Annotated in this window: 51 protein-coding genes, 3 tRNA genes and 3 rRNA genes (2 of these 57 cut by a window edge); 25 read left to right on the top strand and 32 right to left on the bottom strand. The window is 61.8% G+C overall.

The features are described 5' to 3' along the window. The 3 genes from FG13_RS18680 to FG13_RS18670 all read right to left on the bottom strand — a co-directional run. On the bottom strand, positions 1–97 hold the start of the coding sequence (locus tag FG13_RS18680; protein WP_035823279.1) for an EAL domain-containing protein. 2,012 nt of this gene lie to the left of the window's left edge; only the first 97 of its 2,109 coding nucleotides appear in the window; it begins with the start codon at positions 95–97; its stop codon lies beyond the left edge, outside the window. A gap of 45 nt (positions 98–142) precedes the next feature. Beyond that, positions 143–574 (bottom strand): inner membrane protein YiaA, encoded by a 432-nt coding sequence (gene yiaA, locus FG13_RS18675; protein ID WP_035823277.1) that lies wholly within the window; start codon positions 572–574, stop codon positions 143–145. Positions 575–659: 85 nt separating this feature from the next. Then, positions 660–1,607 carry a DUF808 domain-containing protein gene (locus tag FG13_RS18670; RefSeq protein ID WP_035823275.1) on the bottom strand — a complete coding sequence of 316 codons (948 nt, stop codon included), beginning with the start codon at positions 1,605–1,607 and terminating at the stop codon, positions 660–662. Positions 1,608–1,784: 177 nt separating this feature from the next. On the opposite strand from FG13_RS18670, the gene FG13_RS18665 reads away from it, so the two are divergent. The 3 genes from FG13_RS18665 (at position 1,785) to FG13_RS18655 (ending at position 4,668) form a co-directional block, all read left to right on the top strand. After that, complete coding sequence (locus tag FG13_RS18665; protein WP_035823273.1) at positions 1,785–2,438, top strand: LysE family transporter; 654 nt, start codon at positions 1,785–1,787, stop codon at positions 2,436–2,438. Between the two features lie 107 nt (positions 2,439–2,545). Next, a complete protein-coding gene (locus FG13_RS18660; protein ID WP_051959225.1) occupies positions 2,546–4,054 on the top strand; it encodes a DUF6600 domain-containing protein in 1,509 nt (502 codons plus the stop codon). A gap of 317 nt (positions 4,055–4,371) precedes the next feature. Continuing rightward, complete coding sequence (locus FG13_RS18655) at positions 4,372–4,668, top strand: DUF493 family protein (protein ID WP_035823271.1); 297 nt, start codon at positions 4,372–4,374, stop codon at positions 4,666–4,668. Here FG13_RS18655 and FG13_RS18650 read toward each other — a convergent pair. Further along, positions 4,661–5,866, bottom strand: coding sequence for a multidrug effflux MFS transporter (locus tag FG13_RS18650; RefSeq protein WP_035823268.1), 1,206 nt, complete (start codon positions 5,864–5,866; stop codon positions 4,661–4,663). The two genes, FG13_RS18655 and FG13_RS18650, sit on opposite strands and share 8 nt — an antisense overlap. Positions 5,867–5,981: 115 nt before the next feature. On the opposite strand from FG13_RS18650, the gene pdxR reads away from it, so the two are divergent. The 4 genes from pdxR (at position 5,982) to ung (ending at position 10,099) form a co-directional block, all read left to right on the top strand. Next, positions 5,982–7,454, top strand: coding sequence for a MocR-like pyridoxine biosynthesis transcription factor PdxR (gene pdxR / locus FG13_RS18645; RefSeq protein ID WP_035823267.1), 1,473 nt, complete (start codon positions 5,982–5,984; stop codon positions 7,452–7,454). A gap of 75 nt (positions 7,455–7,529) precedes the next feature. Beyond that, positions 7,530–8,234, top strand: a complete 705-nt coding sequence (lipB, locus tag FG13_RS18640) for a lipoyl(octanoyl) transferase LipB (protein WP_035823263.1) — start codon at positions 7,530–7,532, stop codon at positions 8,232–8,234. Between the two features lie 37 nt (positions 8,235–8,271). Next, a complete protein-coding gene (gene lipA, locus FG13_RS18635) occupies positions 8,272–9,288 on the top strand; it encodes a lipoyl synthase (RefSeq protein WP_035823261.1) in 1,017 nt (338 codons plus the stop codon). A 142-nt stretch (positions 9,289–9,430) separates the two neighbouring features. Continuing rightward, a complete protein-coding gene (gene ung / locus FG13_RS18630) occupies positions 9,431–10,099 on the top strand; it encodes a uracil-DNA glycosylase (protein ID WP_035823259.1) in 669 nt (222 codons plus the stop codon). Between the two features lie 61 nt (positions 10,100–10,160). Here ung and FG13_RS18625 read toward each other — a convergent pair whose 3' ends face one another. The 4 genes from FG13_RS18625 to FG13_RS18610 form a co-directional block, all read right to left on the bottom strand. Continuing rightward, positions 10,161–12,314, bottom strand: coding sequence for a TonB-dependent receptor (locus FG13_RS18625; protein WP_035823258.1), 2,154 nt, complete (start codon positions 12,312–12,314; stop codon positions 10,161–10,163). 90 nt (positions 12,315–12,404) lie between these two features. Further along, positions 12,405–12,749, bottom strand: coding sequence for a hypothetical protein (locus FG13_RS18620; protein ID WP_035823255.1), 345 nt, complete (start codon positions 12,747–12,749; stop codon positions 12,405–12,407). A 69-nt stretch (positions 12,750–12,818) separates the two neighbouring features. After that, positions 12,819–13,640, bottom strand: a complete 822-nt coding sequence (locus FG13_RS31120) for a helix-turn-helix transcriptional regulator (RefSeq protein ID WP_200880293.1) — start codon at positions 13,638–13,640, stop codon at positions 12,819–12,821. After that, complete coding sequence (locus tag FG13_RS18610) at positions 13,630–14,175, bottom strand: YbhB/YbcL family Raf kinase inhibitor-like protein (RefSeq protein ID WP_035823253.1); 546 nt, start codon at positions 14,173–14,175, stop codon at positions 13,630–13,632. The genes FG13_RS31120 and FG13_RS18610 overlap by 11 nt, the downstream gene beginning before the upstream one ends. A gap of 220 nt (positions 14,176–14,395) precedes the next feature. Between FG13_RS18610 and FG13_RS18605 the strand changes: the two genes are divergently transcribed. Together FG13_RS18605 and FG13_RS18600 are read left to right on the top strand one after the other, a co-directional pair. Then, the gene (locus FG13_RS18605) at positions 14,396–15,553 is read left to right on the top strand and encodes a PepSY-associated TM helix domain-containing protein (protein ID WP_035823252.1); all 1,158 of its coding nucleotides are present in this window, start codon (positions 14,396–14,398) and stop codon (positions 15,551–15,553) included. An 84-nt stretch (positions 15,554–15,637) separates the two neighbouring features. After that, a complete protein-coding gene (locus FG13_RS18600) occupies positions 15,638–16,060 on the top strand; it encodes a PaaI family thioesterase (RefSeq protein ID WP_034752471.1) in 423 nt (140 codons plus the stop codon). Between the two features lie 46 nt (positions 16,061–16,106). Here FG13_RS18600 and FG13_RS18595 read toward each other — a convergent pair whose 3' ends face one another. From FG13_RS18595 to FG13_RS18565, 7 genes are all read right to left on the bottom strand, one after another. Next, positions 16,107–16,802: an anti-sigma factor gene (locus tag FG13_RS18595; RefSeq protein WP_035823249.1), complete on the bottom strand. Its 696-nt coding sequence runs from the start codon at positions 16,800–16,802 to the stop codon at positions 16,107–16,109. Continuing rightward, positions 16,799–17,389, bottom strand: coding sequence for a sigma-70 family RNA polymerase sigma factor (locus FG13_RS18590; protein WP_035823247.1), 591 nt, complete (start codon positions 17,387–17,389; stop codon positions 16,799–16,801). The genes FG13_RS18595 and FG13_RS18590 overlap by 4 nt, the downstream gene beginning before the upstream one ends. An 85-nt stretch (positions 17,390–17,474) precedes the next feature. Then, positions 17,475–17,996 carry a peroxiredoxin family protein gene (locus FG13_RS18585; protein ID WP_035823245.1) on the bottom strand — a complete coding sequence of 174 codons (522 nt, stop codon included), beginning with the start codon at positions 17,994–17,996 and terminating at the stop codon, positions 17,475–17,477. 82 nt (positions 17,997–18,078) lie between these two features. Continuing rightward, positions 18,079–18,765: a BON domain-containing protein gene (locus FG13_RS18580; RefSeq protein WP_051959223.1), complete on the bottom strand. Its 687-nt coding sequence runs from the start codon at positions 18,763–18,765 to the stop codon at positions 18,079–18,081. Further along, positions 18,758–19,354, bottom strand: a complete 597-nt coding sequence (locus FG13_RS18575; protein ID WP_034752465.1) for a phosphoheptose isomerase — start codon at positions 19,352–19,354, stop codon at positions 18,758–18,760. Before FG13_RS18575 ends, FG13_RS18580 begins: the two co-directional genes overlap by 8 nt. A 57-nt stretch (positions 19,355–19,411) precedes the next feature. Beyond that, positions 19,412–19,771, bottom strand: a complete 360-nt coding sequence (locus FG13_RS18570) for a YraN family protein (RefSeq protein WP_035823243.1) — start codon at positions 19,769–19,771, stop codon at positions 19,412–19,414. Positions 19,772–19,780: 9 nt separating this feature from the next. Further along, complete coding sequence (locus FG13_RS18565) at positions 19,781–20,992, bottom strand: penicillin-binding protein activator (protein WP_035828450.1); 1,212 nt, start codon at positions 20,990–20,992, stop codon at positions 19,781–19,783. Between the two features lie 165 nt (positions 20,993–21,157). On the opposite strand from FG13_RS18565, the gene rsmI reads away from it, so the two are divergent. After that, positions 21,158–22,066: a 16S rRNA (cytidine(1402)-2'-O)-methyltransferase gene (gene rsmI, locus FG13_RS18560; RefSeq protein ID WP_035823241.1), complete on the top strand. Its 909-nt coding sequence runs from the start codon at positions 21,158–21,160 to the stop codon at positions 22,064–22,066. Positions 22,067–22,074: 8 nt separating this feature from the next. On the opposite strand, the gene FG13_RS18555 is transcribed toward rsmI, so the two are convergent. The 3 genes from FG13_RS18555 to FG13_RS18545 all read right to left on the bottom strand — a co-directional run bounded on the left by FG13_RS18555 (position 22,075) and on the right by FG13_RS18545 (position 23,725). Next, the gene (locus FG13_RS18555) at positions 22,075–22,512 is read right to left on the bottom strand and encodes a hypothetical protein (protein ID WP_035823239.1); all 438 of its coding nucleotides are present in this window, start codon (positions 22,510–22,512) and stop codon (positions 22,075–22,077) included. Then, positions 22,451–23,062, bottom strand: coding sequence for a nucleotidyltransferase domain-containing protein (locus FG13_RS18550; RefSeq protein WP_235211769.1), 612 nt, complete (start codon positions 23,060–23,062; stop codon positions 22,451–22,453). The genes FG13_RS18555 and FG13_RS18550 overlap by 62 nt, the downstream gene beginning before the upstream one ends. 63 nt (positions 23,063–23,125) lie before the next feature. After that, the gene (locus FG13_RS18545; protein ID WP_035823235.1) at positions 23,126–23,725 is read right to left on the bottom strand and encodes a hypothetical protein; all 600 of its coding nucleotides are present in this window, start codon (positions 23,723–23,725) and stop codon (positions 23,126–23,128) included. Between the two features lie 205 nt (positions 23,726–23,930). On the opposite strand from FG13_RS18545, the gene FG13_RS18540 reads away from it, so the two are divergent. Next, positions 23,931–24,007 (top strand) — tRNA-Pro (locus FG13_RS18540). A 170-nt stretch (positions 24,008–24,177) separates the two neighbouring features. Here FG13_RS18540 and FG13_RS18535 read toward each other — a convergent pair. The 11 genes from FG13_RS18535 to FG13_RS18485 form a co-directional block, all read right to left on the bottom strand. After that, complete coding sequence (locus FG13_RS18535) at positions 24,178–25,101, bottom strand: hydroxymethylglutaryl-CoA lyase (protein ID WP_035823233.1); 924 nt, start codon at positions 25,099–25,101, stop codon at positions 24,178–24,180. Position 25,102: 1 nt separating this feature from the next. Further along, positions 25,103–26,035 carry a 2-hydroxyacid dehydrogenase gene (locus FG13_RS18530; protein WP_035823231.1) on the bottom strand — a complete coding sequence of 311 codons (933 nt, stop codon included), beginning with the start codon at positions 26,033–26,035 and terminating at the stop codon, positions 25,103–25,105. A gap of 10 nt (positions 26,036–26,045) precedes the next feature. Beyond that, complete coding sequence (locus FG13_RS18525) at positions 26,046–28,073, bottom strand: acetyl/propionyl/methylcrotonyl-CoA carboxylase subunit alpha (RefSeq protein ID WP_035823229.1); 2,028 nt, start codon at positions 28,071–28,073, stop codon at positions 26,046–26,048. A gap of 162 nt (positions 28,074–28,235) precedes the next feature. Next, positions 28,236–29,282 (bottom strand): biotin synthase BioB, encoded by a 1,047-nt coding sequence (bioB, locus tag FG13_RS18520; protein ID WP_035823227.1) that lies wholly within the window; start codon positions 29,280–29,282, stop codon positions 28,236–28,238. A gap of 33 nt (positions 29,283–29,315) precedes the next feature. Then, positions 29,316–30,107, bottom strand: coding sequence for a dethiobiotin synthase (gene bioD / locus FG13_RS18515; protein ID WP_035823225.1), 792 nt, complete (start codon positions 30,105–30,107; stop codon positions 29,316–29,318). Then, the gene (gene bioF / locus FG13_RS18510; protein WP_035823223.1) at positions 30,097–31,293 is read right to left on the bottom strand and encodes an 8-amino-7-oxononanoate synthase; all 1,197 of its coding nucleotides are present in this window, start codon (positions 31,291–31,293) and stop codon (positions 30,097–30,099) included. Before bioF ends, bioD begins: the two co-directional genes overlap by 11 nt. A 1-nt stretch (position 31,294) precedes the next feature. Next, positions 31,295–32,623 (bottom strand): adenosylmethionine--8-amino-7-oxononanoate transaminase, encoded by a 1,329-nt coding sequence (gene bioA, locus FG13_RS18505; protein ID WP_035823221.1) that lies wholly within the window; start codon positions 32,621–32,623, stop codon positions 31,295–31,297. 19 nt (positions 32,624–32,642) lie between these two features. Then, positions 32,643–33,431, bottom strand: a complete 789-nt coding sequence (locus tag FG13_RS18500) for an enoyl-CoA hydratase/isomerase family protein (protein ID WP_035823218.1) — start codon at positions 33,429–33,431, stop codon at positions 32,643–32,645. Positions 33,432–33,443: 12 nt separating this feature from the next. After that, the gene (locus FG13_RS18495) at positions 33,444–35,066 is read right to left on the bottom strand and encodes a carboxyl transferase domain-containing protein (RefSeq protein ID WP_035823216.1); all 1,623 of its coding nucleotides are present in this window, start codon (positions 35,064–35,066) and stop codon (positions 33,444–33,446) included. A gap of 40 nt (positions 35,067–35,106) precedes the next feature. Beyond that, on the bottom strand, positions 35,107–35,553 hold the full coding sequence (locus FG13_RS18490; RefSeq protein WP_035823214.1) for a YchJ family protein: 447 nt from the start codon (positions 35,551–35,553) through the stop codon (positions 35,107–35,109). Positions 35,554–35,633: 80 nt separating this feature from the next. Further along, a complete protein-coding gene (locus tag FG13_RS18485; RefSeq protein WP_081922637.1) occupies positions 35,634–36,920 on the bottom strand; it encodes a D-amino acid dehydrogenase in 1,287 nt (428 codons plus the stop codon). Positions 36,921–37,267: 347 nt separating this feature from the next. On the opposite strand from FG13_RS18485, the gene FG13_RS18480 reads away from it, so the two are divergent. Further along, entirely contained in the window at positions 37,268–38,008 is a 741-nt protein-coding gene (locus FG13_RS18480; protein ID WP_035823211.1) for a GntR family transcriptional regulator, read from the top strand. Positions 38,009–38,010: 2 nt separating this feature from the next. Here FG13_RS18480 and FG13_RS18475 read toward each other — a convergent pair whose 3' ends face one another. After that, complete coding sequence (locus FG13_RS18475) at positions 38,011–39,159, bottom strand: nuclear transport factor 2 family protein (protein ID WP_081922636.1); 1,149 nt, start codon at positions 39,157–39,159, stop codon at positions 38,011–38,013. A gap of 127 nt (positions 39,160–39,286) precedes the next feature. Continuing rightward, complete coding sequence (locus FG13_RS18470) at positions 39,287–40,345, bottom strand: helix-turn-helix transcriptional regulator (RefSeq protein ID WP_035823207.1); 1,059 nt, start codon at positions 40,343–40,345, stop codon at positions 39,287–39,289. Between the two features lie 187 nt (positions 40,346–40,532). Between FG13_RS18470 and FG13_RS18465 the strand changes: the two genes are divergently transcribed. The 7 genes from FG13_RS18465 to FG13_RS18435 all read left to right on the top strand — a co-directional run bounded on the left by FG13_RS18465 (position 40,533) and on the right by FG13_RS18435 (position 48,014). Then, positions 40,533–41,414 (top strand): N-acetylmuramic acid 6-phosphate etherase, encoded by an 882-nt coding sequence (locus tag FG13_RS18465; protein WP_035823205.1) that lies wholly within the window; start codon positions 40,533–40,535, stop codon positions 41,412–41,414. A gap of 45 nt (positions 41,415–41,459) precedes the next feature. Further along, positions 41,460–42,770: an MFS transporter gene (locus tag FG13_RS18460; protein ID WP_051959219.1), complete on the top strand. Its 1,311-nt coding sequence runs from the start codon at positions 41,460–41,462 to the stop codon at positions 42,768–42,770. 91 nt (positions 42,771–42,861) lie between these two features. Then, a complete protein-coding gene (locus FG13_RS18455; protein ID WP_035823203.1) occupies positions 42,862–44,535 on the top strand; it encodes a glycoside hydrolase family 10 protein in 1,674 nt (557 codons plus the stop codon). 92 nt (positions 44,536–44,627) lie between these two features. Further along, positions 44,628–45,608 (top strand): N-acetylglucosamine kinase, encoded by a 981-nt coding sequence (locus FG13_RS18450; RefSeq protein WP_051959215.1) that lies wholly within the window; start codon positions 44,628–44,630, stop codon positions 45,606–45,608. After that, positions 45,605–46,414, top strand: a complete 810-nt coding sequence (locus FG13_RS18445) for an N-acetylmuramoyl-L-alanine amidase (RefSeq protein WP_035823201.1) — start codon at positions 45,605–45,607, stop codon at positions 46,412–46,414. Before FG13_RS18450 ends, FG13_RS18445 begins: the two co-directional genes overlap by 4 nt. An 83-nt stretch (positions 46,415–46,497) precedes the next feature. Next, positions 46,498–47,400, top strand: a complete 903-nt coding sequence (locus FG13_RS18440) for a LysR family transcriptional regulator (protein WP_035823199.1) — start codon at positions 46,498–46,500, stop codon at positions 47,398–47,400. Further along, positions 47,400–48,014 (top strand): M15 family metallopeptidase, encoded by a 615-nt coding sequence (locus tag FG13_RS18435; protein ID WP_035823197.1) that lies wholly within the window; start codon positions 47,400–47,402, stop codon positions 48,012–48,014. Before FG13_RS18440 ends, FG13_RS18435 begins: the two co-directional genes overlap by 1 nt. On the opposite strand, the gene FG13_RS18430 is transcribed toward FG13_RS18435, so the two are convergent. Beyond that, a complete protein-coding gene (locus FG13_RS18430; protein WP_035823195.1) occupies positions 48,015–49,394 on the bottom strand; it encodes a sodium-dependent transporter in 1,380 nt (459 codons plus the stop codon). A gap of 484 nt (positions 49,395–49,878) precedes the next feature. Here FG13_RS18430 and FG13_RS18425 point away from each other — a divergent pair. From FG13_RS18425 to FG13_RS18400, 6 genes are all read left to right on the top strand, one after another. Beyond that, a 16S ribosomal RNA gene (locus tag FG13_RS18425) occupies positions 49,879–51,409 on the top strand. Positions 51,410–51,509: 100 nt separating this feature from the next. Then, positions 51,510–51,586, top strand: a tRNA-Ile gene (locus FG13_RS18420). A 12-nt stretch (positions 51,587–51,598) separates the two neighbouring features. Further along, positions 51,599–51,674 (top strand) — tRNA-Ala (locus FG13_RS18415). 249 nt (positions 51,675–51,923) lie between these two features. Continuing rightward, positions 51,924–54,799 (top strand): 23S ribosomal RNA (locus FG13_RS18410). A gap of 137 nt (positions 54,800–54,936) precedes the next feature. Further along, positions 54,937–55,049 (top strand): 5S ribosomal RNA (rrf, locus tag FG13_RS18405). Together the 16S, 23S and 5S rRNA genes with 2 tRNA genes alongside form the textbook arrangement of a ribosomal RNA operon. A 124-nt stretch (positions 55,050–55,173) precedes the next feature. Further along, on the top strand, positions 55,174–56,354 hold the 5' portion of the coding sequence (locus FG13_RS18400) for a DUF3375 domain-containing protein (protein WP_035823189.1). The gene runs 256 nt beyond the window's last position; only the first 1,181 of its 1,437 coding nucleotides appear in the window; its start codon is at positions 55,174–55,176; the stop codon falls past the right edge of the window.

Genomic DNA, 56,354 nt, shown 5'->3' with positions numbered 1-56,354 from the left:
TGCCGTCGATCACCTGGCCGTCGACGATGCGCGAATCCCAGATCGCCATATGCGCCGCCTCCAGTGCCATCTGCAAACGTTTTTGCTGGTCGCTCATCGTCTTCTCCCTGCACGGATACAGGGATAGATGCGCTGCTGCTATTTAAGTTCCCGGTATTTCGGCGGGCGTGGCGGCCGAGGCGCGCGCCACGTCGCGCACATTCTTTTGCACGGCCACGGCGGCAAACAGACTGAGCAGGAATGCCATGGCATAGAAACCCTTCTCGCTGTTTTGCAGGGTGGCGTTCCACAGGCCGACCGTCAGCAGCAGCAAGGCCAGCAGCACGGAAATCCAGCACAGGCCAAAGTAAATCCCTGTCACGGCGATGCCCTCGGCACGGTCGCGCACGGATTTTTGCAGCGAGATGGCGGCGAACAGGCCATACATGAGGATCGTGAAGTAATAACCCTTCTCGTTGAGCGGCATGCTGGCGTTCCACAGGCCTGACAGATAGGTGATGACGCCGATCAGCAGTGCCGCCCAGGAGGCGCCGATAAAGGCGCTGCTGGGGCGTGGGGCGTGGGAAGAATGCATAGGGTCTCCATGGGCAGGCAGGCGCCGCCGGCATGGCCGGGGCGGCAGGCACGGATGCGCCTGCCGCCCCATCAGACCAGAAAGTTTATTTGCTCGATTTGATCTGGCGCAATAAAGCTGACACGGCCGTGACGCCGGCCAGCACCAGGCCACCGGCGATGAGGCCGGCCACCGCGTTGATCAGGCTGGGCGTGATGGCGGCCAGCACGGGGCCGATGCCAGCCACGCCGGCCACCGCTTCTTCCGCATGGTGCAGCATGCCGCTGGCCCACGGCCAGCCATGCGTCAGAATGCCGCCACCGACCATGAACATGGCCAGGGTGCCCACAACGGAGAGAAATTTCATCAGTTTCGGCGCCGCCGACACGAGCATGCGGCCAAAGCCGCGCACGCCATCCATCAGCGCGCCCGCGCCCTTGCGCGCCGCCAGATAAAAGCCCGCGTCGTCGAGCTTGACGATGCCGGCCACCAGGCCGTACACGCCCACCGTCATGATGAGGGCGATGCCGACGACGACGGCCACCTGCTCGGCGAAGGTGGCCGCGGCCACCGTGCCCAGCGCGATGACGATGATTTCCGCCGACAAAATGAAATCGGTGCGGATGGCGCCCTTGATCTTGTCCTTTTCCAGCGCGACGAGGTCGACCTGCGGGTCGCGCAGCGCCTGGGCCAGCTCGGCCTTGTGGCTGTCGTCCGGATGCAGGTATTTATGCGCGATCTTTTCAAAACCTTCGAAGCACAGGTAGGCGCCGCCCACCATCAAGAGCGGCGTGATGGCCCACGGCGCAAATGCGCTGATGGCCAGCGCGGCGGGCACGAGGATGGCCTTGTTCTTCAGCGAACCGACGGCGACCGCCCACACGACGGGCAGTTCGCGCTCGGCGCGCACGCCGGCCACTTGCTGCGCGTTCAGGGCCAGGTCGTCGCCGAGCACGCCGGCCGTTTTCTTGGCGGCCACCTTGGTCATCAGGGAAACGTCATCGAGGATGCTGGCGATGTCGTCGAGCAGGGCCAGCAGGCTGGAGCCGGCCATCTCAGCGCGCTCCCACAGTGGTGGCAGACAATTGTGGAGCGAGGAAAGTGTTGTTTTTCATGATGTTATTCTTGGTTGTACGGCAAGGGATGACTGCGATCTTACCCCAGGGCGGGCCGGCAGGGCCGCACTGAGCGGGTTAAAATTGCTCATCGCCCCCCTTTTTTTGGAAACCGCATGCACTTCGCCACCTGGATCACCTTTGTCATCGCCGCCTCCATCATCGCCGTCTCGCCCGGCTCGGGCGCCGTGCTGTCGATGTCGCACGGCCTGTCGTACGGGGTGAAGAAGGCCAGCGCCACGATTATCGGCCTGCAGCTGGGGTTGCTGGTGGTGCTGGGCATCGCGGGCGCCGGCGTGGGTTCCTTGCTGCTGGCCTCGGAAGTGGCCTTCAATATCGTCAAGACGGTGGGCGCCTTGTACCTGATCTACCTGGGGCTGTCGCAGTGGCGCGCCAAGGTGGCCGTCACGGGCAACCTCACGGGCGACCTGCATGCCGATGCCATGGTGCCGTCCTGGCGCCGGCGCGTGCTGACGGGTTTTCTGACCAATGTGACGAATCCGAAAGGCATCATCTTCATGGTGGCGGTGTTGCCGCAGTTCATCAGCCCTGCTGCGCCGCTGCTGCCGCAATTGTTGATACTGGCCGTCACCATGTGCACGATCGACCAGATCGTCATGCACAGCTACGCCTTCCTGGCCTCGTCGATGCAGCGCTTTTTCCGCGATGCCAGCGCCGTGAAAAAGCAGAACCGCTTCTTTGGCGGCTTGCTGATGGCCGTCGGCGCCGCTCTGTTCTTCGTCAAGCGCGGCGGCCAGGCGGCGGCGTGAGCCAGATCAACATGCAAACATTTGTAAGCCCGCTTGCGGTACTTGCCCGATAGGACTGTAATCGGCATGTTGTCTTCCTTTCATCTGCGTCCTGCCTGGAGCGCGCCATGCGTCCGACCCTGCCCCTGCTGAAAACCATCTGCGCCGTGCTGTTGTCGTCGGCATGTACGCTTGCCCTGGCGCAAGACCCGCCCGCCCGCGTGGGCCGTATTTCCACCGTCGAAGGGCAGGTGCTGGTGCGCTCCGGCGATGGCGAGGCGCAAAACGCCCTGCTGAACTGGCCCGTCACGACGGATAACCGCTTGAGCACCATGCGCGGCGCGCTGGCGGAGTTTCGCGTGGGCGCGGCCGCCGTGCGTCTCGATGGCGATTCGGAGCTGGAAGTGAGCGAGCTGGATGACGACAGTTTCAAATTGCACCTCAGCTATGGCGCGGTCAGCGTGCGCGTGCGCAATCCCGACGCGCTGCGCGGCTTCGAGCTGACCACGGCCCAGGCCCGTGTGATCCTGAGCCAGCCGGGCTGGGTGCGCATCGAGGTGGGACGCCAGAGCGGCGCCAGCGTCGTCAGCGTGCTCGACGGGGCGGCCGACGTGGATGGGGCGACGGGCAGCGTGACCTTGCGCGCCGGCCAGCGCGCCGAACTGACGGACGAGGAATTGCGCACGGGCGCCGTGCAGCGGATCGCCTTCGACAATTGGCCCGAAGCCTTGCCCGCCGCCGCGCCGGCCTTGCGCTATGTCACGGACGATACGACCGGCTATGAAGAGCTGGACCGCTATGGCGCCTGGCAGGAAGATGCGCAATACGGCCCCCTGTGGCTGCCCAGCGCGGTGCCGGCCGGCTGGGCGCCGTACAGCGACGGGCGCTGGACGTGGATCGCGCCGTGGGGCTGGACCTGGGTCGACAATGCGCCGTGGGGCTATGCGCCCTCGCACTACGGCCGCTGGGTACGGCTGGGCCAGCGCTGGGGCTGGGCGCCTGGCCGCGAGCGCGGCCGCGTGCCCTGGGCGCCGGCCTTGGTGGGCTGGGTTGGCGGAAATCACGCGATGAACCGCGGCCAGCGTCCCGACGTGGGCTGGTTTCCCCTGTCGCCGCACGAGCGTTACGTGCCCGGCTACCGCGCCAGCGCAGACTATGAACGCCACATCAACCGCGGGGCCGAGGGGCGCCGTCCCGTGGCGGGCGAACGCGAACGTCGCAACCGCACCATCCTGCCGGCCCCCGTGCTGCAAAGCATGCCCTTGAGCACGCCGCCTGCGCCGGCCGGCAACTGGCAGCGTCCCCCTGAGGCGCCGCGCCAGCAAGATGGTTTTCGCCGCGACAGGGCCAACCGCCCCGGTCGCCTGCAGACGGACGATGGCCAGACGCAGATGGCGCCGTCGCCCATGCAGCCGAACCGCCCGCCCGTGCCGGTACAGCCACCGCGGCCGCAACAGCCGCAACAGCCCCTGATGCCGGTGATGCCGGCTTTGCCACCTGTGCAAGACCCGGTGGCGCACCCCGCCTGGCGTGGCGAGCAGCGGCCGCGCGCCGAGCGCGCCAATCCGCCGCGTGAGCGCCACATTGAACGCGGCGCGCCCGGTCGCGCTGGCCGGATGCAGGAAATGGAACGCTGAACGGGCCGCTGGCGCTGGCCGTCTGTCCGTCCGGTCATGGATTATCGACGTTCAAGCCGCCAAACCGACAGTTCGTCACATTTCAGCGGTCAAGCCGCGGTGTTTTGTCTACAGTGGCGTCATTGCAAGACAGCGCAATGCCTTCACGGCTGACAGCACCGATTTTCCGGCTATTTTGTCCAAACGAAATAGTTTTCGCCAGCTTACAAAGCTGGCTTTTTTTTTCCGCGCCCCTGGCGCCGTGGCAAGGGGCGCAGGCGCTGCCAAAGTTGGCTACAATACGCCTTTGGCACTGACCGGCACTGATTGGAATTCCCATGCAAACCACCCCTCCCAGCGAACACATCATTCCTCCCAGCGAGTCGCTGATCGAATACCCGAGCGACTTCCCCATCAAGATCATGGGCCCGACGCATGTCGACTTCGCGCCGACCATGCTGGAGCTGGTGATCAGCCACGATCCGACCTTCCACGCGGGCCGCATGGAAGAGCGTCCTTCGGGCAAGGGCAATTACACGGGCCTGACCGTCACCGTGCGCGCCGTCAGCCGCGAGCAGCTCGACGCCCTGTACATGGCGCTGTCGGGCCACCCGATGGTCAAGATCGTCATGTAAGGCTGGCTGCCGCCACGCTGGCCCGGCTCTTCGTGAGCAGCCAGACGGCGGCAAAGGCGCTACTCGCCGCCGCCGTCACCCACAGCAGCGGCTTTTCGCTGCCGTCCGTGATGGCGGCGATGACGGCGCCGCAGGCGGCCGTAATTGCCATCTGCACGAAGAAGAACAGGCCCGAGGCGCTGCCCGCCTGGTCGCCATACGGCTGCAGCACGGCCAGCTGGCAGGCGGGAATCGCCATGCCCACCGACACCATCACCAGCAGCATCGGCGCCACCAGCGACGCCACGTGCTGTGGCGCCAACGTCCCCGCCAGCAACAGGCTGGCCGCGCCCGCCACATTGAGCAGCACCGCCACGCCCAGCATATGATCGGCGCCCAGACGCGGTCCCAGCGTGCGAAACAGGCTCGATCCCGCGATATAGCCGCTGACCGTCAGCGCGAACACCAGCGCATACGAGTGCGGCGACAGGTGCATGCCCCTTTGCAACAGCACGGACGATTCCGCGATGAACGGGAAGTACGTGCAATACACGCAGCCGATGGCCAGCGCATAGCGCAGGAAATAGCGGTCGCCCAGCAGGCGGCGGTACAGCGCCAGGGTGTTTCTTTGTGGCACGACGCTGGCCGGTTTGGTTTCCGGCACATACGCGGCGATCAGCCCCAGCGACAGCGCGCCCAGCAGGCACAGCACGCCAAACACGGCGCGCCAGCCGAACGCCGCGTCGAGCACGCTGCCGGCCAGCGGCGCCAGGATCGGCGACAAACCCATCACCATCGATATTTTCCCCAGCATGCGCGCCTGCGTGGCGGGATCGAAGCGGTCGCGCACCATGACCCGGCCGATGATGGTGCCGCTGCAGCCGCCGAATGCCTGCAGCACGCGCGCGGCGATCAGCACGTGCACGTCGGAAGTCACGCTGCAGACGATGCTGGCGAGCACATAAATGGCCGTGCCGGCCAGCAGCACGGGGCGGCGTCCGTAACGGTCGGCCAGCGGCCCGCAAGCGAGCATCGAGGCGGCCGAGCCGGCCATGAACAGGCTCAGGGTCAGTTGTAACTGGGCATCGCTGGCGTGCAGGGCATCGGCCATGGCCGGCAGCGACGGTAAATAGATGTCGATGCTGATGCGCGACAGGCAAACCAGCAGCAGCACGATGGCGCCCCATGCCCACAGGGGAAGTGTTGTTCGTTGATTCATGTTTTTCGGTATGCAAGAGATGACGGACGCACCAGAACGGTGAGAGTAGGATGTTTGTGGTGTAATGCGAAGTGCCAGTCATCAGAAAACTCATTGGACCACTTGGACGATCATCATGCCGCGAGGAAAATCACCGCACGCCCTGGACTTGCCTCGTCCCACCAGTTGGCTCGACAAGGCGGGCGTCAACAAGCAGGATGGCGCGTATGAAGCGCTGCGCTCGGCCATCCTGACGAAGATGCTGCCGGCGGGCAGCCGTTTGCCGTCCAGCCGCACCCTGGCGGAACGGTGGGAGTTGTCGCGTGGCACCATCGAAACCGTGTTCGACCGCCTGCACGCGGAAGCCTACGTGACGCGCGTGCCCGGTTCCGGCACGCGCGTGTGCGCCGTCGTGCCGGAACGATTTTTGATGGCAGGATTGGCAGATGCCACCCCGGCCGGGCCATTTTCCGAGCCCGTTCCCGTGTCCGATACGGGCGTGCGCGACGGCTTGCCGTTTGTTGCACGGCGCGCCGATGCCAGCCTGTTTCCCATGGCCGCCTGGTCCAAGTGCGCCACGCGGGCGCTGGCCGACGCCACGCCGGAGCAGCTGTGCAGCGCCGATCCGGCCGGCTTGCCCCAGCTGCGCCAGCAGATCGCCGATTTCCTCGCCAAGTACCGCGGCATCCGTTGCGACCCGCAAGACATCGTCGTCACGACCGGCATCCGCCACGCGATCGACTTGCTGGCGCGCAGCATCGTGCGCGATGGCGATAAAGTCTGCCTGGAAGAACCGGGCTACCCGGCCGCGCGCGCCCTGTTCGCTCTCGCTGGCGCCGTGCCGGTCGACATAGCCGTCGACGCCGAGGGCATCGATTGCGCCGCCCTGGCCGCGCACGCCGACGCCCGCCTCGCGTACGTGACGCCGGCGCACCAGTCGCCGCTGGGCGTGACCATGTCCGTCACGCGCCGCCTGGCCTTGCTGGAGTGGGCGAACGACAGCGGCGCCTGGGTGGTGGAAGACGATTACGACAGCGAATTCAATTACCAGAGCGCGCCGCTGGCGGCCCTGAAGGCGCTGGACCAGTACCAGCGCGTGATTTATTGCGGCAGTTTCAATAAAACCCTGTTTGCCGGCCTGCGCGTGGGTTTCATGGTGCTGCCGCCGGCCTTGCGCCCGCAGTTGCTGCGCATGCTGCAGTTGACGGGCAGGTCCGTCGGGGTGACGGAGCAGCTGGCGCTGGCCGCCTGGATGGAGGATGGCGCCTTCGTGCGCCATTTGCGCCAGGCGCGGCTGGCCTACAAGGAGCGGCGCGATCTGCTGCTGGCCTGCCTCGAGCAGACCGCGCCCGGCCGCTACACCATTTCCGGCCAGCAGGCGGGCTTTCATTGCGTGCTGTGGCTGCCGCCGGACAGCGACGAGCGGGCGTTTTGCGCGCGCGCGGCGCAAGACGGGCTGGCGCTGCAGCCGCTCGGCGACTTTTGCCACAGCGCAAAGCTGGCGCCGGCCGTGCTGCTTGGCTACACGGCCCTGAATGCGGCCCAGATACGCCATGCTGCACAAAAATTGGGCAGATTGCTGCTGTTGCCAGAGTCCGCCCCGGAATGAAACGGCGGCCTGGCTTATAATCACGGCTTCGCCGCAGCGTCCGCAGGGCGCCGGCAGCTGATTACAGAATCTGTCATGACCACCACCCGCACCGAAACGGCGCTGATCCGCGAGCTGGGCCGCGTCGATTACGAGCCGACCTTTGCCGCCATGCGCGCCTTTACCGACGCGCGCACGACGGACACGCGCGACGAACTGTGGATCGTCGAGCATCCGCCCGTATTTACGTTGGGCCTGGCGGCCGACCGCGGCCATTTGCTGGCCGGCGCGGAAAACGTGCCCGTGGTGCAGACGGACCGGGGCGGCGAAGTGACGTTCCACGGTCCTGGCCAGGTGGTGATTTACCTGCTGATGGACTTGCGCCGCAACAAGCCGGGCGGCAAGCTGTACGCGCGCCAGTTCGTGCATAAAATCGAGCAAGCCATCATCAACGTGCTGGCGGCGTATAATCTCGCTGGCGAGCGCATCGATGGCGCGCCTGGCATCTATATTGCCGGCGGGCCAAGCAAGGGTGCGAAGATCGCCGCGCTGGGCTTGAAAGTGCGCGGCAACGGCTGCACCTACCATGGCGTATCGCTCAATGTGGCGATGGACCTGGCGCCGTTTTCCTGGATTAACCCTTGCGGCTATTCCGGTCTGAAGACGGTGGACATGCGCAGCATGGGCGTTTCGGCGCCGCTGGCCGAGGTGCAGCGGGCCCTGGCCCAGGAATTGACCGTATTACTCGATGTAAGCGAAGTAAACAGCGCCGCAGGCGCGCCTCAGGCAGCGGATGCCTGAGCAAACAAACCAACATGCCCGTCAAGGGCTTGCAGCCATGACTTCTGAGACCATTTCCAGCACCGCCCCCGCCGCTACTGCCGCTCCAGCGTACAACCCGAGCGAAAAGCAAAAAGGCGCCAGCAAGACCTCGCGCATCCCGATCAAGATCATTCCGATCGAGCAAGTCGAGCGCCTGAAAAAGCCGGACTGGATCCGCGTCAAGGCCGCCTCGGCTTCGACCCGTTTCTATGAAATCAAGGACATCCTGCGCGAAAACAAGCTCGTCACCGTCTGCGAGGAAGCCAGCTGCCCGAACATCGGCGAGTGTTTTGGCAAGGGCACGGCCACCTTCATGATCATGGGCGACAAGTGCACGCGCCGCTGCCCGTTCTGCGACGTTGGCCATGGCCGCCCGGATCCGCTGGACAAGGAAGAGCCGGCCAACTTGTCGAAAACCATCGCCAAGCTGCGTTTGAACTACGTCGTCATCACCTCCGTCGACCGCGATGACTTGCGCGACGGCGGCGCCGGCCACTTCGTCGAATGCATCCAGCAAACGCGCGCCCTGTCGCCGAACACCCGCATCGAAGTGCTGGTGCCCGACTTCCGTGGCCGCCTGGAAAAAGCGTTGCTGTTGTTCAAGGATGGCTTGCCCGACGTCATGAACCACAACCTGGAAACGGCGCCGCGCCTGTACAAGGAAGCGCGTCCCGGCTCCGACTACATGCACTCGCTGAAGCTGCTGAAAGATTTCAAGGCCATGTACCCGGACGTGAAAACCAAGTCCGGCATCATGGTGGGCCTGGGCGAGACGGACGAGGAAATCCTGCAAGTGATGCGCGACATGCGCGAGCACGACATCGACATGCTGACCATCGGCCAATACCTGGCGCCCTCGAACAGCCACCTGCCCGTGCGCCGCTACGTGCACCCGGACGTGTTTAAAATGTTCGAAGAAGAAGCGTACAAGATGGGCTTCACCCACGCCGCCGTGGGCGCCATGGTGCGCAGCTCGTACCACGCGGATGAACAGGCGCACAGCGCCGGCGTTGAATCGGCGCTGAATTTCTAAGCACTTGAGTTGTATCAAAAACCGTCCGCTTTAGCCGGGCGGTTTTTTTTTGCCTGTTCGTATCGTGTCACCTTATGCGGCTGAGCGTCCTATACTGGCATGCTGAAAAAGCATGGTTGACGGATAAGCTATGAGGTGACGCATGGACGTACGCATCGACGCATCGTGGAAGGCGCGGCTGGAGGGCGAGTTTGCCCAGCCCTACTGGGAACGCCTGGCCGCCTTCGTGAAACAAGAGTATGCGGCGGGGCCGTGTTTTCCGCCGGGTAAAACCATCTTCCGCGCGTTCGACCTGACGCCGTTCGGGCAAGTCAAGGTCGTGATCCTGGGGCAAGACCCGTATCACACGCCCGGCGCGGCCATGGGCCTGTGCTTTTCCATCCCCGATGGCACACCGCCGCAGCCCAGCCTGCAAAATATTTTCAAGGAATTGCATAGCGACGTGGGCGTGGCGCGCACGCGCACGGATTTGTCCGACTGGGCCGAACAAGGCGTGTTCCTGCTCAACAGCGTGTTGACGGTACGCGCCGGGGCGGCCGGCTCGCACGCGGGCAAGGGGTGGGAGAAATTGACGGACAGCGCCATCCGCCACCTGTCCGCCGAGCGCGAGCACCTGGTGTTCATCCTGTGGGGCGGCTATGCGCAAGCGAAGCGCACCCTGATCGATCCCGGCAAGCACCTGGTGCTGGCGGCACCGCACCCTTCACCGTTGTCGGCCAGCAAAGGTTTCTTTGGCAGCAAGCCGTTCAGCCAGGCGAATGCGTATTTGCAGGCGCATGGCCAGTCACCCATCGCCTGGGGTGACGGCTGATTCCTGACGGCAACCGACAGCGGCAGGCGTTGCTCCCTGCCGCTGTCTTCGCGCGTAACGGTTAAAAGCTGGTTGAGAGGCCTGCATAGAAGCTGCGGCGGGCGCCATACTGCGGTGCCCCCACGCCCACGCCGGAACCGTCGCGCAGCAGATATGATTTGTCGAACAGGTTGATCAGGGCCAATCGTCCTTCCACCTTGCCCACCGGCGTGTTTTTCCACGTGTGCGTGAGCGCCGTGTTGACGGTGAAGTAACTCGGTAAATGGCCGGAATTCGGTGCGCCGCCGTCCGGCGTCATGCGCAGGCCGCTGCCATACAGGAAGTCAGCGCTCACTTGCGAATCGCCAAAGTGATAATGGCCGCCGCCCGACAAGGTGTATTTCTGGTCATGATCGAGGTAGACATAGTGTTGGCTGATGTAGTTCAACTCATCGGCGCCAAACAGGGCTTGCCCCGAATTGATGTTGCGGCCCTGCGCCTTTTGCGTGCTGGCGTTGAGGAACAGACCCCAGTTTTTCTCGCTGTAGATGGCGGACAATTCCAGGCCCTTGGCGTAGCCATCCGCGTAGTTGAATGGCGTCAAAATCAATGCCTGGCCGAACTGGCCTTCGTCCAGCAGGTTCTTGATCTTTTTATAGTACACATCGGCCGTCACGGTCAGTTTCGAATTGACCTGGTGGCTGATGCCGACGTCGTAGTAATGCGTGCGCTCGGCCTTGACCTTGTCGGACTGGCCGATTTCCGGCGCGTTCGTCGTGTTCGCGTACAGGTCGATGCTGCCTTGCGCCGCCAGTTCCTGCGGTGGCGGCGTGAAGTAGCGCGAATAGCCGGCGTGCAGGGCCGTGCCCGGCGCCAGTTGATACGCCAGGTTGACGCGCGGGCTCCATTGCTGCTCGCTCGTGTAGGCCGACACCTTGTCGTAACGGGCGCCATAGTTCAGTGTCAAAGGCTTGCTGATGTGCCACTCGTCCTGCAGGTAGAAACTGGCCAGGGTGCCCGTCTTGCCGCTGTTGTCGAGTATCGACATGGGCGTGCTGGACGTCTGCGCGCCGTCGATTGCCGGGAAGACGGCCACCGTGTTGTCGCTCGTCGTCTTCTGGCGCGTGTAGGCCAGGCCCGCGCGTACGGTGTGGTCCTGGTGCCATTTGTAGCTGGCGTCGAATTGAAAGCCGGAAGCGCTGTTGGCGCGGCGCGAGTCCGAGGCCACGCCGTTGTAGATCAGGTCGCCGATGGCGTCGGGCGTGAAGTGCAGTTCCGAATACTGGTGGAAGGCCGACACCTGATAATTGACGTCGCCCAGGCTCTTTTGCAGCGACAGCACGAGGAAGCGGTTCACTTCGCGCTGGTTTTCATTCAGCTGCGACGACGGTAACGTGGACGTGCCCGCCTGCGCATCGCTGTGGCCATTCAGGCTGAAAGCGGGCGCCTGGTCCGGATTGTTCGGGATCTGGAAGCGGCCGTTATACGTGCCGAACATGGCGCCCAGGCGGGTGTTGTCATCGAGGAAATACGACAGGCTGCCGAACGATTTGTTTTGGCGCGTCTTGTCGTGCAGGGCGCTGCGCGTGTCTTGCGGGTTTTCCACACCGAGCGAATTACCCAGGTAGCTGCCGGACAGGTAGTAATTGAACTTGCCCACGCTGCCGAAAAATTCGGCACTCGGCTCCACGTGGTCGTGGCTGCCGACCATGATGCCGATGCGCCCACCCGGGCTCAATCCACCCTCTTTCGTTTCAATATCGACGATGCCCGCCGTGCGCAGGCCGAACTGGGCCGGCAAGGCGCCCGTCATGAAATCCGTCTTGTCGATCAAACGCGTGTCGATCGACTGGCCGAAGCCGCTGATGCTTTCAGGCAGTTGCACGCCATTGATGCGGTATTGCACATTGGCATGGTCGTCGCGCACGTGCAGGGCGCCGGAACCTTTTGAGTCCTGCGACACGCCCGGCAGGCGCAGCAGCACTTCATTGAACGGCGTGTTGTCGCCCTGGCCCAGCATGTCGACCATGTGGCTGTCGATGCTGTAGATGGTGGTGCCGACTTTCGGCGACAGCTCGATGCGTGCGCTTTTCAGATGGGCGGAGGTGACTTCCACCTTTTGCATCTCTTGTGGTGCGGCATCTGCCGCAGCGGTGGCTTCGGCGGCATGCGCGGAACTCGTAAACAGGCTGGCAAGGGCGAGCGACAGCGCGCTCAGGCGTGGTGTGTGTTGCATGGTAAACCTCAAAATAGTCAACGCCAGGCGGCACGGCGCGCATGATCGCGCGACTAGGGGCAGCCTGAAAAAGGAAAAACAGCGTGGGAACTACAGTGAAGCGGCAGGCGGGCCGCGCACGGGCGGCAGGATGAGGGTGGCGACGGGCGCCAGGGGTGCGGGCGCGATGGCCAGCAGGCGGTACGGCAGTAACTGGGCGGGTGGCTCGGTGATGGCCGGCGGCACGGCGATGTCGGCCACCTTGTCGATGACGGTGGCGCACAGCGCGCACTCTTCCGCGTCGAGGGTCGTCTTGTGCAGGTGCGAGGCGGCCGTCGATAGCAGGAACACGAGGGCCAGCGCACTGAACAGCGCCACGCACAGCCGCCACGGCGTGCGCGCGAGGGCGGCGGCACCGTGATGAGCAAGCTTGCGGGTGGGCTGGCGGGAAGACATGGGCGCATAGTAGCAAGAAAATCGCCCCGTTGTCAGCGCTTGTTGCAATTCGATTGCGGTGAGAGGACCTTACAGGGTGGCGCGCAGTGCGCGCGGCGACAGGCCGTAGTGCTGGCGGAAACGGGCCGCGAAGCGCGAGGGCGAGGCGTAGCCGCAGGCGGCCGCGATGTCGCTGATGGGTAAGATGCCAGATTGCAATTCCTGCAAGGCCAGTCCCAGGCGCACGTCTTCCAGAATGGCGCGGAAGTGGCGCTGTTCCAGGGCCAGCTGGCGGCGCAGGGTGGACGCGCCCAGGTGCAGATGGCTGGCAACTTTGGCCACGCTCCAGTCGGCACCCGGGTCCAGCAGCAGCACTTGCTGCACGCGCGCGGCCAGCGGATCGCGGCGGTCCAGCAGCAAGGGGCCGCAATGGCCGCCCAGGGCCAGGGCCAGCAGCAAGCCTTCCGCCTGGTGCGCCAGCAGCGCGGGCGGTGCTCTTCCCGCCAGGCTGGCCATCAGCTGGTCCCAGGCCAGTGCCGCGTGCACGTCGAGCGGCACGCACAGGCTGGCCGTGGCCGCCTGGCGCAGCTGGGCGTCGACGAGGCTGCCATGGCGCGCACGAAAACGGGCGATCAGGGCCGGTGAAAAACTCAGCACTTCAGCCCGGTAGCCTTGCGCGCCGGGCAGGTTGGCCACGCCCAGTTCCTGTCCTGCCGGCATCAGCACCACGTCGTGCGTGCCGGCGCGGGCCTGGCGAGCGCCCCATTCCAGCAGCTTCGTTCCCTGCCGCACGCGGCACAGGGCGCTCTGGAAGACGGGCACGCGGCGCAGGGTTTGCGCGCGGCGCGCCTCGATGGTGCCGTGGGCGATGCGCAGCTCGCTCAGGGCCACCGCGTCCATCTCATCGGCCATACAGTCCCGTCAGCTGCGCCTTGCCCAGCGCGTTGGCGTTGAGCATGTAGCCAAGCATGGCGCCGCTGGCGTGCTGGTCCAGCGGCAACTTGTCCGTTTTCAGCGCCCAGATCGTGATCTGGTAGCGGTGCGCCTTGTCGCCTGGTGGTGGGCAGGCGCCGCCGTAGGCGCTGTCGCCGTAATCGTTGCGTCCTTGCATGGCGCCTGTGGGCAAGGTGGCCGCCGTCGTTCCCGCAGGCAAGGATGTGGTGGACACTGGCAAGTTAAACACGCTCCAGTGCCACCAGCCGCTGCCCGTGGGCGCGTCCGGGTCGTACAGGGTGATGGCGTAGCTGTTGGTGCCGGCCGGCGCGCCGTGCCATGACAATTGCGGCGACAGGTTGCCGCCCGTGCAGCCAAAGCCCTGGAACACTTGCGCCGGCGCCAGGGTCTGGCCAGGGGCGATGTCGGTGCTGGTGACCGTGAAATCGGCGGCGTGGGCGCCCAGGTGCAAAGCGAGACCCAGCGTGACGGCGAGCAATCGGGAGGTGGTCATGGCTTTCCTTTCGATGAAGTATAGGGGAAAGTGTATGTCGTGCAACATTAACTTGCGATGCCGATGCGCTCGCTGATGGTGCCGAAACGCTCGTTTTCACCTGATTTCAATGTTTCCATGAGCGTGTTGTTGCGTTTGCCGCTTCCTTCCTGCGCATGATTTTCACTGCGGAGCTTTCATGCTATCGTTCTGCAGCCCAATTTCCCCGAGTCGCCTCCCCATGTCCAAACGCCCGATCAAGTGGTTGTTCGCCAAGCTGCACCTGTATGCGGGCCTGTGGTTTGGCGCCCTGTTTGTTTTGCTGGGCTTGACTGGGTCCGCCATCGCCTGGATGCCGGAACTCGACGCGTATCTGAATCCGACCTTGTTGCAGGCGAGCACGCCCGCGCCCGGCCAGGTGTTCCAGGTGACGCCGCGTACGGTGCAAGCGGTGGTGGACGGACTCGCTGCCGACCCCGCCTACGGCAAGCCGGCCCAGCTCAATCCACCCGCCGATGCGCGCGACGTGTACGTGGCCTCTTACCGCCAGGCGGACAAACCGTCTCCCTTCAGCCAGGCCATCGTGCGCCAGGTGATGGTCGACCCCTACACCTTGCAAGTCAAAGGCGAGCGCGACTGGGGGCGTTTCGGCATCACGCGCCCGCTGCTGATGTCGGGCATGTTTCATTTGCATCGCTATGGTTTGTCCGGTGAGGTGGGCAAGACGATTACCGGTATCTCGGGCGTGATGCTGTTGCTGATGGCCTTGAGCGGCATTTATCTGTGGTGGCCGCGCCTGCAGTGGACGGCGGTCAAGCGCGCGCTGACGGTGTCGCATGGCGGTTCCTGGCCCCGTTTCAATTACACGTTTCACAAGGCGGCCGGCTTCTTTGCCGCGCCCGTGTTGGCCGTGCTCGCTTTTTCCGGCATCTATTTCAATTTGCCCCAATTGATCGTGCCGCTGGTGGAACTCGTCTCGACGGCGCCGGACAAGGCCAAACTGAAAAATCTGCAGCAGGATGGCGAGCTGCTCGATGCGGGTCAGGCCATGGCCGCCGCGCAACAGCTGTATCCGCAGGCGCGCGTGTCGCGCATCGTGCTGCCGGCGAAAAAGGATCAGCCCTACGACGTGCGCGTGCGCCAGCCCGGTGAAATCGCCGAGGGCGACGGCGCCACGCGCATTACCCTCGACGCGCGCAGCGGCTTGCCCCTGCGCATACGCGACCCCTTGCGGGCGCCGGCCGGAGACGTCTTCCTGGGCTGGCAATTCCCCCTGCATTCAGGCCAGGCGTTCGGCGTGGCCGGGCGCGCCTTCATTACCGTCTTCGGTTTGATCCCCTTGCTGTTCCTGCTGACGGGGACATTGGTGTGGTGGAAACGGCGGCGCGGCCGGAAATAGGCGGCCGCCAGACCGGTGTGGGAAAAGTTGCTATCATCATAGTATTTTCCGGCGTATCACGGATTCACCCGCACAAGGACCAGCATGAGCAATCCCGACATCACCGTAGCAATGTTGAATGAACGCGGCACCGGCCGCCTGCCCGGCCACCTGGGCATCGTCATCACGGAAGTGGGCGACGGCCAGCTGACGGCGGAATTGCCCGTGCTGCCGCACTTGCTGGCGCCGAACGGCTACCTGCACGCGGGCAGCGTGGTGACCCTGGCCGACACGGCTTCCGGCTATGGCTGCATCGTCAACCTGCCCGAAGGCGCCAGTAATTTTACGACCATCGAACTGAAATCGAACCACCTGGGCACGGCCCGCGAAGGCACGCTCACCTGCACGGCCAAGGTCGAGCACAAGGGCCGCAACACGCAAGTGTGGGATGCCGTGGTGAAAAGCAAGGAAACGGGCAAGACGATCGCCCTGTTCCGCTGCACGCAGATGATTCTGTATCCAAAGTAAGCTGGTAGGTCGGGTTAGCAGCAGCGCTGCGTAACCCGACATTCCACTACAGCCTCACCCAGTTACCCTTGTACAAGATAGGCCCCGTCGGTCCGTCCGGATTCGGCGAACCGCCTTTCGGCTCCAGGGTGACGGCCAGCAGGGCCACGTCGTTGCCGATGGCGCGCTGGGACAGGGCCAGTTTCACGTTGCCCTTGTCGGCCAATAAGCCCAGGGAGCGCGGGTTGCCGCTCTTCGGCACGGCCCACAGTTCCAGATCCTTATCGCTCGGCACGGGCGCGTTGCCCACCATGCGCACCTCGAGCGCGCCGTGGCGGCTGTCGGCCGTCAGCAGCAGGGCCGTTTGCGCTTTCTCGTCCGTCAGGCTGGCTACATAGCTGATTTGCGGCGCATCCATCACTCGCGTGGCCACGACGATCACCAGCAAGGCGGCGATGGCGCTCGACGCCATGCCCAGCGAACGCCAGAACGACAGCGAATCGCGGAACAAGGACCAGCCGCCCTGCGGCTTCAGGTGCAAACGCTGCTCGATCTGCTTCCACACGCGCTTGGGCGGCGCCACCGGCGTGGCGAATTCGGCCATCGGTTCCAGGCGCTGGCGCCATTCCGCCGTGATATTGCGCAAGTCGGCGTCGTTGTGCAACCAGCCTTCGAAACGCCGCCGCGCGCCCCCTTTCAGGGTGCCCAGCACGTATTCGGACGCCAGTTTCTGGCGCAGGGTGTCGTTGCCACGGATATTCATGATGCCTCCCGTTTCGCCAGGCACGTGCGCAGCCGTTCCAGGCTGCGGCGTATCCAGGTCTTCACGGTGCCGATCGGCAGCGACATCTGCTGCGCCACTTCGCTGTGCGACAGGTCATGATAGAAGGCCAGGGCGACCACCTGCCGGTGCAGCCCTTCCAGGGCGGACATGCAAAACGCCAGCGCCTTGGCGTCACCGCTCAGTTGCAGTGACTCGATCGGCGTGGCCTGGGGGTCTCGGAGTGCATTCATGACTTCGCTATCAAACTGTTCGGCATCGATTTCCACGGTATCGTCGCTGCGCCGCAGCACATCGAACGCCTTGTTGCGCACGATGGTGGCCATCCAGGTCATCGGCGCCGCCAGATGGCTCTGGTAAGTGGCGGCGTTGTTCCAGATGGCGACGAACCCCTCTTGCAAGGCTTCTTCAGCGAGCTCTTGCTTATGCAATATACGCAGCGCGAAGCCAAACAGTTTCGATGAGGTGGAGTTATATAGCTGACGGAACGCGGTGGCGTCCTTGTTGCCGGCGGCGAGCAGCCAGGTTTTCAGTTGTTGCGGGTCGAGCGATTGAGCGGCTAGGGACACGGCTGGCCTTCACAAGGGGATTGGGATCACGCCTGGGAAGGTTATAACGGTTTGGCAACACTTGGCAACAAGGTTTTGTGCCGTGTTATCCCGCGATGGCCGATTCCAGCAACTTATGCAGTTCGGTGAATTCCGGCTTGCCCACGTAGCGCTTGAGGATCTTGCCCTGCTTGTCGAGCACGAAGGTGGTGGGCGTGAGGGCCACGTCGCCGTAGGCCTTGGCCGCTTCGCCCGTCACGTCGAGCGCCACCTTGAACGGCAGCTGGCGCGTTTCGGCGAAGTTCAGCACATAGTTGGCCGGATCGTATTTCATGGCCACGGCCACGAATTCCAGTCCCTGTCCCTTGTACTTGTTGTAGGTGTCGACCATGTCCGGCATTTCCGCCACGCAGGTGGTGCACGAGGTGGCCCAGAAATTGACCATCACGACCTTGCCGCGCAGGCTGGCCGACGTGATTTTTTCGCCATGGATGCCGTGGAAGGTCACGTCCGGCGCGCTTTGCTTGTCATTGAGCGACAGATAAGCGGCTGCCGCCACGCCCGCCACGAAGACGGCGATCAGGGCTGGCTTGACCCAGGACTTGCTTGCGGATGGCGAAGTTGACATGGTTTTCATTTGAAAAGCGCGGCGATGCGGCCATTATAGCCGTATCGCCGCATCAAAGCCGTAGGTCAAACGGAGGAGGTGCTTACTGCTGCACCGTGTCGCTGACCGTGTTCGTCGTGCGCTGCTGCGGCGGGTCGGGCTGCAACTGCTTCAGTTCCGCTTCCGAAATGTAGTCGAACAGCTTGACCACTTTCTGCACGCCGCCCACGCCGCGCGCCACGTCGGCCGCGACCGTGCCTTCGCGCTGGGTGACTCTGCCCATCAGGAAGACGGTGGCGTTCTCGGTGACGACCTTGAACGAGGCGGCCGAGATGGTTTTCATGTCGACCAGGCTGGCCTTGACCTTGGTGGTGATCAGCGCGTCGTTCGAGCGCGACGTATAGCTGGCCGGACCGGCGATGATCAATTCATTGGCCACCGATTCCACGCCCTCGATATTGCGCACTTCGCGCTCGACGGCATTTTTCATCGCCTCGTCGCGCACTTCGCCCGTAAGCAGGACGCGGCGGTTGAAGCTGGTGACGTTCACATGGCCCACGTCGCCGGTGATGGAGGGGATGCGTGACTCGCCTTTGAGGGCGATCGACTTGTCTTCGGTCTGGGCGCCCAGGGTGCGGCGGTCCGCTGCGGCCACGCCGCCCATCACCGCGCCGCCGACCATCAATTCGATGCAGCCGGTGAGCGAGGTGAGCATGGCGCCGCACAAGAGTGCGGTGGCCAATGGGCGTTGTACGCGTTTCCAGCCTGGGCCAGTACCGAATTTAGTCATTCACGTCTCCTCCGAATAGCGCGACGTCGATGCCGTCGCAGATGCAATGTATGGTGGTCAGGTGGACTTCCTGGATGCGCGCCGTGCGCTCGGCCGGCACGCAGATATGCACGTCGGCGTCCGTCAGCATCTTGCCGATGGCGCCGCCGTCCTTGCCCGTCAGCGCCACGACGCGCATTTCGCGTTCGAGCGCCGCTTCCACGGCCGCCATCACGTTGGCTGAATTGCCCGACGTGGAGATGGCCAGCAGGATGTCGCCGGCCTGGCCGAAGGCCTGCACTTGCTTCGAGAAAATCTCGCGGTAGCTGTAGTCGTTCGCCACGGCCGTCAGGATCGACGTATCCGTCGTCAGCGCCAGGGCCGGCAGCGGAAAGCGTTCGCGTTCGAAGCGCCCGACCAGTTCGGCTGCGAAATGCTGGCAGTCGGCGGCGGAACCGCCGTTGCCGCAGGCGAGGATCTTGTTGCCGTTGGACAATGCATAAAACATCAGGTCGATCGCCTGCGCAATCGGTTGCGCCAGTACGGTGGCGGCCTGGATCTTGAGTTCGGCACTTTCGTGGAAGTGCGAGAGGATGCGTTGATTATTCATAGTCTGCCGATTATAGTGCAGGCGCGCGGCATGGCGGACAAGCACTGTTAAAAATGCTTACATATCGAGGATGTTCTTCAGCCAGCTGATGCGTCCGCCGTCGATGGCCAGCGCGTCGAAGCGGCAGGGCGGCACGGTTTTTTGCCTCAGCAGCCAGGTTTGCGCCGCCACCACCATGCGCCGCTGCTTGGCTGGCGTGATGCTGGCCAGGGCGCCGCCGAAGGCCGCACTGCTGCGCAGCCGCACTTCGACGAAGACGACCGAGGCGCCATCGCGCATGATCAGGTCCAGCTCGCCGCCCTTGCACAGATAGTTGCGTTCCAGCAGTGCCAGCCCTTGCAGCAACAGATACGCGAGCGCATCGTCTTCCCCTTGCCGTCCCCGTGCCTGTTTATTCTGGAAAGGCAGGGGTGGCATGGCGAGTCCTTATTGGGCCGGCGGCACAGAGACAGGCGTGGGCGCGGCCGGCGGCCAGGTGCCCAGCACGCCCTGCTGGTAGGTGGCGGCTTGCTCCGTGCGTTCGAACACGCTTTGATTATCCTCAAAGCGCACGGCCAGGCGACCCGTCACGCCATCGAGGGTAAATGGCGCGTTCGGCCGCAGCGCCACTTCGCGCGCCACGCGGAAGGCATCGATGCCCAGCGCGTACAGGCGTTCCATGTCGGCCGTCAGCCGGCGTTCGGCTGGCTGCTCGGGCTGTGGATACACCATCACTTGCGGGTGGTCGCGCTGCACCTGCCATGGCAAGTCCAGCAGGCGCGCACCGTCGAGCTCGGGGCCGCTGGCGCCGCGTCCCGTACCGGGATTCAAGGATGAGGTGCCATACAGCGGCAGATCGCTGCCGATGGCCACGCGCAGCTGGCGCGCCTGGTCGGCGTCGAGCGCGGCAAACAGCAGGCCCGGCGGCGTGGCGGCCAGGCGCGCGCGCAGCTGCACCAGTTCGGCATCGCTCAGGTAGCCATTCGTGGCCGTCAAGTCCATCGTCTCGATCTTGCCGCCCTGGCGCAGCCATTCCTGCTTGAAGGCGGCGCTGATGCGGCGCTGCGAGGGCGAGCCGGCCGACAGGACCAGCGCGCTGGCGCCCGGCTGTTCGCTGGCGGCCCAGGCGGCGACCTGGCGCGCTTCCGCTTCGATCGACAGGCCCATCACCAGCAGCTTGGCCGGCAGGCGCGCCTCGCCGCGGTTGTCCGGGTGGTTCAGGGCGATCGTCGGCTTGCGTACCAGATCGCTGTTCGCCACGGCCGTCACGGCCGAGCGCGACAAAGGCCCGACGACGATGTCCTGTTCCTCTTGTGCTTGCGCAAACTTGTTCAGCACGTCGCTGCTGCCGTCGCCCGTATCGATCACCGTCACTTCAAAGCCGCTGCGGTCGCGCTCGTACGCGGCCATGAAGCCGGCGCGCAGCAATTCGGCGGCCGGTCCCAGGGAAGCCGAGCGCAGCGGCAGCAGCAGGCCGATGTGGTGGACCTTGCCGTCGGACGGCGCCGGCGCCGTGGCGGCCGGCATGTCGAGTGGCGTGCCGGTGGCCGGCTTGGTGGTGATGGGCGCCAGTGGCGCGCCGTTGCCGTCATACGCGGTAATATCGGGCACGGCCACGGCAAACGTCACCGGTTCGGGCGCGGGAGGCTTGGGCGGCACGGGCGGTGGCAGCGGCTTCGGAGGCGGCAGCGCCCTTGTGTTAGATTCAATAGGCGCGCACAATTGCCCGGGCGCGTCGCAAGGCGTGCTGCAAGCGCTCAGCATGCCGGTCGCGGCACAAACAAGCAGTAACTTCACACTATTAGCAAGCATTTAACCTCCAAAATGACCGTACAAGAAATCAGTTCCATCGCCAGCCTGCCCATCATGACAGAGGCGGCGCACCAGGTCTATCCTATCGCAACATTGTATATAGTGGCCACGCCCATCGGCAATGTGACCGATATCAGCCTGCGCGCACTGCATCTGCTGAGCCTTGCCGATGCCGTCGCCTGTGAAGATACGCGCAACACGTCGCACCTGCTGACGCGCTTTGGCTTGAACAAGCCTCTGATTGCGGCGCATCAGCATAACGAGCGCGAAGTGGCGCAAACCCTGATCGCCCGCCTGCACGCCGGCGAGCGCATCGCCCTTGTGTCCGACGCCGGCACGCCGGCCGTCTCCGACCCCGGCGCGCGCATCGTCGACGCCGTGCGCGCGGCCGGCCTGCGCGTGCTGCCCCTGCCCGGCCCGTCGGCGGCCATCACCGCCATTTCCGCCAGCGGCTTGTTGAATGACCAGTTTTACTTTGTCGGCTTCCTGCCAGCCAAGGCCAAGCAGCGCGAAAACATGCTGCACAGCCTGCGCGGCGTGACGGCGACGATGGTGTTTTATGAAGCGCCGCACCGCATCCTCGACTGCGCCACGGCCCTGGTGGAAGCGTTCGAACCGACGCGCCAGGTGGTGTTCGCGCGCGAACTGACGAAACTGTTCGAGGAAATCCACCGCTGCCCCCTGTCCGAGGCGGAGGCGTGGATACGCGCCGATGCGCACCGCGAAAAGGGCGAATTCGTCGTCCTGCTGGAGGGCGCCACGGAAACGCAGGACGCGGAAGACGTGGAAGCCGAGCGCATCCTGAACATTTTATTGGCCGAGTGCAGCGTCAAGCAGGCGGCGAACCTGACGGCGCAAATCACGGGGCGCAAGAAGAATGCGCTGTATGAAAGGGCGTTGCAGTTGAAGGGGCAGGAATAAAGAAGAAGTCAGGCTGGTGGCCTGACATCGAGCGCTAGCGCTGCTGCGAGCAGCAGCTCCACGTGTTCAATCAGCTCATCGACAAAGCCTGCCGTGACATCGAGCTCGCCTTCGTATTCGGCCAGGTTGCGCTTCTTGTGCGCCTGGCTTAATAGTAGCCACTGCTGTGGCGTGAAACCCAAGGTGTGTTCCAGACTCTGGAAAACGAGATAGCGGTTGTCGCTGCGATAACCATGTTGGCGCAGCGCAGACAAGGCGGCCGCATGCGCCGCGTTATACGCCAGGTCGAAGCGGCTTTCCAGCGACAGTATCACCTGTCTGGCGTCACGCAGGCGCACGGTGGCCGAGCGCAGCAAGCCGGCCCGTTCGCGGGCGTCGGGTGGCTCAGCCTTGAGCTGGCCGATGCGCGCCAGATTCGCCAGCGCTTGCGAGCTTGATGAATTCATCGTCGCCCCCTTTGACAAAAATCTTGGGCTGTTCGAGGATGCGCACGACGAACGACTTGCCCTCGTCTATTCTCTGCCGCCATTCTTCTGGCGTGTACAAGGTCGGGTTGATGCTGCGCCCCAGTTGCTGCTGCACTGGCTGCAAGGCCGTCAGTAACTGGGCGTTTGATGCCATGCTGCCGATCACCATCAGGTCGATATCGCTGTGCGCCTGTTCCGTGCCCTTGGCCATGGAACCATACACGAAAGCCAAGTCGATTTCCTGCCAGTGCGACTGCAGCGCAACGCGCAGCACATCGGCCACGCCGAAGGTTTTCAGTACGATGCTGCGCAGCTCGTCGAATATCGGCGCATCGTGATTCGCCTGGTAATGCTTCTGGTTGCCCACCTTTTTCACCGTGACCAGGGCCGATTTCACCAGCTTGGTCAGCTCGCGTTGCACTGCACCCGAACCGATGGCCGCGAAGGCGATGATTTCATTCGCATAGAAAGAGCGTTGCGCCTGGCCAAAGAGCAAGGCCAGCACGCGTTGCTGTGTCTTGGAAAACAATGTGTCTGCATAGATACCCATATTGGGTATGTTAGTACCCAATATGGGTATAGTCAATCTTCTTCACCACTTGCAGCCGCTATCCTTCTTGTCCAGCAACATCATCACGGGCGCCAGCAAGCCTGCGCCTGAGTAGGCAGTGCGGCAGTCGCCGCGCTTGCCTTGCGCGATGTCGCGCGCCAGCTGGGTTTCCGTTTGCAGCGGCTTGTCGGGGATTTGCCCCACGGCCGTACCCACCTTGGACGGGTCGCGCTCGCCGGCCATCTTGCGCGCCGTCCTTCTGGCCGCGTCCATGTCGAACTTTGGCGTCTCTTGCGTGATGGTATCGGCGCTGGCCGCTGGCGTGGCCGGTGATGCCGGCACCACCGTGATGGCTTGCGGGCTCGATGCTGGCGCCGTGGCGGCCGGCGGCGTTTCCCGGACAGTGGCGAGTTTAGGCTTGCTGATGGGCTTGGGTTCGCGCTTCGGCTTGGCGACTTCGACGGGCGGCGGGGGCGGGGGAGGCTTGGCGGCCAGCGGACGTATCCACACGGCGATCGATTCCACGCGCGGGGCCGTGTCCATCCGCGCGGCCGGCTGCACGTGGCGCCACAGAGTGATCAAGGCGCCATGCAGCAGCAAGGACACGGCGATGCCCAGCACGATGCCGCGGCGGTTCGGCATGGGCCGGCCACCGTCGTTTCTTTCTATCCTGAACTCCATTGCCGTTGTCGCCTTCATGTCTGATCGGGAAAACTTGCCAAGCCAGTGTCGCATACTTCAATCGTTTTGAAAAATACATGGGTTCCAGTGCCGCCCGTAAATAATTTACATAGAGTTTCACCTGACCCTTGACCGAAGTCGATACGGCCTGTATTATCTTGGTCTTCGGAGTGTGGCGCAGCCCGGTAGCGCACCTGGTTTGGGACCAGGGGGTCCAAGGTTCGAATCCTTGTACTCCGACCAAATTTGTAGAAAAAAACTCAAGAGTTTCGGCTCTTGGGTTTTTTTTCGTCTGTACAGTTCACGTCGGTCGGGGTAGGTCGGGTTAGCGCGCAGCGCGTAACCCGACAACACCGCAATGCCAACAATATTGTCGGATTACGCGTGGCGTTGCCACGCTAATCCGACCTACCTCAAACAGCGGCGCGTTTCGCCGCGATGGCGTTGCCCGCCCGGCTGGAACCCTTGCGTCCCAGTTGCTGCGAGATGAACTGGCCCGCGTCGACCACCAGGTCGAGGTCGATGCCGGTGGCAATCCCCAGCCCTTGCATCATGTACAGCACGTCTTCGGTCGCCACGTTGCCAGTGGCACCCTTGGCGTAGGGGCAGCCGCCCAGGCCCGAGACGGACGAGTGATAAATCGCGATGCCCGTTTCCAGGCTGGCGTAGATATTCGCCAGCGCCTGGCCGTAGGTATCGTGGAAGTGGCCGGACAGGCCGCCCACGTGGAAGGCGGCAATCGCGCGCGCCATCACCGCCTGCGTTTTGCGCGGCGTGGCCACGCCGATGGTGTCGGCGATGTCGATCTCGTCGCAACCGAGGTCGCGCATGCGGCCCACCACGTCGGCCACGGCGTCCAGCGGCACTTCGCCTTGGTAGGGGCAGCCGAAGGCGCAGCTGATGCTGCCGCGCAGGCGCAGGCCGTGTTCCTTGGCCGCCTTCGCCACGCCTTCGAAGCGGGCAATCGATTCGGCGATCGAGCAGTTGATGTTCTTTTGCGAGAAGGCCTCCGAGGCGGAGCCGAAGATCACCACTTCATCGGCCTTCGCCGCCAGTGCCGCATCAAAGCCCTGCATGTTCGGCGTCAGCGCCGAATAAATCGTGCCAGCGCGGCGCGCGATCTTGTCCATTACTTCCGCGCTGGTGGCCATCTGCGGCACCCATTTCGGCGAGACGAACGACGCCGCCTCGATGTTGGCGAAGCCGGCCAGGGTCAGGCGGTCGACCAGCTCGATCTTGACAGCGGCGCTGATGGTTTCCTTCTCGTTTTGCAGGCCGTCGCGCGGACCCACTTCGACGATCTTGACTTGCTTGGGCAAACTAGCTTGAGCATTCATTTCAATATCCTTGCAAACGGTTGACGATGCCGGCGACGACTTCTCCGGCTTGCAGGCGGCGCATCTTGGCGGCGATCTGCGCCACGCTTTCGCGGCGCAGGGTGGCGGCCGAAATATGCGGCGTGATGGTGATGCGCGGTTCTTGCCAGAACGGGTGCTGCTGCGGCAGCGGCTCGTTGCGGAACACGTCGAGGGTCGCCCCGGCGATATGCCCGGAGCGGATCAGGGTTAATAAGTCCGGTTCGGCCAGATGCGCGCCGCGCGCCACGTTGATGACGTAGGCGCCGGGCAGCAGCATCGACAGGCGCGCGCGGTCGAGCAGGTTGTGCGTGTCCGGCGTGAGCGGCAGCATGCATACGAGCACGCGCGTGCCGCGCAAAAATGCTTCCAGCCCCTCTTCGCCCGCGTAGCATTGCACGCCATCGGCGTGTTTTGGGCTGCGGCTCCATCCCCGCAAGGGGAATTCGAACTGCGCCAGCGCTTGCAGCACGCGCGTGCCCAGCACCCCCATGCCCAGCACGCCGACGGGGAAATCCGTCTTGTCGAAGGCAGGCAGCGGCTGCCAGATGCCGGCGCGGCCCTGCGCCTCGTAATCGTCGAAGCGGCGGAAGTGGCGCAGCACGGCGTGGCTCACATATTCGGCCATCTGCACACCCATGCCCGCGTCATCGAGACGGATCAGCGGCACGTGGGCCGGCAGCGCATCGCCAAATTTCAACAGCGCGTCGACGCCGGCGCCCGTGTTGAAGATGGCTTTGACGTTGGCCAGCTCGGGCAGCATGGCGGCGGGCGGCTGCCACACGACGGCGTAGTCGCACGGCGCGCACGTGTCGCCTTCGCGCCAGAAGATAATGTCGGCCTCGGGCAGCAAGTCGCGCAAGTCGCTGATCCACGCCGTTTCCTTGCCGTCCGAACGTTGTAACAGGATGCGCATGTGCTTACCTCTATGCGGCAGCCTTGAAGGCCAGCAGCGGAGCCCCATCGGCCACCTGGTCGCCGACCGCGTACAGCACGTCTTCCACCAGGCCGTCGTGCGGCGCGGCGATCGTGTGCTCCATCTTCATCGCTTCCATGATGACCAACGGCTCGCCCTTTTTGACGTCCTGGCCCTTGTTCACCAGCACGGCGACGACCTTGCCCGGCATCGGCGCCGTCAGGCGGCCGCCTTCCGCTTCCACTTCGCCCGCATGCGCCATCGGATCGTTGTAATGCAGTGTGTAGTGCAAACCATTGCTAAACACGTGGAACTGTTCTCCATCGCGCAGCACCGTGCCGTGCACGGCACGCTCGCCCAGTTTGATGTGCAGCTCGTTGCCTGTGTGCGCCGTCAGGGTGAGGGCTTGGCCGTTGAACAGCCAGCCATCCGTCTTGTAGGCAACGCGCGCCGTATAGGCCTTGCCCTCGCCGGCCAAGGTGAATTCATCGGCGAACGACAGGCTGCGGCCCAGGGTGCTGTTCAGACGCCAGCCCAGGGCATTGCCCCACGGGTCGGCGCGCTGCAGCGATTGCGCTTCGGCGGCCGCTTTTTCTTCCAGCAGCAGGGCGACGGACGCCAGCGCCAGGGCCGTGTCGGGCGCCGCCTGCAGGGCGGGGAACAGCGACGCTTGATTACGCTCGATCAAACCTGTATCGAGGTCGGCGCTGGCGAATGCCTGGCCTTCGACCAGGCGTTTCAAAAAAGCGATATTGCTGGCCAGGCCGACGATCTGGTAGTCGGCCAGCGCCTGCGCCATGCGCGCCAGCGCTACGCGGCGGTCCGCGCCCCAGACGATCAGCTTGGCGATCATCGGGTCGTAGAATGGCGAGATCGCGTCACCCTCGCGCACGCCCGAATCGATGCGCACAGCGGCCGGAACCACCGTGCCACCGAGTTCGAACGTGACGGCCGAAGGCGACTGCATGTGGCGCAACGTGCCGATCGATGGCAAAAAGCCCTTCTCCGGATTTTCCGCGTAGATGCGCGCTTCGATGGCGTGGCCGTGGATCGCCAGCTCATTCTGTTTTTTCGGCAGCGGCTCGCCAAAGGCGACGCGCAACTGCCATTCCACCAGGTCGGTGCCGGTGATCATTTCCGTCACCGGATGCTCGACCTGCAGGCGCGTGTTCATCTCCATGAAGTAGAACGAGCCATCCTGGTTGGCGATGAATTCGACCGTGCCTGCGCCGACGTAGCCGACGGCCTTGGCGGCGGCAACGGCCGCCTCGCCCATGGCCGCGCGTCGGTCGGCTGGCATGCCCGGCGCAGGCGCTTCTTCCAGCACCTTTTGATGACGGCGCTGCACCGAGCAATCGCGCTCGAACAGGTAGATGCAGTTGCCGAGCGTGTCGGCGAACACCTGGATTTCGATATGCCGTGGACGCGACAGGTATTTTTCGGCCAGCACCTTGTCGTCGCCGAAAGAGCTGATCGCTTCGCGCTTGCACGAGGCCAGCGCGGCCTTGAAGTCGGTGCTGTTTTCAATGACGCGCATGCCCTTGCCGCCGCCGCCAGCGGACGCCTTCAGCAGCACGGGGTAGCCGATCTTGTCGGCCTGCGTGTGCAAAAAGTCCGCATCCTGATTCTCGCCGTGGTAGCCGGGCACCAGCGGCACATTCGCCTTTTCCATCAGCGACTTGGCGGCCGACTTCGAGCCCATGGCGCGCATGGCGGACGCCGGCGGGCCGATGAAGACGAGGCCCGCCGCCTGGCAGGCATCGGCGAAGTCGGCGTTCTCGGACAGGAAACCATAGCCGGGGTGGATCGCCTGGGCACCAGTGGCCAGCGCCACGGCGATGATCTTGTCGCCGCACAGATAGCTTTCCTTGGCCGGCGCCGGGCCGATCAAGACGGCTTCGTCGCACACGGCGACGTGCTTGGCATTGGCGTCCGCTTCCGAATACACGGCGACGGTCTGGATGCCCATGCGGCGCGCGGTAGCGGCGACACGGCAAGCGATTTCACCGCGGTTGGCGATCAGGATTTTAGTGAACATGGTCTCTCTCTATTCTCTCAAAAAGGGGCAGCTGTCTCTTGTTATGGACGTTGTGTGCTGGCGTGTCGGCTTACGCGCTTTGCGCTAAGCCGACCTACGCATTGGTGAGGCGGTATTCGTAGGTCGGGTTAGCCGGCACGGCGTAACCCGACAAGGCTGTCATCAGCAGCCGCACTTCTCTTTCTGCACCGAGTCGAGCATGGCGCCGCGCGTCTGCAAGCCCAGTTTACCGAGCAAGACGCGGTCGTCTTCCGCTTCCGGGTTGTCGGTGGTGAGCAGCTTGTCGCCGTAGAAGATGGAGTTGGCGCCAGCCAGGAAGCACATCGCTTGCACGGCTTCGCCCATCTGGCGGCGGCCGGCCGACAAACGCACGCGCGCTTTCGGCATGGTGATGCGGGCAACGGCGATTGTGCGCACGAATTCGAACGGGTCCAGCGCTTCCAGGCCAAACAAAGGCGTGCCTTCCACCTGCACCAGGTGGTTGACGGGCACCGATTCCGGATACGGATTCAGGTTTGCCAGCTGGGCGATCAGGCCCGCGCGTTGCAGACGCGTCTCACCCATGCCGACGATGCCGCCGCAGCATACTTTCAAGCCCGCTTCGCGTACGCGGCCCAGAGTGTCCAGGCGGTCCTGGTATTCGCGCGTGGAGATGACGTTGTCGTAGAACTCGGGCGCCGTGTCGAGGTTGTGGTTATAGAAATCCAGGCCCGCGTTTTTCAGGCGGTCCGCTTGTCCCTCTTCCAGCATGCCCAGGGTGGCGCAGGTTTCCAGGCCCAGCGCTTTGACTTTGCTGACCATTTCCTCGACTTTGTCCATGTCGCGGTCTTTCGGGCCGCGCCAGGCGGCGCCCATGCAGAAGCGCGTGGCGCCGTTGGCTTTCGCCTGGCGGGCCGCGTCGAGCACCGTGTCGATGTCGAGGATTTTTTTCGCTTCCACGCCCGTGTCGTAGCGGGCCGCCTGCGGGCAGTAGCCGCAGTCTTCCTCGCAGCCGCCCGTCTTGATCGACAACAGGGTCGCCAGTTCCACGTCGCCGTCGGGGAAGTTGATGCGGTGCGTTTGCTGGGCCTTGAACATCAGGTCATTGAATGGCAGGTCGAACAGGGCCAGCACATCGGCGATGGGCCAGGTGGCCGCTTCTGGCAGGGTGATGCGCGCCGCAGGGCGGTGCAGTTCGACGGTTTTTGCTGCTTCTTGGACTACGGACATGGTGATTCCTTCGCTTCTATTTTTGGATACGTTTTAAGTGTTGGGGTGCTGCGCCGGCCAGTTGGGCAAGCCGGTGAAATCGAGATAGGACGCCGCCGCTTGCGCGCTCGGCTGCGCCAGGCGCGGCACCCTGCCCAGCAGCGGCGCCGGGATGCGCTCGATCAGCGCATCGATATTTTCGTCGAGGAAGCGCATTTCCACTTCCAGGGTGTTGGCGACCCAGCCGATCACCGTTAAGCCGCGCGCTTCGATGGCTTCCAGCGTCAGCAAGGCCTGGCTGATGCAGCCCAAACGCATGCCGACCACGAGGATCACGGGCAGATCGAGTTGCTGCGCCAGGTCGGCCGAGTCGAAACCTGGCGACAACGGCACGCGGAAACCGCCCACGCCTTCGACCACGACGGCGTCCGAGGCGGCGGCGATTTCCAGGTAGGCGGCCAGGATCGGCACGGATTCAATGCTCACTCCCTCGAGCGCGGCGGCGATGTGCGGCGCCGCCGCTTCCTTTAGCATGTAGGGCGTCGTCAGGCTGCGCAGCATGGTGACGTTGCCGGCGGCGATCAGGCTGTCGGCGTCTTCATTATGCAGTTCGCCGTCGCGCATTTCGGCGCCGGCGGCCACTGGCTTCATGCCGCAGGCGCGCACGCCGCGCGCGACCAGCGCGTGCAGCAGGGCTGACGACGTCAATGTCTTGCCGATTTCCGTGTCGGTGCCGGTGACGAAACAGGCAAAGCGCGATGGCAGGCCGGTGGCCGCCGGCGCCGCTTGCACGGCCGGCGCCAGGTCCGCCAGCACGTCCGCCACGATAGGGGCATCAAGGCTCATGGCGAGTCCTTTCCAGGGTGTTGACTGCATTGATCAATTGCGCCACTTCCTGCGCCGTGTGGCCGGCCGACAGGGTCACGCGCAGGCGCGCCGTACCGACAGGGACGGTGGGCGGGCGGATGGCGCCGACCCACAGGCCCTGTTGGTACAGTTGCGCGGCGACGGCCAGCATGTCCGCATTCTCGCCGATGATGACGGGCTGGATGGCGCTCAATGACGGCAAGGCTTGCCAGCGCTGCAGCTGCAAGCCGTCATTCCATTGCCCCACCAGTGCCGCCAAGTGGGCGCGGCGTTGTTTTCCTTCTTCGCCGGCGATGATGTCCAGGCTGGCCAGCAGTGCATGCGCGAGCGCGGGCGCGGCCGCCGTCGTGAAGATGTAGGGGCGTGCCTTCTGGATCAGGGTGTCGATCACGGCTTCATGCGCGCAAACAAAGGCGCCGCCCACGCCGGCCGATTTGCCCAGGGTGCCCACGTACACGAGGTAAGGGGAACGCAGATTGAAATGTTCGAGCGCGCCGCGGCCATTGACTCCCAGCGCGCCGAAGCCGTGCGCGTCGTCGACCACCAGCCAGGCGCCGTATTGTTCGCACAGGGCCAGCAGCGCGGGCAGCGGTGCCAGGTCGCCATCCATGCTGAAGACGCTGTCGGTGACGACGATCTTGGTTTTCGCCGTGCTGGCCGCCAGCAGTGCCGCCAGGGCCTCGAGGTCGGCGTGCGGATACACGCGCGTCTTGACGCGGGCCAGGCGCGTGCCGTCGATCAGCGAAGCGTGGTTCAGCGCTTCCGAAAAAATCTCGGTGTCCGCATCGCCCGCCGACAGGGCGGTCAGCACGGCCAGGTTGGCCATGTAACCGGTGCAGAAATACAGGGCGCGCGCCTGTTCCAGGTTGGCGCCGACGAAAGCGGCGAGCCGTTCTTCCAGCTGCGCGTGCGCGCGGCTATGGCCGCTGATCAGGTGCGAAGCGCCGCTGCCGGCGCCATACAGGTCGGCGCCTTCTTTCAGCGCTTCCACGATGCGCGGGTGCGCGGCCAGTCCCAGGTAATCATTGCTGCAAAAGGCCAGCATGTCGCGCCCGTCCACCGTCAGGCGCGGCGCGCATGGCGTGTCGACGGTGCGGCGGCGGCGGATCAGGCTGCGCTCTTCCAGTCCGTGCAACTGCTGCTTCAAGCGCGCGATCAGTTCCATCTCAGGCTCCGATCACTTTGTTGAAGACGGCCAGGGTCTGCTGGCCCAGGCCGGTAATTTCCTCGTCGTCGAGGATGTACGGCGGCATCAGGTAGACGGTGGAGCCGATGGGGCGCATCAACAGTTCGTGTTCCAGCGCCGTGCTGAAGAAGCGGCGCGAAAAATCGGGCGCCGCGTCCACCGCATCGAAGGCCCAGATCATGCCCTGCTGGCGGAAGTGTTTTACTTTTTCATGCTGCGCCAGCGGCGCCAGGGCGCGCGTGATTTTTTCAGCGCGCACGCGGTTGGTCACCAGCACATCGTCTTCCTCGAAAATCGACAAAGTCGCCAGCGCGGCGCGGCAGGCCAGCGGGTTGCCCGTGTACGAGTGCGAATGCAAAAAGCCGCGGCGCACGTCGGTGCTGTAGAAGGCCTGGTAAATGTCTTCGCGCGTCATGACGAGAGACAGAGGCAAATAGCCGCCGCTGATACCCTTGGAGAGGCAGACGAAATCGGGCCAGATGCCGGCCTGCTCGCACGCAAAGAAGGTGCCTGTGCGGCCGCAGCCGACGGCGATTTCATCGAGGATCAAATGGACTTGATATCGGTCGCACAGGGCGCGCACCAGCGACAGGTATAAGGGGTCGTGCATGGCCATGCCGGTGGCGCACTGCACCAGCGGCTCGATGATGATGGCGGCGATCTTGTCGGCTTTTTGCTGGAACAGCTGTTCCACCTCAAAGGCCGCGCGGCGCGCCACATCTGCCGCCGTTTCACCTTCGGCCGCCTGGCGGAAGTCGGGCGACATCACCGTCTGCGTGGCGCGCAGCAGGGGGCCGTAGGCATCCTTGAACAGGGCGACGTCGGTGACGGCCAGGGCGCCGATGGTTTCGCCGTGGTAGCTGCCCTTCAGGCAGACGAATTCCTGTTTCTCGCTCTTGCCGCTGTTGCGCCAGGCGTGAAAACTCATTTTCAGGGCGATTTCCACGGCCGACGCCCCGTCGGACGCGTAAAAGCTGTGACCGAGCACGCCGCCGGTGAGCGCAGAGAGCTTTTCCGACAGTTTGATCACCGGTTCATGCGTGAAGCCGGCCAGCATGGCGTGTTCCAGCCGGTCCAATTGATCCTTGAGTTCCGCATTGATGCGCGGATTCGCATGGCCGAACAGGTTCACCCACCAGGAGCTGATGGCGTCCAGGTAGCGTCGGCCTTCGTGGTCGTACAGCCAGGCGCCGCGGCCATGGCTGACGGGGATGAGCGGTACAGTCTCGTGGTGCTGCATTTGCGTGCACGGATGCCACACGCTGCGCAGACTGCGTTCGACCCAGCCCGATTGTTTTTCTGCTTTCAAAACTGCTCCAATGATATTGCTAGCCCATGAGCCAGCTCGGCTTGCGCTTGTCGAGGAACGATTGCACGCCTTCGCGTCCCTGTTCCGACGCGCGGATCTGCGCGATGCGCTCGGCGGTATCCGCCAGCAGCGCGTCGTCGACCGGCTGGCCAACGATCTCGCGCACCAGCGTTTTCGCTTGCGCCACGGCGTGCGGGCTGTTGCCCGTCAGCGCCTTGAGCACCTCGGCGGTTTTCGCGTCCAGCGCGCTTGCCTCGACTACCTCGTGGGCAAAGCCGATGCGCAGCGCTTCCTGGGCGGAGAATCGCTCCGCGGTCAGGAAATAGCGGCGTGCCGCGTTTTCGCCCATGGCCTTGATGACATACGGTGAAATAGTGGCCGGGATCAGTCCCAGCCGCACTTCGCTCAGGCAGAAATGCACGTCTTCCGCAGCCAGAATGATATCGCATGCGGCGACGAGGCCCATGCCGCCCGCATAACAGTCGCCCTGGATCTTCGCCACGACGGGCTTGGGACACAGGTAAATCGTGCGCAGCATCTGTGCCAGCTGCAGCGCGTCGGCCTGGTTTTCGGCATGCGTGTAGCCTGCCATCTTCTTCATCCAGTTCAGGTCCGCACCGGCGCAGAAGGCCGCGCCATTCGCCGCCAGCACGATGGCGCGCACCATGTCGCTGCGCCCCAGGCCCTCGAAGGCGCGCGCCAGTTCGGCGATCGTCGTCTCGTTGAAGGCATTGCGCACGTCGGGACGGTTCAGGGTCACGGTGGCGACATTGCCCTCGATGACCAGCTTTAAGGTTTCAAATTCCATGGTTTTTTCCCCTTACATGCGGAATACGCCGAACTTCGTGTCCGGGATTTCCGCGTTGAGCGCGGCCGACAGGCCCAGGCCCAGCACCATGCGGGTGTCGGCCGGGTCGATCACGCCGTCGTCCCACAGGCGCGCGGTGGCATAGTACGGGTGGCCCTGGTGTTCGTATTGATCCTTGATCGGCTGCTTGAAGGCCGCTTCCTCGTCCGCGCTCCACTCGCCGCCCTTGCCTTCGATGCCGTCGCGCTTGACGGTGGCCAGCACGGAAGCGGCCTGGTCGCCGCCCATGACGGAGATGCGCGCATTCGGCCACATCCACATGAACCGGGGTGAAAACGCGCGGCCGCACATGCCGTAGTTGCCGGCGCCGAAGCTGCCGCCGATGATGACCGTGAATTTCGGCACGGCGGCCGTCGCGACGGCCGTCACCATCTTGGCGCCATTGCGGGCGATGCCTTCGTTTTCGTATTTGCGGCCCACCATGAAGCCAGTGATGTTTTGCAAAAACACGAGCGGGATCTTGCGCTGGCAGCACAATTCGATGAAATGCGTGCCTTTCAGCGCCGATTCGGAGAACAGGATGCCGTTATTGGCGATGATGCCGACCTTGACCCCATAGATGTGCGCAAAGCCGCAGATCAGCGTGGTGCCGTAGCGGGCCTTGAATTCGTCGAAATCGCTGCCGTCGACGATGCGCGCGATCACCTCCCTCACGTCGAACGGTTTGCGCGTATCGACGGGGATGACGCCATACAATTCCTGCGTCGGGTATTTCGGTTCGACGGATGCGCGCAAAGCCATCTGCTGCGGTTTTTGACGGTTCAGGTTCGAGACAATGGTGCGCGCCAGCGACAGCGCATGCAAATCGTTTTGCGCCAGGTGGTCGACCACGCCGGACAAGCGCGTGTGCACGTCGCCGCCACCGAGGTCTTCGGCCGTTACGACTTCACCGGTGGCCGCTTTCACCAGCGGCGGGCCGCCGAGGAAAATCGTGCCCTGCTCCTTGACGATGATCGATTCATCGCTCATGGCCGGCACGTAGGCGCCGCCGGCCGTGCAAGAACCCATCACGACGGCGATCTGCGGAATGCCCTTGGCCGACAGATTCGCCTGGTTGTAGAAGATGCGGCCGAAATGGTCGCGGTCGGGGAAGACGTCGTCCTGGTTCGGCAGATTGGCGCCGCCCGAGTCGACCAGGTAAATGCACGGCAGGGTGTTCTGGTCGGCGATTTCCTGGGCACGCAAGTGTTTTTTCACCGTCATCGGGTAATACGTGCCGCCCTTGACGGTGGCGTCATTACACACGATCACGCATTCCTGGCCCGAGACGCGGCCGATGCCGGTGATGATGCCGGCGGAAGGCGCCGCATCGACGCCCTTGGCGTCCTGGTACATGGCGTAAGCCGCCATCTGGGAAAACTCGAGGAAAGGCGTGCCGGGATCGAGCAGCATCTGGACTCTGTCGCGTGGCAGCAGTTTGCCGCGCGCCAGGTGCTTGGCGGCGGCCGCCTCGCCGCCGCCGGCCGCGATCTTTTCCACCTTGTCGCGCAAATCGTCGACGATGGCTTGCATGGCCGCGGCATTGGCCTTGAAATCTTCACTGCGCGGATTGAGTTTGCTTTCGATGTGCGGCATTGCGGTTCCTTTTTATGATCGCCCGGTCTCTCGGGTCGCGCTATTCGGGAAAACTGCCGTCGAGATAAAACCAGCGCAGGGCGCCGCCGTCACCAGCTTCACGCACGAAGCGGCTCACTTCATGCAGGCGGTGCGCGCGGCCGTTGACCTTGTAGCGGGCCACGAATTCGACGCTGTCGCGGTGTATCTCTTCGGCTAGATCTGCTGATACTGCTTTACGTTGACGTAAACGTAAAGCAGATTTTACCTCAAGTCCCAGCCAGTGGACTTTTTCTTCTTCGGCAAATAAAGCATCGGTGGGACGGGTGCTGGCATGCCAGGTGGCAAGCAGATACGCTTCGTCGCGCAAGGTGAACGCCGTGTAGCGCGAACGCATCAGCGTTTCGGCTGTGGGCGGCAAGGCGTCGCCCGCGATGTACGGGCCGCAGCAGCTGGCGTAGGAGGCGCCGCCACAGGGGCAAGCGGCAGATGTCGGGAGTGTGGGCATGCGCTGGCAAATAGGGGAACTGAAAAGTTCCGCAATTATCCGCCATATCGGCAACGGCGCGTGCGCGCCGCCTTGACTGGCTATTTTTTCGGACTGAGGAAGTCCAGCGCGAACGGCGGCGCCTTGCCGGCCATCAGGTCGGCCAGGATGCGCGCCGTGCCGGCGGCAAAGGTAAAGCCCAGCGGGCCATGGCCCACATTGAGCCACAAGTTGGCCACTTTGCTGGCGCCCACCAGCGGCGCGCTGTTCGGCGTGGCGGGACGCAAACCGGCCCAGGCCGTGGCCTGGTCGTAATCGGCGCCGTGCGGCATGGCTTCGCGCGCCAGCCGCGTCAGGCCCGCGATGCGGTTCCAATCGATGCTGTTGTCGGCGCCCACCATGTCGACCATGGCGGCCACGCGCAGGTCGCCACCGATGCGCGCATACAGCACCTTGCGCTCAAAATCCGTGATGCTGATCTCGGGCGCCCGGTCTTGCGCGCGGATGGGCGCCGTCAGGCTGTAGCCTTTCAGCGGGTACAGGGGCAGATAGATGCCTGCCGTGGCGGCCAGGTCGCGGCTCTGGATGCCCGCCGCCAGCACATAGTGATCTGCCTGCAACAGGCCCAGGCTGGTGTCGACGCCCGTGATCCTGCCCTTGTGCGTGACGAGGCGGCGCGCCTCGCCTTTTAATATGAGCGAACAATTCGGGTGCTGCAGCAGGCGCGCTTCCAGCGCCAGGCAAAAGGCGTGGCAATCGGCCACCGCTTCGCCGGGCGTAAAAATGCCGCCCGCCAGGGAGCCCTGCAGGGCGGCCAGCGCCGGTTCGCGCTGTACCGCCTCCGTCGGCGACAAGACGACGCGTGCCTCTTCCGACTCGGGCCGCGCCACGGCCCGCTGAAAGATGGCCAGTGAACGGTAGACGATGAGCTTGCCCGCATCGCGGCGGGCATACGCTTGCGGCGGCACGGTCAACTCCAGTTGCGCCATGCCGGCGCGGCTCAGTTCGCCTAATTCCAGCAGCTTGGCCGTCGTGCGGGCGTTGCTGGCGCTGTTGCAATTGCGCAGGAAGCTGGCCATCCAGCGCCATTGGCGCCAGTCGGCCTCGGGACGGAAGCGCAGCGGACCATCTTTCTGCAGCAGCCATTGCAGGGCCTTGAAGGGCACGCCCGCGTCCGCCAGCGGGGCCACATAGCGATAGCTGAGCTGGCCGCCGTTGCGGTAGCTGGCGGCGATTGCCACCTGTTCATTGCGTTCCAGTAAGGTGACCTTGTAGCCGGCCTCGGCCAGCCACCAGGCCGATGTCAGACCGACGACGCCGCCGCCGATGATGATGACGTGTTGCTGCATGTTGCCTCGCTGCGTTGCGCCCCCATGGTGCGGGAGCATTCGGGAAGAGCTTAGAGGCTGGCCGCCAACGCAGCCAATGAAACATCATGGTGCAGCCATAACTTTCAGGAATGCACCATTTCAAGGCAAGGATGGATGCTTGTCCATCGCACCACCGTAGAGTGCGGTGAGGATCAATTCCTCGCTGCGCAGCCAGCATAGGACTGGATGGTTTCCTACGCTAATGAAAATTGCTTATTTATCTACAATGCAAAGCCATACGTACGGTAAAACATTGTTTTTTTAAGTGTATAACCGTTATTTATGGTCATTTTCCATTTATTCATGGGTGGACGGGCTACGCGCAGGCGCCATCGCTATTACACTAGGAGGACAAGGAGAACTGTATGAGCCAGACCAGCGTAGAACTCAAGGTCGATTTAAATGACAATTCGCCTTTATATATGCAGATCGCCCGCAAGCTGAGCGATGACGTACGCAACGGCCGCTACCAGGTAGACCAGGCCCTGCCATCCGAACGTACCCTGTCCGAACTGCTCGACGTATCGCGCGTGACTGCCCGCAAGGCCATCGACCAGCTCGTCGAGCAAGGCCTCGTCGTGCGCCGCCGTGGTTCGGGCAACTATATTGCCCCGCGCATCGAGCAGCCGCTGTCGAACCTGTCGAGCTTTTCCGAGCAGTTGCAGCAGCGCGGCTACCGTCCCGGCTCGCGTTGGCTCAAGCGCGAAGTCGTCATCGCCAGCAGCGATGAACAGCTGAGCCTGGGCCTGGCGCAGAACACGAAGGTGGCGCGCCTGGAACGATTGCGCCTGGCTGACGATGTCGTGATGGCGTATGAGGTCAGCGTGCTGCCTTTCAGCGTGGTGCCGGATCCGGCCGCCATGGGCGACTCGCTGTATGAATACTTGAGCAGCATCAAGAAGGCCCCCGTGCGCGCTTTGCAGCACATCCGCGCCATGAATGCGACGGACGTGCTGGCCAAGCAACTGGGCATCCCCGATGGCCAGGCCGTGCTGTTCATCACGCGCATCGCCTACCTGGAGACGGGCGAAGCGGTGGAACTGACGCATTCGTATTGCCGCAGCGATCATTACGATTTTGTGGCCGAAATGCGCCGCGCTCCATAAATCTACTGTTCGAGCAGGCGGATCATGGATTCGGCCACGCCGACGGACGACTCCCAGCTCATGCCGGTCACCAGCCGGCCATCGACCTCGACGTGGCTCTGTCCGTTGGCGCCGTGCCTGAAGATGCCGCCATGGCCCTTGATGCTGGCTTCTGCCGAAAAGGGATAAGCCTTGTATACCGGTGATTCCTTGTTGAGATACGCATCGGGGAAGGAGGTGAGCGTCTTGCCCTGGATCAGGAAAGTACCGTCGCTGAGCTTCAGGTTCTTGATGCCCTCGGTGCCATGGCAGATGGCCGCGATCACCCCGCCCTGTTGTTCGTAGATACGCAAGGCGATGTCCTGCAGCGGCTTGTTGTCCGGGATGCCGACGATGGCCGCGCCGCCGCCGACGAACGCCATGCCCGCATACTCATCCGCCCTGACCTTGGCGACGGGCCTGGTATGGGCCAGTGCCCACATGAAATCACTGTCGTACAGATACTTCTTGAGCAGCGCGTCGGACGTGACGATCATTTCCAGGGGAATGGCGCCCCCCTCGGGACTGACGAAGTCGACCGCGTACCCTGCTTTGCGAAAGACATCATAGGTATAGGCAAGCTCGGGAAAATTATTGCCAGCGTTGATTTTTGTGCCTGGATATTCATGCACATTCGACACGACCAGCAGCACCTTGCGTGCGTGGCGCGGGGCTGCCGGCTCGCGATCGGCCGACTTGCTGACGATCTTCCAGTTGCCGGCGATCTTTTTCAACAGAAAGACATCCACATAGCGCACCCCTTGCTGGGGAATGTGGATCTCGGCCTTGGCGGTGGCCACCTTGCCGCTCACCTCCACCTTGATCAGCCGCCCGTGGCGTCCATTGAATTGCCCTTTTTTCTCCTCGCTAAAGAGTTTGGCGTATTCCGGACCGCTCAACTGCCATTCCGTATTATCTTTGCCGTCCAGGTACAGGCGTGAATTTGCATGGAAGGCCTGGTTGATCTCTTCCTGCACGTTGAAGCTGGTGCCATGCAGATACAAGCGCACGGTTTCCCGGATGGCATGTTCGTCCTGGTCCGTGGTGGCGGCGGTGCCGACGGCTGTGATGCTTAGCAAGCAACAGGCGAGTATCGTTCGCAATAAAAACTGAATCATGGATTTACCCTGCATGTAGAACTGCGTTTATCGGAGCAACGACTATTTCAGATCGCTGGTGGTCGATAAGTTATCGAAATGCAGGGGAATTGATGTCGCCAAACAGGATGTCAGACTCCGGAATGGCGATTCCGGAGCGGTTTTACGCGGAAATGGCCCCGGCCGCCTGGCTGGATTGGGCGCGGAAGCTGGCGGGCGTCTGTCCAGCCACTTTCTTGAAGGTCGAGTAGAACGTGGAACTGGAATTGAACCCGCAGCGCTCGGCAACGGTATCCATATTCAGTTGCGGCTCGCCGGTCAATACCTGTTTCGCTTCGGCGATACGGTATTCGTTGACGTAGGTAGTGAAGCTCTTGCCCAGCTTGTCGTTGAGCACCTGCGACACCTGCGCCTGCGTGCATCCGGCCCGCTTGGCCAGTTGGGCCAAAGTCAGATTCGGGTTCAGATAGGATTGTTGCCCGCTCATCTGTTGTTCCAGCGCAGCGAGCACGGCAAGCGCATCGTCTTGCGTCAGGCGGCTATGCTGGTACTTTGGCTTCGGCTCGGCAGGCGTCAAGCTTTCCTTTCTCAGCAGAAAGAGCATGAACGCGACATGCAGCGAGAAGGTGAACGACAAGGCGCCGACAATATAGGACGTGAACGGCGTGCTCGCGTACGCCGCCAGCATGACACAGCTGCCTGCAAAGACGCTCAGCAGGAGCACGCTGCTGGTCGCCATCCGCTGTCCGTCATTCCACCACGTGCGGCGGCCTTGCCAGAGCAGCCCGGCGCTCGCCAGCAGGTAGCCCAGCCAGAACACATGAATCGCATGGCTCGACAAGTTCCACACAGAACGATACGCGGAATACGGAAAAGCAACGCCAATGCCTATGATCAGGAAGGACAGACCCAGATGCCAGCGCCATTGTTGTCCGGCAGGTAGTTGCGCGCGCCCGGCCAGAAAAGCGCGCACATACAGATAGGTCAAGGGACCGATCAGCAGGCAGGCGGACAGACCCAGCTGGCGGAACTCGATGGCGATCGCCGGGTTGAAAAAGAGAAAGGCGGATTTGGCGGTGCGCACCCCGACGGCCAGCAGCAATGCACCGAGCATGCAGTCGGCCAGGCAGCGAGGCCGGCGGCTGAAAAAATAGACGGCCAGGAAAATGCCGTTGATGGCGCCCAGGGCGCTAAACAGGAACAGCAATTGGCGAGCGATCATGGGGCGTGTCGTGGATGTTGGCGTCGAACCCAAGTATAGACACAAACGGGGGCGTATCGAAGTACAACTAATACGCCACGTTCCTGCATCAGCTATAAACGGCCGTTATGCCCGCCCGCCATCCTTTCATGGTTGATCTTGCTCGTTGGTATTAAACTGGTTTCACCTTCAACCATGTTCTGAAATCATGTTGAAAACTGAAACCCCGAGCCGGCGGCATCCGGATCTGGACCTGTATCCGGTGGAGCAACTGGTGGCGGCGCTGGTCGATGACCAGTTCTGGGCCGTCGAGGCCGTCCGGTTGGCCTCGCCCGACATCGCCGCCGCCATCACGGCCGCCCTGCCCCGCATCGCGGCCGGTGGGCGGCTGCTGTATGTGGGCGCGGGAACGTCGGGCCGCCTGGGCGTACTCGACAGCGTTGAACTCAATCCCACGTTTTCCTGGCCGCCCGAGCGCGCCGTCGCCATCCTGGCCGGCGGCGCGGGCGCCATGTTCACGGCCGTCGAAGGGGCGGAAGATGATTTATCGCAAGGTGAGAAGGATTTGCTGGCCCTGCAGCCGCAGGTCAATGACGTGGTGATCTTGCTGGCCGCCTCCGGCGCCACGCCGTATGTGCTGGGCGCCTTGCTGGCCGCGCGCCAGGCGGGCGCCTTGACGATAGGCATCGCCAACAATGTGGATGCCCCCGTGGCGCACGAGGCACAATGCGGCATCGTGCTCGACACGGGTATGGAAGTCATTTCCGGCAGCACGCGTTTGAAGGCGGGCACGGCGCAAAAAATCACCCTGAACACGATTTCCAGCGCGCTGATGGTGGGTTTGCATAAAACTTACGGAAACTTGATGGTAGACTTGAAGCCGACCAACGCCAAACTGATCTGGCGGGCGGTGCGTCTGACCATGCACGCCACGGGCGCCAGCGAAGTGCAGGCCAGGACCGTGCTGGAGCAATGCCACTATCACGTCAAGGTGGCGATTGTTGCCTTGATCAAAAAAATCAACACAAACCAGGCACAGGCATTGTTGGCCGGCGCGGACGGCAGTGTGCGGGCGGCACTGGCGGCGTGATCCGATGGCGCGGCATTCTTCTGTCTGGGAGACAAAGAAGGATGTATGGAGCTAGTGAAACAAACCGCCCCGGCGCGCGCGAATAAGCCGTCAAATAAGCCGTGGCTGTGGATCCCTTCCCTGTATTTCGGCCAGGGCATTCCCTATGTGGTGGTCATGACCTTGTCCGTGATCATGTACAAGAACTATGGTTTCAGCAATACGGATATTGCCCTGTACACCAGCTGGTTGTACTTGCCGTGGGTCATCAAGCCCCTGTGGTCGCCCTTCATCGATATGTACCGCACCAAGCGCTTCTGGATCGTCGGCTTGCAGTTGGTGATCGGCACCGCGCTGGCGCTGGTGGCCCTGACGACCTCCTTGCCGCACTTTTTCCAGATCAGCCTGGCCATCTTCTGGCTGATGGCCTTCAGTTCAGCCACGCATGACATCGCCGCCGACGGCTTTTATATGCTGGGCCTGGAAGAGCACCAGCAAGCGGCCTTCGTCGGCGTGCGCAGCACGTTTTACCGCCTGGCGATGATCGCCGGCCAGGGCGGCCTTGTGTACCTGGCTGGCTATCTGACGCATGCGACGGGCAATGTGCAGCTGGCCTGGTCCGTCGTGTTCGCCATTCTGGCGGGCCTGTTCATCGCCCTCTTCCTGTATCACTATTTTGTCTTGCCGAAACCGAAGGATGACCGCCCCAGCATCCAGGGCGCCGGTGTTTCTCCGTTGCAGGAATTCGTCGCCACCTTTGCTTCTTTTTTCAAGAAGAAGGATATTGTCGTCATCCTCGGCTTTTTGCTGCTGTTCCGCCTCGGCGAAGCGCAACTGCTCAAATTGGCCGCGCCTTTCCTGCTCGACCCCGTCGCCAAGGGCGGCCTGGGCCTCAGCACGGAACAGGTGGGCCTCGTCTACGGCACCATCGGCGTGATCGCCCTGACCCTCGGTGGCTTGCTGGGAGGATTCATTATTTCCCGCTTCGGCTTGAAACGCTGTTTATGGATCATGGTGCTGTCCGTGCACTTGCCGGACCTGGTCTTTGTTTACCTGGCCAGCGCCTTGCCCAGCAGCATCTATGTGATCGCCGGTGGCATCGCCCTGGAGCAATTCGGCTATGGCTTCGGTTTCGCATCCTATATGTTGTACATGATCATGGTCTCCGATGGCGCGCATAAAACGGCCCATTACGCCATTTGCACGGGTTTCATGGCCTTGGGCATGATGTTGCCCGGCATGGCCAGCGGCTGGATACAGCAAATGCTCGGCTACCAGCATTTCTTCATCTGGGTCTGCATCGCCACCATTCCTGCTTTCATCATGGCCGCGCTGGTCAAGATCGATCCCGAATTCGGCAAGAAGGCCGAGGCCTGATTCTTTTGAACCGTGCGCCCGCATGGATGGCGGGCGCACAGTAAAATGCCCGCACCGATAGACCTGCGCTTCACCACTGCAAGGAATTGTTTTGTTGTCTACTTTCAAAAAACGCCTGGGCGCCAGCGCCGGCGTATTGGCCGCGCTGGCCACCGCCACATTGCTCAGCAGCTGTACCAGCACCAAGCTGCCGTCCGCGGTGACGCCGGGCGAGGCGGGTTTGCCGGCCGTGCCGCCCGTACAGCACATCACGGGCGAGGTGCCGCCACCGGCGCCGCGCGAATTCCGCGCCGCCTGGGTCTCGACGGTCGCCAATATCGATTGGCCCAGCCGCAGCAATTTGCCGGTTGCCAAGCAGCAAGCCGAAGCGCTGGCTATCCTCGACCGTGCCAAGTCCTTGAATCTGAACGCGATTGTGCTGCAAGTGCGGCCCAGCGCCGACACGATTTACCCGTCGCAGCTGGAGCCGTGGTCGGAATACCTGACTGGCAAGCAAGGCCAGCCGCCATTGCCCATGTATGACCCGCTGGCCTTCTGGGTGACGCAGGCGCATGCGCGCGGCCTGGAGTTGCACGCCTGGTTCAATCCCTACCGTGCCCGTCACGCGACGGCCAAGTCGCCGCTGGCGCGCGACAGTTTCGCTTCCACCAACCCGGCGTCCGTCAAGCAATACGGCCGCTACCTGTGGATGGATCCGGGCGATGTCGCCGCTTCCAAGCACACGACGGACGTGGTGCTCGATGTGGTGCGCCGCTACGATATCGATGGTGTGCACATCGACGATTACTTTTATCCGTATCCGATCGACGCGCCCGGCGCCGGCGCCGGCGCCGGCGCCGGCGCGGAAACAGCCGCGCTGGATGCGGGCAATGGCGGCGCCAAGCGCGAATTGCCGTTTCCCGATGAGCCTTCCTGGCAGCAATATCTGCTGGCTGGCGGCCAGCTGGACCGCCCTTCCTGGCGCCGCCAGAACGTCAACCAGCTGATCGAGGCTTTGTATACAGGTATCCACCGCGAAAAGAGCTGGGTGCGTTTCGGCATCAGCCCATTCGGCATCGGCCGTCCGGACCGCCGCCCTGCCGGCATCGTCGGCTTCAGCCAGTACGATAAACTGTATGCGGATGCGGAACTGTGGCTGGCCAAGGGCTGGCTCGATTATCTGTCGCCGCAGCTGTACTGGCCCGTGGCGCAGGCGCCGCAAGCGTTTGGCGTGCTGCTCGACTACTGGCTGGCGCAAAATCCGTATGGCCGCCACGTGTGGCCAGGCCTGTACACGAGCCGCATCGACAATTCCGCCAAGTCTTTCACGCCGCAAGAGATCATCAAGCAAATCGAAGTGACGCGCACGCGGCCCGGCGCGAATGGCCAGGTGCATTTCAGCATGGTGCCTCTGATGCAGAACCGCAAGGGTGTCAGCGACCAGCTCAAGGCGAGCGTGTATCAAAGCCCTGCCCTGATTCCCGCCACGCCATGGCTGGGCAAGGAAGCACCGGGCACGCCCGTGCTGGCCTTGCGCCGCGATTCCAGCAGCCTCAACATCAAATTGACGGCGGGCGGCGGCAAAGCCGTGGCGCAATACGCCGTCTGGGCCCGCTATGGCGAAGACTGGCGTTTTACTGTGGTCACGGGCGTGCAAGGCGAGCTGACCCTGGTCGACGATGCCACCGGTAAAGTCAATGCGGTGGTGGTCAGCGCCGTGGACCGCCTCGGCAATGAAAGCCCCCGCGTTACCGTGCGCGCACCATTTACGGTCGCCGCCAAGTAATTTTACCGGTTACCGGCAATCCATAACCTGCAGGCATGAAACATGCGCAAGCTTTCATGCCTGCAAGCTCCGCTTGGCTTTACACTCATGTCATGATTTCCTTCCCCGCAACCAATATTGACACTGCCGTGCTCGGGCTGGGCATCGACGCGGGCGGCACGCAAACGCGCTGGGCTTTGGCCGACGCGGATGGTGCCATCGTGGCCGACGGGGCCGTGCAAGGCTTGTCTGCCTTGCAAATGAGCAGCGAAGCAGGCCGCGCAGCCGTGCACGCCACGTTTGCGAAACTGTCTCAGGCTGTGCTGGCTATCGGTCAGCCGCGCGCCGTGGTGGCGGGCTTGACGGGTTTTGGCGGCGGCGATGTGACGCTGGCGCAAACGCTGGCCACCTTGCTGGCGCTGGACGCCGTTGACATGACGATCTGCAATGATATCGACATCGCCTATCGCGACAGTTTTGAACCCGGCGAAGGTTATCTGGTCTACGCTGGCACGGGCTCGATTGCCGCCTGGATCGATGCGGATGGCGTGTTTCACCGCGCAGGCGGGCGCGGCGTGTTACTTGACGATGGCGGCGGCGGTTACTGGATCGCGCGCGAAGCCTTGCGCCATATCTGGCGCCGCGAAGACGAGGCGCCCGGCAGCTGGCAAGAGGCGCCCATGGCCGCCGCCGTGTTTGCGCAACTGGGCGGCAGCGACTGGTCATTGTCGCGCGCCTTCATGTATGGCCAGGACCGGGGCGCCATTGGCCGGCTGGCGCTGGCCGTGGCCGCCAGTGCCGATGCCGACCCGCTGGCGCTGGACATCTTGCAGCGCGCGGGACAGGAACTGGCGCGCTTGGCGCTAGCCTTGGTATCTCGCCATGGTCCGCGTCCCGTGGTGCTGGCGGGCCGCGCGGCGCAATTGCACCCGGCCATTGCTTCAGCCATGCGCGCCGCTTTGCCTGTATCGTTGACGATGGAACAGAAAGTTGCCCGTCCACATGAGGCGGCGGCCAGGATCGCCGTCAAGACGGCCGTCAAGACACAGGCCAAGACTGAACATTTTATTAACCCGAACACGGATCTTTCATGAAAAAAATTGCCCTCGCCCTGCTGGTGGCCCTGCTCTCCGCCTGTACCACGCCCGCGCCGCACCTCGACCACAGCTTGAACGCGCGCGGCCAGAGTCCGCGCGTGAAATTCATCGTCATCCATTACACGGTCAGCGACCTGCCCCGTTCGATCAAGATCCTGACGGAACAAGTGGTCAGCAGCCATTATTTGCTGACGGACACGGACAAGCCGAAGTTTTACGTGCTGGTCGACGAATCGCGCCAGGCCAACCACGCGGGTGTGAGTAACTGGAAGACTTATACACAGTTGAATGTCAGCTCGATCGGCATCGAGATCGTCAATCCCGGCTACAAGGACACGCCGGAAGGCCGTCTCTGGTATCCATTCCCGCAGGCGCAGATTGATGAGCTGATTCCGCTGCTGAAAGATATCCAGGCCCGCTACAACATCGCGCCGGAAAATATCCTCGGTCATAACGAGATCGCCCCGCAGCGCAAGCAGGATCCGGGTCCGCTGTTCCCATGGCGCCAGCTGGCCGATGCGGGCCTGATCGTCTGGCCGGACGCGAACCGCGTTGCCGCGCAGCGAATCATGTTTGAGCAGCAAGTGCCGGATGCCGTCTGGTTCCAGAAAAAGCTGGCCCAGCACGGTTATGCGACGCCGAACACGGGCGTGTTCGATGAAGCGACGCGCAATGTGCTGATCGCCTTCCAGATGAAATACCGCAACACCTTGTTCGACGGCACACCCGACGGTGAAACGGCGGCCCTGCTGGAAGTGCTGACGACGCCAGTCCCAGCGGCGCCAGCTGTTGTTGCAACGTAGCATAGCCGTTCCAGCCCATGACTTTTTCTTATATGCTGAACGTTGACGGCCCAGGCGGCCACGGCAAGGTAAAGGAATAGCTCATGCGGCTGCGTCATATCGAAGTGTTTCACGCCATCATGCAAGTTGGCACCATCAGCGGCGCCGCCCAGGTGCTGCATATCTCGCAACCGGCCGTGACCAAAGTCTTGCAGCATTGCGAATTGCAACTGGGCATGCCGCTGTTCGAGCGCGTGCGGGGCAAGCTGTACCCGAAACCCGAAGCGCACCGTCTGTTTGTCGAGACGGAAAAGCTCAACCGCGATTTACTGGGCATCCGCCGTCTGGCGGCCAGCCTGAAGGGCCATGCGGTGGAAACCATCCGTTTGGTTTCCACGCCGACGATTGCCATCAGCGTCTTGCCGTTCGCCATGACGCAGTGGCGGCGCGACTTTCCCCACACGCGTTGCCAACTGGCCACCCACCATACGGGCGAGATCGTCAATACCTTGCGCCTCGGTGAAGCGGACCTGGCCGTGTCGCTGCAAGACCCGCGCCATCCGGGCATCGTGGCCGAACCGCTCGCGCAGGGCGTCATGACGGTGATCGCGCCGGCCGGCACGTGGCGCGCGGCCGATTGCGGCACACCGTTGACGGCGCATGGTCTGAATGGTGAGCTGATCGGCCATGCGGACAACGATCCGCTGGGCGAACTGGTGGTGGCCGCCTGCGAGGCGCAAGATATCCACCCCGTCTTTTCTACCGTGGTGCAGACCTATCAAATCGCCCGCTCCCTGGTGGAGGCGGGCGCTGGCATGGCCGTGGTCGATCCGTTTACGGCCGCGTCCGGCTCGCCCGAGCTGTTGCAGCGCCGTCCATGGGCACCGACGATACCGATCCAACTGTATTTATTGACGGCGAGCCACTCGCCGCTGTCGCATGGCGCGCGGCGCCTGGCCGACAGCATCGGCGTGGCGGCGCGTAATTGCCTGGAAAGAGGCGTCTGATGTCTGTTGCAAGTTTGCAATTGGAAGCGGTTGGCAGCGATCCGCAATTTCGTCACCTGAGCAGTATCGCCGGCATCGCCGTCGACTTGCGCTATGCCACGCCCGACAATTTTGTCGGCCGCGACTTATACAGCCCGATTGATTGCGCCTGGCTGCACCGCGATGCGGCCGCCGCTCTGGAACAGGCCGTGGCCTGGCTGGCCGAGCGGCGACCCGATCATCATTTATTGGTACTCGACGCCCTGCGTCCGCAACGGGTGCAGCAGCAACTGTGGGATGCGCTGCAGGGAACGGAGTTGCTGGGCTATATCGCCGAGCCGTCGCGCGGCTCGATCCATTCGTTCGGCATGGCGCTCGACATCACCATCGTTGGGCCCGATGGGCAGGAACTCGACATGGGCACGGGCTTTGACGACCTGAGTGAGCGCTCGCACCCGGCGCTGGAGCTGGTGATGCTGGAAAGGGGAGAAATTACGCAGGGGCAAGTGGACCATCGCCGATTGTTGCGCGACGCCATGTTCCAGGCGGGCTTTTTCGGCATCAACAGCGAATGGTGGCATTTCGATTGCGGCGACCGGGTGCTGGTGCGCCAGACCTACACCCGGGTTCTTTAATTAGAAGACTTTCAGGCCCTTCAGCATCACGATCAGGATCAATACGGGCGAGACAAAGCGCAGCAGAAACAGCAGCACGTGCGCCAATTTTCTGTTTTGCAACTGGCCATGGTTGCTGATCGCCTCGATGAAATGCTGCTTGCCCCAGGCCCAGCCGGTAAACAAGGCAATCGCGATGCCGCCTACCGGCAGGAAGATATTCGATGACACAAAGTCGAACAGATCAAACATATTCAAATTAAACAGCTTGAAGTCTGCCAGGGTGCTGTTGCTCAGCGCGCATACGGAACCGAGCACGGCCAGCAGCAGCATGGTCACCACGGTGGCCTTGGTGCGCGTCCAGCCGAAGCGTTCATGGAAGATTACCACGGGCACTTCCATCAGCGACAGCATCGCCCCCGTGGCGGCGACTGCTGCCAGAATGAAGAACACCACCATCAATGCTTGTCCCATGGGAATTTGCGAAAACACGGCCGGGATCGTGATGAACACCAGCGACGGTCCCGCGCTGGGGGCGAAGCCGAACGTGAACACGGCGGGGAAGATGGCGATGCCGGCCAGCATGGAGACACCGAGGTCGGCCGCCATCACGCGTAAAGTCGTGACGGGGATATCCTGGTCATCGCGGAAATAGCTGCCGTAGGTCATCATCGTACCCATGCCGACGGACAATTTAAAGAAGGCCAGGCCCATGGCCGTCAGCACGACGGAAGCCGTCAGCTTGGAAAAATCAGGACGGAACAGAAACGCCAGGCCTTCGGCCGCTTTATCGAGCGACAGGCTGACCGCGCAGAGCAGGAGCAATAGCAGGAACAGCAGCGGCATGAGTTTCTTGGCGATCGCTTCGATGCCCTTGGTTACGCCCAGCATCAATATGCCGCCGATAAACAGCAGCACGCCCCATTGCCACAACAGCGATTGCAAAGGATTGCTGATCAGCGAGGCGAAAGCCGCTTCCGTCACTAGCTTGTCGCTGCTGAGGATAGAGCCATCGATGGCCTTGGCGATATACGCAAACACCCAGCCCACCACTTCCGAATAGAACGCGACGATCAGGAAGGCGGCGACCATGCCGATCACGCCGACCAGCCACCAGGGCTTGCCCTTCGGTGCCAGCTGTTCCATGGTGGAGATGGGATTGACCTTGGCCCGGCGTCCCAGGGTGATTTCCGCGATCATCACGGGCAATCCCACTAATAAGGTAGCGAGCAGATAGATGAGCAGGAAACCGGCGCCGCCATTGGCGCCTGTCAGGTAGGGGAACTTCCAGATATTGCCGAGGCCGACTGCGGAACCGAGGGTGGCGGCGAGGACGCCGAAGCCAGTGGTAAAGCCAGCCCGTTTCAGGGTCAGGCCTGATCCTTGAGCTTGTTGTTTCATGGTGAATCTTCTATGGTGGGACGCGAATTTGCGCTGAGGGGGCGAAATTGTAGCAGTTGGCCGCAAATACCCCGGAAAAGCCTTGCTACTACGGGGGCGCTTTGCTATAGTTCGCCTCCCCAATGAGACGCAGTCACTGCGGCAGTTGGGGATCACCGGAAACGGCGATGAGTAGTAAAGAAGGAGTTGACGGATTTAGCGAAATGCTTCATACTCTTCCTTCTTCGCAGCTGACAAACACAACGCTTTGTCGATAGCGCGAAAGCAGTAACCGAATACAGTTCTTTAACAATTAACAGTCGATAAGTGTGGGCATTTGATGTAAGTGCAGCGTCAATCTTCGGATTGGCGTCTAACTTAAAATATCAAATGTTCACAAGAAATAATGAAATAGGATACTTCTTCGGAAGTAGCCTGTCAGTTTTTTGAGTGAGCGACCCATCAGCAATGATGGTGCCTGTAAAAGGGCAAAGTAACAGAGATTAAACTGAAGAGTTTGATCCTGGCTCAGATTGAACGCTGGCGGCATGCCTTACACATGCAAGTCGAACGGCAGCACGGAGCTTGCTCTGGTGGCGAGTGGCGAACGGGTGAGTAATATATCGGAACGTACCCTAGAGTGGGGGATAACGTAGCGAAAGTTACGCTAATACCGCATACGATCTAAGGATGAAAGTGGGGGATCGCAAGACCTCATGCTCGTGGAGCGGCCGATATCTGATTAGCTAGTTGGTAGGGTAAAAGCCTACCAAGGCATCGATCAGTAGCTGGTCTGAGAGGACGACCAGCCACACTGGAACTGAGACACGGTCCAGACTCCTACGGGAGGCAGCAGTGGGGAATTTTGGACAATGGGCGAAAGCCTGATCCAGCAATGCCGCGTGAGTGAAGAAGGCCTTCGGGTTGTAAAGCTCTTTTGTCAGGGAAGAAACGGTGAGAGCTAATATCTCTTGCTAATGACGGTACCTGAAGAATAAGCACCGGCTAACTACGTGCCAGCAGCCGCGGTAATACGTAGGGTGCAAGCGTTAATCGGAATTACTGGGCGTAAAGCGTGCGCAGGCGGTTTTGTAAGTCTGATGTGAAATCCCCGGGCTCAACCTGGGAATTGCATTGGAGACTGCAAGGCTAGAATCTGGCAGAGGGGGGTAGAATTCCACGTGTAGCAGTGAAATGCGTAGATATGTGGAGGAACACCGATGGCGAAGGCAGCCCCCTGGGTCAAGATTGACGCTCATGCACGAAAGCGTGGGGAGCAAACAGGATTAGATACCCTGGTAGTCCACGCCCTAAACGATGTCTACTAGTTGTCGGGTCTTAATTGACTTGGTAACGCAGCTAACGCGTGAAGTAGACCGCCTGGGGAGTACGGTCGCAAGATTAAAACTCAAAGGAATTGACGGGGACCCGCACAAGCGGTGGATGATGTGGATTAATTCGATGCAACGCGAAAAACCTTACCTACCCTTGACATGGCTGGAATCCCCGAGAGATTGGGGAGTGCTCGAAAGAGAACCAGTACACAGGTGCTGCATGGCTGTCGTCAGCTCGTGTCGTGAGATGTTGGGTTAAGTCCCGCAACGAGCGCAACCCTTGTCATTAGTTGCTACGAAAGGGCACTCTAATGAGACTGCCGGTGACAAACCGGAGGAAGGTGGGGATGACGTCAAGTCCTCATGGCCCTTATGGGTAGGGCTTCACACGTCATACAATGGTACATACAGAGCGCCGCCAACCCGCGAGGGGGAGCTAATCGCAGAAAGTGTATCGTAGTCCGGATTGTAGTCTGCAACTCGACTGCATGAAGTTGGAATCGCTAGTAATCGCGGATCAGCATGTCGCGGTGAATACGTTCCCGGGTCTTGTACACACCGCCCGTCACACCATGGGAGCGGGTTTTACCAGAAGTAGGTAGCTTAACCGTAAGGAGGGCGCTTACCACGGTAGGATTCGTGACTGGGGTGAAGTCGTAACAAGGTAGCCGTATCGGAAGGTGCGGCTGGATCACCTCCTTTCTAGAGTTTGCACGAATCATGTAAATGGTTCACGCATCAAATGTTCACACTTATCGGCTGTTAAATGAAGAAGAAACAGTAGTCGTAGTAGTTCCGCGTTGGGGCTGTAGCTCAGCTGGTTAGAGCACCGTGTTGATAACGCGGGGGTCGTTGGTTCGAGTCCAACCAGCCCTACCAGTAAAAATTCCCGGGGGATTAGCTCAGCTGGGAGAGCACCTGCTTTGCAAGCAGGGGGTCGTCGGTTCGATCCCGTCATCCTCCACCAAAGTTTTACTCGAAAGTGCAAATGTAAGCCAGTCAAACAGACCCGGTTTAGATTTGATCTTTTAGCGATCAAAGCTGTTTCGTTCTTTAACAATCTGGAAGAAGTAAAGATTATTTATTGATCGGTTTGCCGTAAAAAGCGAATCGATGGGTAATGATTGTATGTATCAACAAACAAGCAACAACGTTGTACTTTCTTATCCCTGTAGCGCTCTTTTCGTTTGAAAGAATGAAGAGGCTAACGTTATAGGGACAAGCGAATAAGTGCACATGGTGGATGCCTTGGCGATTACAGGCGATGAAGGACGTAGTAGCTTGCGATAAGCTGCGGGGAGTGAGCAAACACACTTTGATCCGCAGATTTCCGAATGGGGCAACCCACCCTTTTAGGGTATTGCATACTGAATACATAGGTATGCAAGGCGAACGCGGCGAACTGAAACATCTAAGTAGCTGCAGGAAAAGAAATCAACCGAGATTCCCAAAGTAGCGGCGAGCGAAATGGGAAGAGCCTGTACGTGATAGTCGGACCGATAACAGAATCCTCTGGAAATAGGAGCCATAGTGGGTGATAGCCCCGTATGTGAAATTGGACCGGTGATACTAAGCGTACGACAAGTAGGGCGGGACACGTGACATCCTGTCTGAATATGGGGGGACCATCCTCCAAGGCTAAATACTCGTAATCGACCGATAGTGAACCAGTACCGTGAGGGAAAGGCGAAAAGAACCCCGGAAGGGGAGTGAAATAGATCCTGAAACCGTGTGCATACAAACAGTAGGAGCGGACTTGTTCCGTGACTGCGTACCTTTTGTATAATGGGTCAGCGACTTACATTCAGTGGCAAGGTTAACCGCATAGGGAAGCCGTAGAGAAATCGAGTCCGAATAGGGCGATCAGTCGCTGGGTGTAGACCCGAAACCAAGTGATCTACTCATGGCCAGGATGAAGGTGCGGTAACACGCCCTGGAGGTCCGAACCCACTAATGTTGAAAAATTAGGGGATGAGCTGTGGGTAGGGGTGAAAGGCTAAACAAACTTGGAAATAGCTGGTTCTCTCCGAAAACTATTTAGGTAGTGCCTCAAGTATCACCATCGGGGGTAGAGCACTGTTATGGCTAGGGGGTCATTGCGACTTACCAAACCATTGCAAACTCCGAATACCGATGAGTGCGAGCTTGGGAGACAGACGTCGGGTGCTAACGTCCGGCGTCAAGAGGGAAACAACCCAGACCGCCAGCTAAGGTCCCAAAGATTGGCTAAGTGGAAAACGAAGTGGGAAGGCTAAAACAGTCAGGATGTTGGCTTAGAAGCAGCCATCATTTAAAGAAAGCGTAATAGCTCACTGATCGAGTCGTCCTGCGCGGAAGATGTAACGGGGCTAAGCCAGTCACCGAAGCTGCGGATATCCTTTATTGGATATGGTAGGAGAGCGTTCTGTAAGCCTGCGAAGGTGTCTTGTAAAGGATGCTGGAGGTATCAGAAGTGCGAATGCTGACATGAGTAGCGATAATGGGGGTGAAAAGCCTCCACGCCGTAAGCCCAAGGTTTCCTGTTCAACGTTCATCGGAGCAGGGTGAGTCGGCCCCTAAGGCGAGGCAGAGATGCGTAGCTGATGGGAAGCAGGTTAATATTCCTGCACCGTCGTATGATGCGATGGGGGGACGGATCGCGGAAGGTTGTCTGACTGTTGGAATAGTCAGTTTCTGTCTCATAGAAGGCGCTTAGGCAAATCCGGGCGCGGAATTCAAGGGGATGGGACGAGTGAACTTGTTCACGAAGCAATCGGAAGTGGTTCCAAGAAAAGCCTCTAAGCTTCAGTCATACGAGACCGTACCGCAAACCGACACAGGTGGGCGAGATGAGTATTCTAAGGCGCTTGAGAGAACTCGGGAGAAGGAACTCGGCAAATTGGTACCGTAACTTCGGGAAAAGGTACGCCCCGGTAGCTTGATTGGTTTACTCCATGAGGGTGAAAGGGTTGCAATAAACTGGTGGCTGCGACTGTTTAATAAAAACACAGCACTCTGCAAACACGAAAGTGGACGTATAGGGTGTGACGCCTGCCCGGTGCTGGAAGATTAAATGATGGGGTGCAAGCTCTTGATTGAAGTCCCAGTAAACGGCGGCCGTAACTATAACGGTCCTAAGGTAGCGAAATTCCTTGTCGGGTAAGTTCCGACCTGCACGAATGGCGTAACGATGGCCACACTGTCTCCTCCCGAGACTCAGCGAAGTTGAAATGTTTGTGATGATGCAATCTACCCGCGGCTAGACGGAAAGACCCCATGAACCTTTACTGTAGCTTTGCATTGGACTTTGAACCAATCTGTGTAGGATAGGTGGGAGGCTTTGAAGCGGGGACGCTAGTTCTCGTGGAGCCAACCTTGAAATACCACCCTGGTTTGTTTGAGGTTCTAACCTTGGTCCGTTATCCGGATCGGGGACAGTGCATGGTAGGCAGTTTGACTGGGGCGGTCTCCTCCTAAAGTGTAACGGAGGAGTTCGAAGGTACGCTAGATACGGTCGGACATCGTGTTGATAGTGCAATGGCATAAGCGTGCTTAACTGCGAGACTGACAAGTCGAGCAGGTACGAAAGTAGGACATAGTGATCCGGTGGTTCTGTATGGAAGGGCCATCGCTCAACGGATAAAAGGTACTCTGGGGATAACAGGCTGATTCCTCCCAAGAGTTCATATCGACGGGGGAGTTTGGCACCTCGATGTCGGCTCATCACATCCTGGGGCTGTAGCCGGTCCCAAGGGTATGGCTGTTCGCCATTTAAAGTGGTACGTGAGCTGGGTTTAAAACGTCGTGAGACAGTTTGGTCCCTATCTGCCGTGGGCGTTGGAAATTTGAAGGGGGCTGCTCCTAGTACGAGAGGACCGGAGTGGACGAACCTCTGGTGTACCGGTTGTCACGCCAGTGGCATTGCCGGGTAGCTAAGTTCGGAAGAGATAACCGCTGAAAGCATCTAAGCGGGAAACTTGCCTTGAGATGAGATTTCCCAGAGCCTTGAGCTCTTTGAAGGGTCGTTCGAGACCAGGACGTTGATAGGCTGGGTGTGGAAGTGCAGTAATGCATTAAGCTAACCAGTACTAATTGCCCGTACGGCTTGTCCCTATAACCTTAGCAGGTGCAGAGGATAAGACGGTACAACGTTGCGTGTGTGTTGATACTACTATTCATTACCCAATCTTTGCTTCTTCCAGATTCAGGCTTTGTCGTCCTACAGGAGACAAATGCCAGTACAAGTTATGCCTGATGACCATAGCAAGTTGGTCCCACCCCTTCCCATCCCGAACAGGACCGTGAAACAACTTTGCGCCGATGATAGTGCTGCAACCAGTGTGAAAGTAGGTTATCGTCAGGCTTGTTATTCGCAGTAAGAGAAAAACCCGTCAAGCAATTGGCGGGTTTTTTTTCGTCTGGAGATTTATCAAGAGATGTGATATTGATCGGTGCTACAGTACGCAATAGACTCAAAACGCGTACAGATGGACTATCAACAACTTTCTGCCCAGCGCCGCAACCATCCTGCCTGGCGTTTGCTTGCCGCTGATCATGCACCGATGATCGCCAGTTTCCTGCACCGTCATTTTATTGCTCCTAATATCCGTACCATCGCACGCCAGCAACTGGCATCGCATCTGGATGATCATCTGTATCATTTGCATGAACTGGCTGGTGAGGTGTTGTTTCCCAAAAGCGCGACAGCGTATCTGGACGATTGGGCTTCCGATGAACGAGGCTGGCTGCGCAAATATTATCCGAGCGGCCAGGATGAACCCCACTATGATCTGACGTCGCCGACCGAACAGGCGATCGCCTGGCTGCTCGGCCTGGGGCAGCGCCAATTCATCGGCACCGAATCGCGCCTGATGACAGTGTTCGATTTATTGCGACAGATTCTCGACGGAACCGAATTGAATCCGCGTACCCGCATCGCCGAGCTTCAGAAACGCAAGGCAGCCATCGATGCAGAAATCGGACAGATCGCCCAAGGACGGCTCGACATGATGGAGCCTGGTCAGGTACGCGAGCGCTTCCTGCAAATGTCGTCCACTGCACGCGAGCTATTGTCCGATTTTCGTGCCGTGGAACATAATTTTCGCAGCCTGGATCGCTCGGTGCGTGAACGTATCGCCGCATGGGAAGGCAACAAGGGCGAATTGCTGCAGGAAATTTTCGGCAAGCGCGATGTGATCGCCGATTCCGATGAAGGCAAGAGTTTTCGCGCCTTCTGGGATTTGTTGATGTCGCCATCTCGCCAGGATGAATTGACGGCGTTGTTGAATGCGGTAATGGCGCTCGATCCGGTACGCGAACTGGCACCCGATGGCCGCTTGCTGCGTATTCATTATGACTGGCTGGAGGCGGGCGAAGTGACGCAGCGTACGGTGGCCCGTTTGTCGGAACAGTTGCGACGCTATCTCGACGATCAGGCCTGGCTGGAAAACCGCCGCATCATGCAGTTGATACGCGACATAGAAAAAAAGGCGCTCGATGCGCGTGCGGTGGTCGAGCATGCCGCTTTTATCGAGATCGATGCCGCCGCACCGAATGTGCTGGCGCCGATGGATCGCATCTTGTTTACACCGCCCTTCAAACCCGTCATTTTGCATGGCGTGCTCGATGAAGCCGCCGAACCGGTGCCGTCGGATGCCTTGTTCGAGCA

This window comes from Janthinobacterium sp. RA13, assembly GCF_000745325.1.
In the GTDB taxonomy this organism is placed as follows: domain Bacteria; phylum Pseudomonadota; class Gammaproteobacteria; order Burkholderiales; family Burkholderiaceae_D; genus Janthinobacterium; species Janthinobacterium rivuli.
The sequence above is the reverse complement of the archived record's forward strand: the minus strand, read 5'-3'. Positions and strand labels throughout refer to the sequence as shown.

Excerpts from the sequence above, each read along its gene's own strand:
- ung (WP_035823259.1), top strand. The coding sequence starts at position 9,431 with ATGGACGTACGCATCGACGCATCGTGGAAGGCGCGGCTGGAGGGCGAG.
- FG13_RS18655 (WP_035823271.1), top strand. The coding sequence starts at position 4,372 with ATGCAAACCACCCCTCCCAGCGAACACATCATTCCTCCCAGCGAGTCG.
- FG13_RS18610 (WP_035823253.1), bottom strand. The coding sequence starts at position 14,175 with ATGACCACCTCCCGATTGCTCGCCGTCACGCTGGGTCTCGCTTTGCAC.
- FG13_RS18500 (WP_035823218.1), bottom strand. The coding sequence starts at position 33,431 with ATGGAATTTGAAACCTTAAAGCTGGTCATCGAGGGCAATGTCGCCACC.
- FG13_RS18480 (WP_035823211.1), top strand. The coding sequence starts at position 37,268 with ATGAGCCAGACCAGCGTAGAACTCAAGGTCGATTTAAATGACAATTCG.
- FG13_RS18605 (WP_035823252.1), top strand. The coding sequence starts at position 14,396 with ATGTCCAAACGCCCGATCAAGTGGTTGTTCGCCAAGCTGCACCTGTAT.
- FG13_RS18620 (WP_035823255.1), bottom strand. The coding sequence starts at position 12,749 with ATGTCTTCCCGCCAGCCCACCCGCAAGCTTGCTCATCACGGTGCCGCC.
- FG13_RS18625 (WP_035823258.1), bottom strand. The coding sequence starts at position 12,314 with ATGCAACACACACCACGCCTGAGCGCGCTGTCGCTCGCCCTTGCCAGC.
- FG13_RS18450 (WP_051959215.1), top strand. The coding sequence starts at position 44,628 with ATGATTTCCTTCCCCGCAACCAATATTGACACTGCCGTGCTCGGGCTG.
- lipB (WP_035823263.1), top strand. The coding sequence starts at position 7,530 with ATGACCACCACCCGCACCGAAACGGCGCTGATCCGCGAGCTGGGCCGC.
- FG13_RS18660 (WP_051959225.1), top strand. The coding sequence starts at position 2,546 with ATGCGTCCGACCCTGCCCCTGCTGAAAACCATCTGCGCCGTGCTGTTG.
- bioF (WP_035823223.1), bottom strand. The coding sequence starts at position 31,293 with ATGGAACTGATCGCGCGCTTGAAGCAGCAGTTGCACGGACTGGAAGAG.
- FG13_RS18580 (WP_051959223.1), bottom strand. The coding sequence starts at position 18,765 with ATGACTAAATTCGGTACTGGCCCAGGCTGGAAACGCGTACAACGCCCA.
- FG13_RS18650 (WP_035823268.1), bottom strand. The coding sequence starts at position 5,866 with ATGAATCAACGAACAACACTTCCCCTGTGGGCATGGGGCGCCATCGTG.
- FG13_RS18535 (WP_035823233.1), bottom strand. The coding sequence starts at position 25,101 with ATGAATGCTCAAGCTAGTTTGCCCAAGCAAGTCAAGATCGTCGAAGTG.
- FG13_RS18475 (WP_081922636.1), bottom strand. The coding sequence starts at position 39,159 with ATGCAGGGTAAATCCATGATTCAGTTTTTATTGCGAACGATACTCGCC.
- bioD (WP_035823225.1), bottom strand. The coding sequence starts at position 30,107 with ATGAGCCTTGATGCCCCTATCGTGGCGGACGTGCTGGCGGACCTGGCG.
- FG13_RS18430 (WP_035823195.1), bottom strand. The coding sequence starts at position 49,394 with ATGAAACAACAAGCTCAAGGATCAGGCCTGACCCTGAAACGGGCTGGC.
- FG13_RS18530 (WP_035823231.1), bottom strand. The coding sequence starts at position 26,035 with ATGCGCATCCTGTTACAACGTTCGGACGGCAAGGAAACGGCGTGGATC.
- FG13_RS18445 (WP_035823201.1), top strand. The coding sequence starts at position 45,605 with ATGAAAAAAATTGCCCTCGCCCTGCTGGTGGCCCTGCTCTCCGCCTGT.
- FG13_RS18470 (WP_035823207.1), bottom strand. The coding sequence starts at position 40,345 with ATGATCGCTCGCCAATTGCTGTTCCTGTTTAGCGCCCTGGGCGCCATC.
- FG13_RS18490 (WP_035823214.1), bottom strand. The coding sequence starts at position 35,553 with ATGCCCACACTCCCGACATCTGCCGCTTGCCCCTGTGGCGGCGCCTCC.
- pdxR (WP_035823267.1), top strand. The coding sequence starts at position 5,982 with ATGCCGCGAGGAAAATCACCGCACGCCCTGGACTTGCCTCGTCCCACC.
- FG13_RS18600 (WP_034752471.1), top strand. The coding sequence starts at position 15,638 with ATGAGCAATCCCGACATCACCGTAGCAATGTTGAATGAACGCGGCACC.
- FG13_RS18575 (WP_034752465.1), bottom strand. The coding sequence starts at position 19,354 with ATGAATAATCAACGCATCCTCTCGCACTTCCACGAAAGTGCCGAACTC.
- FG13_RS18570 (WP_035823243.1), bottom strand. The coding sequence starts at position 19,771 with ATGCCACCCCTGCCTTTCCAGAATAAACAGGCACGGGGACGGCAAGGG.
- FG13_RS18465 (WP_035823205.1), top strand. The coding sequence starts at position 40,533 with ATGTTGAAAACTGAAACCCCGAGCCGGCGGCATCCGGATCTGGACCTG.
- FG13_RS18435 (WP_035823197.1), top strand. The coding sequence starts at position 47,400 with ATGTCTGTTGCAAGTTTGCAATTGGAAGCGGTTGGCAGCGATCCGCAA.
- FG13_RS18460 (WP_051959219.1), top strand. The coding sequence starts at position 41,460 with ATGGAGCTAGTGAAACAAACCGCCCCGGCGCGCGCGAATAAGCCGTCA.
- bioB (WP_035823227.1), bottom strand. The coding sequence starts at position 29,282 with ATGTCCGTAGTCCAAGAAGCAGCAAAAACCGTCGAACTGCACCGCCCT.
- rsmI (WP_035823241.1), top strand. The coding sequence starts at position 21,158 with ATGACCGTACAAGAAATCAGTTCCATCGCCAGCCTGCCCATCATGACA.
- FG13_RS18525 (WP_035823229.1), bottom strand. The coding sequence starts at position 28,073 with ATGTTCACTAAAATCCTGATCGCCAACCGCGGTGAAATCGCTTGCCGT.
- FG13_RS18555 (WP_035823239.1), bottom strand. The coding sequence starts at position 22,512 with ATGAATTCATCAAGCTCGCAAGCGCTGGCGAATCTGGCGCGCATCGGC.
- FG13_RS18670 (WP_035823275.1), bottom strand. The coding sequence starts at position 1,607 with ATGGCCGGCTCCAGCCTGCTGGCCCTGCTCGACGACATCGCCAGCATC.
- yiaA (WP_035823277.1), bottom strand. The coding sequence starts at position 574 with ATGCATTCTTCCCACGCCCCACGCCCCAGCAGCGCCTTTATCGGCGCC.
- lipA (WP_035823261.1), top strand. The coding sequence starts at position 8,272 with ATGACTTCTGAGACCATTTCCAGCACCGCCCCCGCCGCTACTGCCGCT.
- FG13_RS18585 (WP_035823245.1), bottom strand. The coding sequence starts at position 17,996 with ATGTCAACTTCGCCATCCGCAAGCAAGTCCTGGGTCAAGCCAGCCCTG.
- FG13_RS18440 (WP_035823199.1), top strand. The coding sequence starts at position 46,498 with ATGCGGCTGCGTCATATCGAAGTGTTTCACGCCATCATGCAAGTTGGC.
- FG13_RS18545 (WP_035823235.1), bottom strand. The coding sequence starts at position 23,725 with ATGCCGAACCGCCGCGGCATCGTGCTGGGCATCGCCGTGTCCTTGCTG.
- FG13_RS18485 (WP_081922637.1), bottom strand. The coding sequence starts at position 36,920 with ATGCTCCCGCACCATGGGGGCGCAACGCAGCGAGGCAACATGCAGCAA.
- FG13_RS18495 (WP_035823216.1), bottom strand. The coding sequence starts at position 35,066 with ATGCCGCACATCGAAAGCAAACTCAATCCGCGCAGTGAAGATTTCAAG.
- FG13_RS31120 (WP_200880293.1), bottom strand. The coding sequence starts at position 13,640 with ATGGCCGATGAGATGGACGCGGTGGCCCTGAGCGAGCTGCGCATCGCC.
- FG13_RS18595 (WP_035823249.1), bottom strand. The coding sequence starts at position 16,802 with ATGAATATCCGTGGCAACGACACCCTGCGCCAGAAACTGGCGTCCGAA.
- FG13_RS18665 (WP_035823273.1), top strand. The coding sequence starts at position 1,785 with ATGCACTTCGCCACCTGGATCACCTTTGTCATCGCCGCCTCCATCATC.